This is a genomic window from Streptomyces atroolivaceus (genome assembly GCF_000717025.1).
Lineage (GTDB): Bacteria > Actinomycetota > Actinomycetes > Streptomycetales > Streptomycetaceae > Streptomyces > Streptomyces atroolivaceus.
On record NZ_JNXG01000027.1, the window covers coordinates 1 to 57,671 of the forward strand.

At 68.4% G+C, this 57,671-nt stretch carries 43 protein-coding genes and 1 pseudogene (1 of these 44 running past the window's edge); 23 read left to right on the forward strand and 21 right to left on the reverse strand.

Annotation, left to right across the window (positions count from 1 at the left end; genetic code table 11):
- Positions 1-395, reverse strand: a 395-nt coding sequence (locus tag OO67_RS34045) for a helix-turn-helix domain-containing protein (protein WP_033305706.1), incomplete at its 3' end; no start/stop codon positions are given.
- 86 nt (positions 396-481) lie between these two features.
- Positions 482-718 carry a DUF397 domain-containing protein gene (locus tag OO67_RS34050; RefSeq protein ID WP_033305707.1) on the reverse strand — a complete coding sequence of 79 codons (237 nt, stop codon included), beginning with the start codon at positions 716-718 and terminating at the stop codon, positions 482-484.
- A gap of 252 nt (positions 719-970) precedes the next feature.
- Between OO67_RS34050 and OO67_RS40700 the strand changes: the two genes are divergently transcribed.
- Both OO67_RS40700 and OO67_RS34055 read left to right on the forward strand, forming a co-directional pair.
- The gene (locus OO67_RS40700; protein ID WP_341864669.1) at positions 971-1,456 is read left to right on the forward strand and encodes an ATP-binding protein; all 486 of its coding nucleotides are present in this window, start codon (positions 971-973) and stop codon (positions 1,454-1,456) included.
- Positions 1,457-1,655: 199 nt separating this feature from the next.
- Positions 1,656-1,985 (forward strand): annotated as a pseudogene (locus tag OO67_RS34055) (GmrSD restriction endonuclease domain-containing protein); the annotation flags it as partial.
- Between the two features lie 195 nt (positions 1,986-2,180).
- On the opposite strand, the gene OO67_RS34060 reads toward OO67_RS34055, so the two are convergent.
- From OO67_RS34060 to OO67_RS34070, 3 genes are all read right to left on the reverse strand, one after another.
- Entirely contained in the window at positions 2,181-2,918 is a 738-nt protein-coding gene (locus tag OO67_RS34060; RefSeq protein WP_033305708.1) for an HNH endonuclease family protein, read from the reverse strand.
- A 980-nt stretch (positions 2,919-3,898) separates the two neighbouring features.
- Complete coding sequence (locus OO67_RS34065) at positions 3,899-4,621, reverse strand: hypothetical protein (RefSeq protein ID WP_051710183.1); 723 nt, start codon at positions 4,619-4,621, stop codon at positions 3,899-3,901.
- Between the two features lie 232 nt (positions 4,622-4,853).
- Positions 4,854-5,114, reverse strand: coding sequence for a hypothetical protein (locus OO67_RS34070; protein ID WP_033305709.1), 261 nt, complete (start codon positions 5,112-5,114; stop codon positions 4,854-4,856).
- A gap of 667 nt (positions 5,115-5,781) precedes the next feature.
- Between OO67_RS34070 and OO67_RS34075 the strand changes: the two genes are divergently transcribed.
- From OO67_RS34075 to OO67_RS34090, 4 genes are all read left to right on the forward strand, one after another.
- Positions 5,782-7,608 carry an ATP-dependent nuclease gene (locus OO67_RS34075; RefSeq protein ID WP_033305710.1) on the forward strand — a complete coding sequence of 609 codons (1,827 nt, stop codon included), beginning with the start codon at positions 5,782-5,784 and terminating at the stop codon, positions 7,606-7,608.
- An 844-nt stretch (positions 7,609-8,452) separates the two neighbouring features.
- Positions 8,453-9,607 carry an exonuclease SbcCD subunit D gene (locus tag OO67_RS34080; protein WP_033305711.1) on the forward strand — a complete coding sequence of 385 codons (1,155 nt, stop codon included), beginning with the start codon at positions 8,453-8,455 and terminating at the stop codon, positions 9,605-9,607.
- Positions 9,607-12,633 (forward strand): AAA family ATPase, encoded by a 3,027-nt coding sequence (locus OO67_RS34085; RefSeq protein ID WP_033305712.1) that lies wholly within the window; start codon positions 9,607-9,609, stop codon positions 12,631-12,633. The genes OO67_RS34080 and OO67_RS34085 overlap by 1 nt, the downstream gene beginning before the upstream one ends.
- A gap of 92 nt (positions 12,634-12,725) precedes the next feature.
- Positions 12,726-14,993 (forward strand): DEAD/DEAH box helicase, encoded by a 2,268-nt coding sequence (locus OO67_RS34090; RefSeq protein ID WP_033305713.1) that lies wholly within the window; start codon positions 12,726-12,728, stop codon positions 14,991-14,993.
- A 368-nt stretch (positions 14,994-15,361) separates the two neighbouring features.
- Here the strand turns inward: OO67_RS34090 and OO67_RS40945 are convergent, their stop codons facing one another.
- The 3 genes from OO67_RS40945 to OO67_RS34105 form a co-directional block, all read right to left on the reverse strand.
- Positions 15,362-16,312, reverse strand: coding sequence for an NUDIX domain-containing protein (locus OO67_RS40945; RefSeq protein WP_382057573.1), 951 nt, complete (start codon positions 16,310-16,312; stop codon positions 15,362-15,364).
- 1,419 nt (positions 16,313-17,731) lie between these two features.
- A complete protein-coding gene (locus OO67_RS34100) occupies positions 17,732-19,030 on the reverse strand; it encodes a methyltransferase domain-containing protein (RefSeq protein WP_078598484.1) in 1,299 nt (432 codons plus the stop codon).
- Entirely contained in the window at positions 19,027-20,514 is a 1,488-nt protein-coding gene (locus tag OO67_RS34105; RefSeq protein WP_033305714.1) for an NUDIX domain-containing protein, read from the reverse strand. The genes OO67_RS34100 and OO67_RS34105 overlap by 4 nt, the downstream gene beginning before the upstream one ends.
- 1,052 nt (positions 20,515-21,566) lie before the next feature.
- Between OO67_RS34105 and OO67_RS38825 the strand changes: the two genes are divergently transcribed.
- Positions 21,567-21,713, forward strand: coding sequence for a hypothetical protein (locus OO67_RS38825; RefSeq protein WP_157841770.1), 147 nt, complete (start codon positions 21,567-21,569; stop codon positions 21,711-21,713).
- Positions 21,714-22,012: 299 nt separating this feature from the next.
- On the opposite strand, the gene OO67_RS34110 is transcribed toward OO67_RS38825, so the two are convergent.
- On the reverse strand, positions 22,013-22,471 hold the full coding sequence (locus tag OO67_RS34110; RefSeq protein ID WP_033305715.1) for a hypothetical protein: 459 nt from the start codon (positions 22,469-22,471) through the stop codon (positions 22,013-22,015).
- A 340-nt stretch (positions 22,472-22,811) separates the two neighbouring features.
- Here OO67_RS34110 and OO67_RS34115 point away from each other — a divergent pair, with 340 nt between their 5' ends.
- Entirely contained in the window at positions 22,812-23,483 is a 672-nt protein-coding gene (locus tag OO67_RS34115) for an HNH endonuclease family protein (protein ID WP_033305716.1), read from the forward strand.
- A 99-nt stretch (positions 23,484-23,582) separates the two neighbouring features.
- Here the strand turns inward: OO67_RS34115 and OO67_RS38830 are convergent, their stop codons facing one another.
- On the reverse strand, positions 23,583-23,744 hold the full coding sequence (locus tag OO67_RS38830; RefSeq protein ID WP_157841771.1) for a hypothetical protein: 162 nt from the start codon (positions 23,742-23,744) through the stop codon (positions 23,583-23,585).
- Between the two features lie 492 nt (positions 23,745-24,236).
- Between OO67_RS38830 and OO67_RS34120 the strand changes: the two genes are divergently transcribed.
- Positions 24,237-25,763: an NHL domain-containing protein gene (locus OO67_RS34120; RefSeq protein WP_033305717.1), complete on the forward strand. Its 1,527-nt coding sequence runs from the start codon at positions 24,237-24,239 to the stop codon at positions 25,761-25,763.
- A gap of 53 nt (positions 25,764-25,816) precedes the next feature.
- On the opposite strand, the gene OO67_RS34125 is transcribed toward OO67_RS34120, so the two are convergent.
- Both OO67_RS34125 and OO67_RS34130 read right to left on the reverse strand, forming a co-directional pair.
- Entirely contained in the window at positions 25,817-26,317 is a 501-nt protein-coding gene (locus tag OO67_RS34125) for a hypothetical protein (protein ID WP_033305741.1), read from the reverse strand.
- 40 nt (positions 26,318-26,357) lie between these two features.
- Positions 26,358-27,452 carry a hypothetical protein gene (locus OO67_RS34130; RefSeq protein ID WP_033305718.1) on the reverse strand — a complete coding sequence of 365 codons (1,095 nt, stop codon included), beginning with the start codon at positions 27,450-27,452 and terminating at the stop codon, positions 26,358-26,360.
- A gap of 372 nt (positions 27,453-27,824) precedes the next feature.
- Here OO67_RS34130 and OO67_RS34135 point away from each other — a divergent pair, with 372 nt between their 5' ends.
- Positions 27,825-28,544, forward strand: a complete 720-nt coding sequence (locus OO67_RS34135) for a hypothetical protein (protein WP_033305719.1) — start codon at positions 27,825-27,827, stop codon at positions 28,542-28,544.
- 64 nt (positions 28,545-28,608) lie between these two features.
- Positions 28,609-30,438 (forward strand): FG-GAP-like repeat-containing protein, encoded by a 1,830-nt coding sequence (locus OO67_RS34140; RefSeq protein WP_033305720.1) that lies wholly within the window; start codon positions 28,609-28,611, stop codon positions 30,436-30,438.
- A gap of 390 nt (positions 30,439-30,828) precedes the next feature.
- Here OO67_RS34140 and OO67_RS40555 read toward each other — a convergent pair whose 3' ends face one another.
- The 5 genes from OO67_RS40555 to OO67_RS34160 form a co-directional block, all read right to left on the reverse strand.
- Positions 30,829-31,485 carry an MFS transporter gene (locus tag OO67_RS40555; protein WP_279626917.1) on the reverse strand — a complete coding sequence of 219 codons (657 nt, stop codon included), beginning with the start codon at positions 31,483-31,485 and terminating at the stop codon, positions 30,829-30,831.
- On the reverse strand, positions 31,458-31,976 hold the full coding sequence (locus OO67_RS40560) for an MFS transporter (protein WP_279626918.1): 519 nt from the start codon (positions 31,974-31,976) through the stop codon (positions 31,458-31,460). The genes OO67_RS40555 and OO67_RS40560 overlap by 28 nt, the downstream gene beginning before the upstream one ends.
- Positions 31,960-32,712, reverse strand: a complete 753-nt coding sequence (locus OO67_RS34150) for a phosphotransferase (RefSeq protein ID WP_033305721.1) — start codon at positions 32,710-32,712, stop codon at positions 31,960-31,962. The genes OO67_RS40560 and OO67_RS34150 overlap by 17 nt, the downstream gene beginning before the upstream one ends.
- A 42-nt stretch (positions 32,713-32,754) precedes the next feature.
- Complete coding sequence (locus OO67_RS34155; RefSeq protein WP_157841772.1) at positions 32,755-33,003, reverse strand: hypothetical protein; 249 nt, start codon at positions 33,001-33,003, stop codon at positions 32,755-32,757.
- 350 nt (positions 33,004-33,353) lie between these two features.
- Entirely contained in the window at positions 33,354-35,354 is a 2,001-nt protein-coding gene (locus OO67_RS34160; RefSeq protein WP_033305723.1) for an ATP-binding cassette domain-containing protein, read from the reverse strand.
- 739 nt (positions 35,355-36,093) lie between these two features.
- On the opposite strand from OO67_RS34160, the gene OO67_RS34165 reads away from it, so the two are divergent.
- Positions 36,094-37,503, forward strand: a complete 1,410-nt coding sequence (locus OO67_RS34165) for a hypothetical protein (protein WP_244300443.1) — start codon at positions 36,094-36,096, stop codon at positions 37,501-37,503.
- A gap of 97 nt (positions 37,504-37,600) precedes the next feature.
- Here OO67_RS34165 and OO67_RS40290 read toward each other — a convergent pair whose 3' ends face one another.
- A complete protein-coding gene (locus OO67_RS40290; protein ID WP_033305725.1) occupies positions 37,601-37,966 on the reverse strand; it encodes a YnfA family protein in 366 nt (121 codons plus the stop codon).
- 1,621 nt (positions 37,967-39,587) lie between these two features.
- Positions 39,588-40,889, reverse strand: coding sequence for a HEAT repeat domain-containing protein (locus tag OO67_RS40295; RefSeq protein ID WP_244300445.1), 1,302 nt, complete (start codon positions 40,887-40,889; stop codon positions 39,588-39,590).
- A 257-nt stretch (positions 40,890-41,146) separates the two neighbouring features.
- Between OO67_RS40295 and OO67_RS40300 the strand changes: the two genes are divergently transcribed.
- The 11 genes from OO67_RS40300 to OO67_RS35870 all read left to right on the forward strand — a co-directional run bounded on the left by OO67_RS40300 (position 41,147) and on the right by OO67_RS35870 (position 51,915).
- Entirely contained in the window at positions 41,147-41,284 is a 138-nt protein-coding gene (locus OO67_RS40300) for a hypothetical protein (protein WP_244300447.1), read from the forward strand.
- Positions 41,285-41,934: 650 nt separating this feature from the next.
- A complete protein-coding gene (locus tag OO67_RS34180; RefSeq protein ID WP_033305726.1) occupies positions 41,935-42,288 on the forward strand; it encodes a hypothetical protein in 354 nt (117 codons plus the stop codon).
- 83 nt (positions 42,289-42,371) lie between these two features.
- Positions 42,372-42,887 carry a DUF6420 family protein gene (locus OO67_RS34185; RefSeq protein ID WP_033305727.1) on the forward strand — a complete coding sequence of 172 codons (516 nt, stop codon included), beginning with the start codon at positions 42,372-42,374 and terminating at the stop codon, positions 42,885-42,887.
- A 323-nt stretch (positions 42,888-43,210) separates the two neighbouring features.
- Complete coding sequence (locus OO67_RS34190) at positions 43,211-43,882, forward strand: HNH endonuclease family protein (RefSeq protein ID WP_033305728.1); 672 nt, start codon at positions 43,211-43,213, stop codon at positions 43,880-43,882.
- Positions 43,883-44,238: 356 nt separating this feature from the next.
- The gene (locus OO67_RS35865; RefSeq protein ID WP_051710185.1) at positions 44,239-46,998 is read left to right on the forward strand and encodes a serine/threonine-protein kinase; all 2,760 of its coding nucleotides are present in this window, start codon (positions 44,239-44,241) and stop codon (positions 46,996-46,998) included.
- A 10-nt stretch (positions 46,999-47,008) separates the two neighbouring features.
- Positions 47,009-47,518 (forward strand): hypothetical protein, encoded by a 510-nt coding sequence (locus OO67_RS34200; RefSeq protein WP_033305729.1) that lies wholly within the window; start codon positions 47,009-47,011, stop codon positions 47,516-47,518.
- Between the two features lie 213 nt (positions 47,519-47,731).
- Positions 47,732-48,973, forward strand: coding sequence for a HEPN-associated N-terminal domain-containing protein (locus OO67_RS34205; protein WP_033305730.1), 1,242 nt, complete (start codon positions 47,732-47,734; stop codon positions 48,971-48,973).
- A gap of 150 nt (positions 48,974-49,123) precedes the next feature.
- On the forward strand, positions 49,124-49,720 hold the full coding sequence (locus OO67_RS34210; RefSeq protein ID WP_033305731.1) for a hypothetical protein: 597 nt from the start codon (positions 49,124-49,126) through the stop codon (positions 49,718-49,720).
- A gap of 165 nt (positions 49,721-49,885) precedes the next feature.
- Positions 49,886-50,722, forward strand: a complete 837-nt coding sequence (locus tag OO67_RS34215) for a hypothetical protein (RefSeq protein WP_157841773.1) — start codon at positions 49,886-49,888, stop codon at positions 50,720-50,722.
- Positions 50,719-50,904, forward strand: coding sequence for a hypothetical protein (locus tag OO67_RS34220; protein WP_157841774.1), 186 nt, complete (start codon positions 50,719-50,721; stop codon positions 50,902-50,904). The genes OO67_RS34215 and OO67_RS34220 overlap by 4 nt, the downstream gene beginning before the upstream one ends.
- Positions 50,905-50,985: 81 nt before the next feature.
- Positions 50,986-51,915 (forward strand): hypothetical protein, encoded by a 930-nt coding sequence (locus tag OO67_RS35870; RefSeq protein WP_157841775.1) that lies wholly within the window; start codon positions 50,986-50,988, stop codon positions 51,913-51,915.
- 61 nt (positions 51,916-51,976) lie between these two features.
- Here the strand turns inward: OO67_RS35870 and OO67_RS34230 are convergent, their stop codons facing one another.
- On the reverse strand, positions 51,977-54,601 hold the full coding sequence (locus OO67_RS34230; RefSeq protein ID WP_033305734.1) for an RNaseH domain-containing protein: 2,625 nt from the start codon (positions 54,599-54,601) through the stop codon (positions 51,977-51,979).
- Positions 54,595-57,671, reverse strand: the 3' portion of a protein-coding gene (locus OO67_RS34235) for a hypothetical protein (protein WP_033305735.1). Its footprint extends 181 nt past the window's final position; only the last 3,077 of its 3,258 coding nucleotides appear in the window; the start codon falls outside the window, past its right edge; it ends in the stop codon at positions 54,595-54,597. The genes OO67_RS34230 and OO67_RS34235 overlap by 7 nt, the downstream gene beginning before the upstream one ends.

Sequence of the window (57,671 nt, forward strand, 5' to 3'; positions counted from 1 at the left end):
TAAGTACGGATCAGCACCGCGGCTTCTTGCAAGCCAAGGAACTTGTCGAACCACGGAGGGACGACAGCACCGTACTCTTCCCACCAGCCCGGCTCGTTCGCGCGCCTGGCCAGCTCACACGCGTCCTCGAGCTCGTCAACTGCGCCGTAGCGCCGCATGAGGCAGCTCACGTCGCCTGGCTGGGGTGGGGACTGCCCGCGCTCGAGGCGGCTGATCTTAGCCTCGGAGCAGTTGATCTCCGCAGCAGCCTCTTTTGCGCTCACCCCGGCCGCTGTGCGCAAGGCCCGCAGCCTTGATCCAAGTGCCATGCTCAGCGCGGTCGGGCTGAACCCCCGCAAGGACAGATAGCTTCCGAGCGGGGGGTGCGGGAACTGATCACTGAACACAGCCGGCATACGGGCTCCTGCGGGACGTCGCTTAATTCGGATTATCCCATGCAGCATCCGCCTTGACGGGTCAACACTCCGTATTCCCAAGCCGGTTACATATCGAGAAGGTCGAACTCGCCGTCCTTGGCGCCATCGAGGAAGGCGTTGATCTCCGCTCGCGAGTAAATCAGCGCAGGCCCCTGCGGGTCACGGGAGTTGCGAAGCGCAACATCCCCGCCAGGCAGTGCTGCCAACTCTACGCAGTTCCCCTGCGGTCCACTGTGCCTACTCTTCCTCCACTTCACTCCTTCGAGTGAATCCGCGGAAACGCCATTGTGGAAACTTCCCATGCCTGATAGCCCCTCTTTGCTGGTCAAGTCCTACCGCGGAGCCTGGAGGCCGTCACGGGGAGCCCCGTCTCTCTTTTGCGTAGTAATCGCCGATGCAATTGCACGAGAGGGGAGCGAGCTGGATACTAGCGACCGCCAGGCCGTGAGGGTCCGGGCAACTGAGCGCCTATCGGGGGATGGACAGTGCGCGCACCAGCATCGATCACACACTGCTGCGAAAACGGTGACCGAATCCAGACCGGTCTGGCCGAAATGATCCCACTCGAAATCGGTAACCTCGCCGTTTCCCACCCCCCGGACTGGGGGCTCGCTCTGGGTGTCAGCACCGCCCGCTTCGCCGCCAGCACATTCACCGACACCTTCGACGCCCGAACCCATGTGCGGAAGTTCACCGACGCGACGCTTGCCGAGTGGGACGTGTCCAGACACCAAGGCCGCGAAGACGTCCTCGCCGTAGCCTGGGAACTCGCCGCCAACGCCATCCAGCATTCATTGCGGCCCCCAGCGCGCCACAGGCGGGGAGAGGCGTGGCTGGGACTCGCTCGCAAGGACGGTGCCGTCGTCTGCGCAGTCACCGATCCCAGTCCCTCGCTCCCACAACGCCGGCCCTACAAGCTGCTCGACGAATCAGGCCGCGGGCTGCTCGTTGTCACACGACTCAGCACAGCGTGGGGATGGTCGCTCAGCCCATCCGGCACCAAAACTGTATGGGCACGCGTACCAGCACCGACTTGGTGAACAATCAGGAAAACCCTCACCTGGCAGGCCGAGTCCGAGTATCGACCAAGCCAGCTCATCGGGCTCACGAACGGCTTGGTCCGTCACCATCTCGCCGATCACATCCACGCCGCTCGTTACCGGCTACCTCGTCGATCAAACGGCCCCAGCCTGGCGCGACGTCGACCCCGCGCCCGCGAGGATGCAACACAATTGGCGGCACATCGACCGCATGGTCCCGCTCGCAGAGGCCTGGGATTCCGGTGCCTCAGCCTGGACGGCCGCCCGGCGTGAGGCGTATGCGAACGATCAGGGTGCGGCGACGTCGCTGGTCGCGGTGACGGCTCGTACGAACCGTCAGAAGTCCGACCAGGACCTGGCCGAGTGGCTGCCGCCGGCGCCCGAGGCGCAGTGCCGGTACGTGGGGGAGTGGGTGTCCACCAAGCTTCGCTGGCAGCTGGCCGCAGACACGGCAGAGCTCGAGGCGCTGAAGATGTTCGCCGAAGGCCCCTGCGAGGACAGCATCGTCTCCTACACCCCCGCCCCGTAGTTGTGCCCGTTCCGGGGTGCCGAGGGTTCCGGGGTGCCGAGGGCCTGATGGTTCCGAAACCCCGGAACGGACGTTTCTCGTGATGCTCCGTCTTACCTGAGAAAGATGTGTGAGGAGCCGTGATGGAGCAGGCGGCGATGCCCGTGCCGCAATGAAGAGGACCTCCGTCGGACGGCTCCCAGCTGAGCGGGTGCTCTACTCGGCGGCTTCCTCGAACTCGACGACCGTGTCAGTACAGGCCTTGGCGAGGTCGAGGAGTACGGTCTTCTCGGCTCTGTCGGCAGTGAGTTTCCAGCGCAGCTTCGCGGCGGTCCAGTCGGCGCCGTACGAGCAGTAGGCGCTCTTGGCCGGGGGGAGCCACTGGGCGGGGTCACGGTCGCCCTTGGCGCGATTCGACTTCGCGGTGACGGCGACCAGTGAACGGGCCGACCCGAGGTCGTTGGCGTAGGCCTGCCGGCGCTCAGGGGTCCAGTGGTAGGCACCGCTGTCCCACGCTTCAGCGAGCGGGACGACGTGGTCGATGTCGAGCTTCTTCGGGTCGGTGACCTCGATCCCGTCGTAGTACGACATCCACGCACCCCCGGTGAGCGTGCACCTTTCGCCTTGCTCAGGCTTCGTGGTGGCCTCCTGCAGGAGAACCTCGGCCCGGGTCTGGCAGCCGTCGTCGTCTTCGTCGATCCAGAGACGGAACGCGTCGCGCTCGTAACCGTCACGGCGCTCGTCACCATCGGGGATGACCGCGATGGCGTCGGTGAGGGTCAGTGCACCTGCACCAGGGGCGGGCCCGCCGGGGGCCGGTGAGGCCGCTGATGGCGCCGGGGTAGGGGAGCTGTTGCTGTCCGCCGGCTTATCGTCCGCGACTTGCGGGTTGCAGCCGGTCAATGCGGCGGCCAGGACCGCGGCGGCGAGCTGGACGAGACAGCGTGACTTCACAGGTGTGCTCCAGGAGTTGCGGCAAGGCGCGCGGTAAGGCTTGCGGCCTCATCGTCCCAGAGCAGCAGCGATGGTGACAGACGGTCATGTGTGCTGGTCGTAACCCAACCACGACCGCTGTGCCAGGCAGTCGTTGAAGAAGTATGACGACGACTTCAGCACACTTGCCCGACGATTTCTCTGACGTAGTGCTCGCTTGTTCTCCCGGGATGTCGGAGCGCGATGCGGGGCGGTTGCGGGCGAAGGTCCGAGAAGCACTTGAAGGGCATCCAGTGGACGAGTGGAAGGGCAGATTCGCCGACGTGATCATCAAGCACAGGAATGAGGCGTTCGCGAAGCCGTTCTTCGAACGATCCGTCGCCCGAGGCATGCGGGGATTGACCAGTGACCGCTGAGTGCTTCCCCGCGTGGCGGCAGAGAGGGGGGCAGCGCCGTTGCCACCGGCCGGTGATCCGGACCACAAGGCCTCCTGCGGCCGCCGGCCTTCGAGGAGCGGGGTGTACCGCGGTCGCCTGCTGCTAAGCGGCCTCGCCCTCGGCGGGATGAGCGCCCCCCAAACCTGGTCGACCACTACGCAGTCGAAGACACCTTCCTCCTCGCCGCCTCCGCAGAGCCCCGCACCGCCCTTGCCCCAATCGGCGACATCCACGGGGCCACTCCTTGAGGCGCTGCGCCACGGTATCGCTGGCGGCTCCGCCACTGCTCGACCTGGAAACCGTCTATCGGCACCTGCGCCGGACTCTGAAGGGCGCGGGCGTATCCCGGTGGAGGTGTAGGCGTTCAACTGGTCGGTGACCGGCGCGAAAGCCGTCCTGCGGGCCAGATCCTGGGTTACTGCGCATTTGTATGCCCACATCAAGGGCGGGACCACCACCACCCACTCCACCTGGTGGTGCCTGACCCGCTGCCGCCGAAGCCGGGGGCGGCCTCTCCTGCAGGACGCGAACGGGCGCGACGCTACCGGGCCCAGAGCGCGGGGATCACCGCAATAGGCGGGTAACAGCCTCGGGAAGGACGTCGCACAGATCTGTGATGCGGACGTGGGCGGCATGGGTGGCGGTGAAGTCGCGTATTGACATGTTTGGTGAACCGAAGGCCGATTCGAAGGTGCGCAGCGCGCCGGGCGAACGGTCCAGTGCCCAAGCCGAGGTGGACGTGCTGGACCGCAGGAAGCGGGCAGGTTCTGGGCCGATGATGAAGAGGTCGGCCGCGCGTCCGGAACGGTCGGCGGCAAGCATGGTCAGATCCTTGAAAACCTGTCGCTTGCGCATGGCGTCGGCACCGCGCCACCGGGCGAGCTTGAACTCCGCTACGCGCCGGTCCGTTTCCAGGTCGTACGGGCGGCCGGGGTCGTTGCCAGCCCCGAGCGAAGGGCGCCGGGAAACCCTCTCGCCTTCCTCCAGGACGTGCGGTAGTGCCAGCAGGATCCCCGAGGCGTGGATGAGGTCGTTGATTCGGCCGAGGCTCTCACGCACCGTGAGCGCGGAGGCAAGGAGAGCCACGTCCATGCCGCCCGCCTCGGCGACCTGGACAGCATGTGCCGCATCAGCCCCGTCAAGGCCGTATTCCAGTGCGGCGATGGCCTCGGTGAGCGGCGCGCGACGAATGAATCGGGCGAGAGTGTCCACCGCTTGGCCCAACCCTTCGGACGCGAGCGGAGTTCCTGGCGCCGATTGTGTTTCGGTGTCGTCTGTGTTGTCCACTTCGTCATGGTGACGTGCATCCGGGGAGGTCGGGGCGGAACTGGCAGAACAGCGCGACGACCGCCCTGCCCGCGCCGAAGATGAGCCTGGAGGCACCCCGTCCCGAAGTCCTCAGGCCTGCAGCACGTGATGGTCCTCAGAGCTAGCTCACCCGCGCTCATCCTGCCTCAGGGCTCGTCATCAAACGTGTTTCGACCTGCTCAGCCTCTCGGCTTCGAGGACGCGCGGGTGATCAGCTGCTGGCCGACCCGTCGCGCGTGGCCACCGCGTCGGCCCCCTCCTGCACCAGGCCCATGACCGCCGGGACCTTCTTCGCGACTCCGGTTCGTTCCGCCACTCCATGGGTGGCTGTGCCCGTCCGCTCTCCGGCGGTGCCGGCGGTGAGAACGGTGTTGGTCAGTACCGGAGCGAAATTGTCGGCCTGGGCAGTGGGGGCGGCGGCCAGCAGGAAGCATCCGGCCGCGGCGACGGTGAGGGTTCGGCATACGTTCATGGCCGGTACAACGCGCCGCCCTCCCGCAGGGCACGCCTCCGCCCCGATGCGGCACCCTTCGTCCGCTCCACTCACCCGTGGGGAGACTGTGCGGCAGCACCGACCACAGTCGGGATGCCTGGGGGAGTGGCCGCGGACCGCACTCGGCCGGCGGCCGCCAGGCGGTGCGTACCGGCTCGAACCAGCCCAGGGCATCGAGGAGGCCGAAGCCGATGGCTGCCGCGCTCGGCCAGGGCAGCACGCGGATGCCGTCGCCGTCGGCCCGGGCGAACACCCCTGTCGTTGGCCAGGAGGGTCTCGCGCCCGCTCGAACCCAAGGGGTGCAGCACCAACTGCTCGCCCGTCATCCACTCAGGGGGAAACCATGACCACGACCGCTCCGCAGCCGCCTCCCTCCACGTTGACAGGCGGGTCGTACAGGGAGGCCTGGCTCAGTACTCGTTTGCGTGATACGCCAGTTCGGCAGTGTGACGCGGGATCAAAGCAAGTCTGTAACCGGGGCCAGGAGCTACCTGGCAGTAGCCCTGCGGAAACGTTAGGGCCGTTCTCCGGCGCCACTTAATATGACGTTCTGCGCTTGCGACGCAGATGCCTCTCTTCAGCATGCGGGCACCCGCACGCCACACCTCTGTCCGGTCAGGGCGGGGAGATATGGAGCAGTTCCCACGTGCACCTTGACAGCTTCTCCGCCTCCGGATTCCGCTCGCTGACCCAGGTCGCTGACATCCCTGTCAGCCGCCCGACGATTCTTGCGGGACGTAACGACGGTGGGAAGAGTGCCGTCCTGACGGCATTGTCCTTTCTCCTGGGCGTGCATCGCCTGACGGACGAGGACCGCACCTATCTGCAGGGCGACGGGGCCGCCGGCCGCCGTTGCGAGGAGACCTGGGTCGAAGGCGCTTTCACTCTGAACGAGGTAGAGCGGGCTTTCGTAGACCTTCCCGGCCGGATCAGGATCCGGCGCATCGCCCGATCCGGTGAATCAGCTGGCTGGGAGTACTTCGGCCAGCAGCCAGCCGACAGCCGGCTGCACGGGCTGGACCGGCTTCTGAAGCAGCCACTCGCCGACCTCGTCACGGAGTTCGGGCTGACTCCGGCTGGATCCCTCAAGGAAGAACTGCTCGCCGCTGTCGTGGCACACGCCCGCACTGCACCCCAGGTTGAGCAGTGGCAGCCGCTGCCTAAGCAGCTCGAGGCCCGCCTGCCGCGCCTTCTCATGTTCGGTGGCAAAGACGAGAGCCCCGACGACGCCGTGCGCACTGCGTTGACCAGCTGCTATGAAACACATCTAGAGGACGAGGCCCTCCAGGGGCAGGTGCGGCAGATCGAAGCGGAGATCACACAGCGCCTGGAAAAGGAAGCCGACTCTCTGTGTCAGCACATCCGTCGGCACTGCAACGAGTTTGTCGGCGTCCAGGTCAGGCCCGAAGTCTCGTTCAGGAGCGGGTTCAAGAGGGCACCCCTGGAGGTCTCTCGGGCCGATGGCGAACCTGTCGACCTAAGCCGCTCCGGCCAGGGAAGCACCCGCCGCATCGCACTCGCGGTATGGGAGTGGACCAGCAATCTCCTTGAAGAGGCTGAACTGGCCTCCAAGGACGACCTAGACGCCGAGGAACCGGTCCAGACGATCGTCGTCTACGACGAGCCCGACACCCACCTCGACTACCGCCACCAGCGCACGGTCATGGACATCATCCGCAAGCAGTGCGCCCTGCCCCACGTCAGCGTCATGGTCGCCACGCATTCCATGAACCTCATCGACGGCGTCGACATCGCCGACGTCGTGCACCTGGGACTCAACGACCAGGGGCGCACCGTCGTGGAGCGCCTCGTCGACGACTGCCACGACGGCATCGACTTCCACCTCGGGCAGATCGCCGAGGCGCTGGGGCTGCGCAACTCCGTCCTGCTCCACGAACGCTGCTTCCTCGCCGTGGAGGGAGAGACCGAGCAGCAGTGCATCCCCCTGCTCTTCCGCCTCTCCCAGAACCTGTCCCTGCAAGCGGCCGGCATCGCCCTGTGGGCGTGCGAGAACAACGAGGGTGCCCTGCACCTGGCCCGCTATCTTGTCGAGCGGAAACGCTCGGTCATGCTAATGATCGACGCGGACAGCCGTACGAACAAGCTCTTCAAAGACGAAAAGCTCCGCAAAGCGGGCCTCGACTTGGAAAAGCAGGTCGCCTACGTCGGTGAAGGCCTGGGCTTCAACGAAATGGAAGAATTGTTCACCGACGAGCGCTGGGCCAAGGCGGCCAACATCAAATGGCCCCGGCCCGCTCCGCTCGCCTGGAGCCCCGCCGACTTCGCCGCCCACCGCGGCACCAAGAAGTTCAGCGCCCGCATCCTGGACATGATCAAACAAGAGGCACAGGAGACCAGCCCTAACGGAAAGCCGGCCATGCTCAATGGCCTGGTCACCACCCTCACCACCGCCGAGGATGTCCCTCAGCAGCTGAGGGACGTCTTTGCCCAGCTGCAGGAACTCGCTCACTGACCCGACATTGGCCGCTGGCCGCGACGTGCCCGCATCCGCTCCTTGCGCTGCTCATCGGTCGGCGTCTCCCAGACATGCCAGCCCACCGCTTCTACCCATTGACGGGCATGGGCGCGAGCATCGATACCACACCATCTACACCCGCCCGGCGCGGGAAAACAGCCAGCACGAGAGGACTTTTGATTGGTCATCTCTCCTCCTTCCCACCCTCATATCTTCCCTGCTGGCACTGACAATCACGCTTTGTGACCAAGGCCGTCAGCGACACCCCACTGATACGCCCAAAATCCTCTCCCACCTGCTCGGCTCACCCCTGCTGGCCCGGGCACGCGTGCACAAGGACCGACCCTGCCGACACCGCCACCCCTGTCCTGCTCAACCAACAGGCTCTGACGACGGCTCCCGGCAACAACGCCCGCCCCACGGCGACAGCAGGCTTCACGCGGCGGCGGCACAACCGTCGCCAGAACGCTCGACGTCCTGACCTCAAGGCAGGCATGCAGATCGTCCTCACCTGCCGGTCCACCGATCACTGCGACATCAACGAAGACTGCGGCACCATCCCCACCGCGACCGGAGGAACCCCTGACCCGGGTGACGAAGCCGTCGCCGTCGTTCGCGGCGCCAAGACCTATCGACGCATGAACAAGCGGCATGTCGAGGACGAGGTAGCGGCGCGCGTCAGCCTCCGTGGCCGTGAGGTCGCGGCCGGCACCTTTCAGCGCGCCTCCTTGTGGCGCCTAAAGGGGAACCTTTCTTCGTGTACCTGTTCAGGGGTATCGCTAAGGTCGTTTATCGGGAAAGCCGTCCGTAACACCCGTCCAGGTGGTTACCGTCTGCGTTTATGCGGATCTTGCACACCTCAGACTGGCACCTCGGCCGTCAACTGCATCGCGTCCCCCTCCTCGCGGAGCAGCGCGCCTTCCTCGAACATCTCCTGGACACGGTGCGCCGGGAGCGCGTCGAGGCGGTGGCCGTGGCCGGCGACGTGTTCGACCGCGCCATCCCGCCTCTGGACGCGATCGACCTGTTCAACTGGGTCCTGGGAGAACTGGCCGACCTGCAGGTTCCCCTGGTCATGATCAGCGGCAACCATGACTCACCCCGTCGGCTGGGCGTCAACTCGCGGCTGATCGAGCGCGCGGGAATCCACCTGCGCACCAGCGTGGAGGACTGCGGCCGCCCCGCCGTACTGCACGATGAACACGGACCGGTCGCCTTCTACGGACTGCCCTACCTCGAGCCCGGCCTCGTCCACACGCATCTCGGGGTTGAGAAGCCCAGCCATCACGCCGTGCTCAGCGCGGCGATGGATAAGGTCCGCACCGACCTTGCCGCCCGACCGGCCAACACCCGCTCCGTCGTCCTGGCCCACGCCTTCGTGACCGGAGCCGACACCAGCGACAGCGAGCGTGACATCACCGCCGGTGGCGTCCCCTCGGTCAGCGCCTCCGTGTTCGCCGGAGTCGACTACGTGGCACTGGGACACCTGCATCGATGCCAGCAGATCAGCGAACGCATCCGCTACAGCGGATCCCCGCTGGCCTACTCCTTCTCCGAGGCCGATTACCCCAAAGCCACCTGGCTGATCGACCTGGACGCCAACTCCGCCCTGACGGCCCGCAAGATCCTGTGCCCCGTGCCCCGCCGCCTGCGCCAGCTAGCCGGCACGCTGAACGACCTGCTCACCCAGCCCGAGCACGCGGACTACGAGGACTGCTGGCTGCACATCACGCTCACCGACACCGACCGGCCCCACATGGCCATGGAACGTCTGCGAGCGCGTTTCCCTCACGCTTTGAAGCTGAGCTTCTCCCACCAGCGCGACACCGACACCCAGTCCTACCGCTCCCGCGTCAAAGGCCGTAGCGACCACGAGATCACGCTCGGGTTCCTCGACCACGTCACCGGCGTCCCCGCCGCCGTCCCGGAGCAGAACCTGCTGCAAGAAGGACTCGAAAGCGTCCGTACCGCAGCCGCCCAGCGAGAGGCCAGCTGATGTACCTCCACCACCTGACCGTTCAGGCATTCGGACCCTTCGCCCGCACAGAATCCGTCGACTTCGACACCCTGACCAGCAACGGCCTGTTCCTCCTGCGCGGAGACACCGGCGCGGGCAAGACCAGCATCCTGGACGCCGTCTGCTTCGCCCTCTACGGCACCGTGCCCGGCATCCGCCCCACCCACCGCCTGCGCAGCGACCACGCTCCCACCGGCACGCGCACCCACGTCATCCTGGAGTTCACCGCCGCAGGCCGCCGCCTCAAGATCACACGAAAGCCCAAGCAGACCTACCCCAGCAAACGCGCCAAGACCGGCACCGCCACCGCCGAAGCCACCGTCGAGCTGCACCAGTGGACCGACACCGACGGCGGCCAGGGGTGGGAGCCGGTCAGCGCCAACCACCAGGACACCGCCAGAGAGATCGAAGCAGCGTTGGGGCTGTCCAAAGAACAGTTCTGCCAGGTCGTCCTCCTGCCACAAGGCGACTTCGCCACCTTCCTGCGGTCTGACGCCAAGGACCGCACGGTGCTGCTGCGCCGCCTCTTCGACACCGGACGCTTCCAGGAACTCCAAGCGTGGCTCACCGACCGGAGCAAAGCCACCAAGAAGGACCTCGACGACGTCACGGCCACCCTGCAGCACCTCAGCGAACGCATCCACCAGGAAGCCGGCCCCCTCCTCCACCAGGACGCCACCAGCGCCGGCGAGGCCGCCCTATCCGACACCCAGGACCCTGCCTACGTCCTGCCCCGGGCCCGGCACCTGCACGCCCTCGCCGTCAACGCCCACACCGAGGCGGTGGCCGACGAGGAACGCAGCGACACCGAACACCAGCACGCCAAGACCGAACACCAGCACACGCACGAACTCGCAGTCCGGCAGACCCAGCACGCTCAAGCCCAGGCGCGCCGTACAGCACTCGACGACAAGGCCGCCCACCACCCACACCTGCGCAACGAACTCGACAACGGCCGACGCGCCGAACGGCTGCGCCCCCTCCTGGACGCCGTGAAGCACACCTCACGTGCCCTGGAAACGGCCACGACAGCCGAAGACCAGGCCCGCACCCAGCTGCCCGAAGAAGATCGTCGCACCGGCATTCCCCAGCTGCAGGCCACCCTGGAACAGCACCACGCCGAGAGGGGACGCGTCGAAGGGCTGCTGCCCGACGAGCAGCGCCACGCACAGCTCGGTGCCCAGATCACCGAGCTCAGCACCGAGGCAGAGCAGGCGCAAGCCGACCTCGAGGAAGCCGGGCAATGGCTGGCCGCATGGCCTGACCTGGAGGCCGAACACACCAGCCTCCTGAGCGACATGACCAAAGCCGCCGACCAGGTACCGCAACACGAGCAAGAGATCCAGACACTCAACGCCCACCTCAAAGCCGCACGCCTCCGCGACACCCTCACCACCGAACTCGCTTCGGCCGCACAAGCGGAAACCGATCGTGCCGCTGAAACCCTCGAAGCTAAAAAGCGGTGGCTCGACCTGCGTGAACGCCGCCTGGATGGCATGGCCGGGGAGCTGGCCGCTGAACTCGTCGACGGTGCGCCGTGCTCGGTCTGCGGCTCGCCCGACCACCCGAACCGGGCCCGACTCCTTCCCGACCAGCCCACACGTCAGGACGAGGAGAAGGCCCGCGCCCTTTACGAGCAGGCCGACATGCTGCACACGCAGGCCAGCGGTCGCCGCAACGAGCTCGCCACCCAGCATGCCGAAGCAGCCGGAGCAGCGGGCCCCACTCCCAGCGACGAGCTCAAGGCCCAGCTCAAATCGGCCAAGGCGGCCCACCGGGCCGCATGCGACGCCGCCGGCGCACTGCCCGCAGCCCAGGAGACCCTGACCCACCTCCGCACAGAGCACGACACCCGCACCCAGCAGCGCCAAAAAGCCCAGGACCGCGTGACCGAATGCCTGGCACGCAACAAAACCCTGGCCCAGCAGCAGAGCGCTCTAGCTGACACCCTTGCCGCAGCACGCGGCACCGCCACCACCCTCGGCGAGCGCATCACCGAACTCACCCACACCGCCAAAAACCTGTCCGGCGCGATCGACGCCGCCCAAAAGGCAGCCGACGCAACCTCCCGCCACCACGACGCTACGACCACCGCCACCACCTCCGCCCACGACGCGGGGTTCCTGACTCTCGAGGAGGCAACCGCCGCCCTCAAGGACCCGCAGCTCCTGGACCAGTGGAGCCAGGAACTCGACCAGTGGGGCAAGGACGACGCCGTCGTCACCGACCTCCTGAAAACCCCGAACCTGCAGGAAGCCGGCCTCCAGCCCCCCGCCGACCTCCCAGCCGCCGCCAAAGCCCTGCTCGAGGCCGAAGATCGCATGAAGAAGACCGCGGCCACCCGCCAGCAGGCCGGCCACCGGGTCACCGCACTGACCGATTTGATCTCCACCCTCACAGCCCACCTCAACGACCTGCAACCCCTGCAAGCCCGCCACGCCCTAGTTGATCGCCTGGCCAGCATCGCCTCCGCCACCACCACCGCCAACACCCTCAGCATGGAACTCGAGGCCTACGTCCTGGCCGCCCGACTCGAAGAGATCGCCGAGGCAGCCAACATCCGGCTCCAGGCCATGACCTCGGAGCGCTACCTCCTCCGGCACACCGCCGACAAGGACGCAGGCCGACGCGGACGCCTCAAGTCCGGCCTGGGACTGAGAATCCTCGACACCTGGACCGGCACCGAACGCGAAACCTCCACCCTCTCCGGCGGCGAAACCTTCACCGCCTCCCTCGCCCTCGCCCTCGGCCTGGCCGACGTCGTCACCCAGGAAGCCAGCGGCCGCCCCCTGGGAACCCTCTTCATCGACGAAGGCTTCGGCACCCTCGACGAACAGAACCTGCAAGAAGTCATGGACGTCTTGGACCAACTACGCGCCGGGAACCGCGCGGTGGGCATCGTCAGCCACGTCGCCGAACTCAGCCGCCGAATCCCCAGCCAGCTCAACGTCCTGAAAAACCGCAACGGCTCCACCCTCCGCCCGCTCATCAGCACCGATCTGTAACGTCAGACCCACCGCACAGAAAACCCACCCGCACCCCGCCGCACCCGCGGCACGCAAGAAGACCATCCCGAACCAGAACCGGCCAGGAGAGCATGCAGAGCGCCGCGATCGAACTCCGCCCCCACCAGAAAGAAGCCGTCACCGCCGCGGTCAAAACGCTGCGCACCCACCCGCGCGCAAGCGTGATCGCCGCATGCGGCACCGGAAAAACATTGATCGCCGCCCGCACCACCGCCCGCGTGGCTCCCCGCGGGCGGGTCCTTGTCCTCGTCCCGACACTGGACCTGCTCTCCCAGACGGTGCGCTCCTGGCACACGGCCGGCCACAAAGGCCCGGCGGTAGCCGTCTGCTCCGCCCGCCAAGCCATGGAACACCCCTCCGCCGGCAACCTCCCCATGACGACGAAGCCCGCCGAGCTGTCCGAACTCGCACCGCCCACCGGCCCGGTGACCGTCTACGCCACCTACGCCTCCCTGCCCGCGGTCATCGCCGCCCACCGCGACCACCACATGCCGCCCTGGGACCTCGTCGTCGTCGACGAAGCCCACCGCACCGCCGGCCGCCTCGGGAAAGCCTGGGCCGGGATCCACCACGACGACCAGGTCCCCGCCGCCCGCCGCCTCTACCTCACCGCGACCCCCCGCATCTGGGACCCCGACACCGACCACAGCGACACCCCCGTCGCCTCCATGGACGACGAAGCCCTCTTCGGTCCCGTCGCCTGGCGCCTGACCCTCTCCGACGCCATCGACCTCGGCCTCCTCGCCGACTACCAGATCCTCGTCCCCGTCATCCGGAACACCGACCTGCGCGACTGGCTCGCCACCAGCCCCGGCGCAGGCGCCGACGGCCTACGCCTCGCCGGACACCAAGTCGCCGTCCTCAGAGCCATCCACGACCACCAGCTACGCCGCGTCCTGACCTTCCACCACCGCGTCCAGGACGCCCGCGCCTTCGCTACCACCCTCCCCGACACCGCAGCCGCCCTCCCCACCAACCTGCAGCCCCAGGGCCTGTGGTCACAGTGGATCAGCGGCACCCACCCGCCCCGCACCCGCCGCCGCATCCTCCTCGACTTCGCCACCCACACCCACCCCGAACAACCCGCCGTCCTGTCCAACGCCCGCGTCCTGGGCGAAGGCATCGACGTCCCCGCCATCGACGCCGTCGTCTTCGCCGACCCCAAGAACAGCCCCGTCGACACCGTCCAAGCCGTCGGCCGCGCCCTACGACAAACCCCCGGCGCCGGCAAAAAAGCCACCCTCATCGTCCCCGTCTACCTCACCCCCGACGAAGACCCCGACGACCTCCTCAGCGCCGACGCCTACACCCCCCTGTGGCGCACCGTCCAAGCCCTGCGCGCCCACGACGAACGCCTCACCGCACGCCTCGCAGACCCCCGCACCCACCGCCCCACCCAAGGGTCCGAAGACCCTGGCGCCTGGCTCCACTTCGAACGCCCCACCCAGCAAGAAGAAGTCGCCCTCGCCCTCACCCTGCGCGTCCTCAACCCCAAAAGCGCCGAATGGCGCCGCGGCCTCACCGCAGCCCGCCGCTACCACCGCACCCACCACCACCTCGACGCCCCCCAGACCCACGAAGACCCCGACGGCTACCCCCTGGGCCGCTGGCTCACCTGGCAACGCCACCTCCACACCACTGGCACCCTCGACCCCGCCCGCACCCACGCCCTCGAACGCCTCGGCATCATCTGGAACCCCCAACAGCACGCCTTCGACCGCGGCCTCGCCCACGCCACCGCCTACGCCGCCATGAACGGCCACCTCGCCGCCCCCGTCGACCACCACCAGGACGGCTACGCCCTCGGCCGCTGGCTCGCCACCCAACGCAAACGCGCCGACACCCTCACCCCCGCCAGAACACAGGCGCTCCGTGACCTCGACCCGTACTGGAACCCGCACTGGCCCCTGACCTGGCACCGCACCTACCACGCCGCCCGCAGACACCACGAAGCCGGCCACCAACTGACCGACGTGCCCCGCAACTACACCACCGAAGACGGACACCGCCTGGGGGAGTGGCTCCACCACCAGCGCCTGCACCCCGAACGCCTGCACCCCACCCAGCAACAGCTCCTGGCCGGCCTCAGCCTGACCCAGAACACCGAACCGGCCCCTAAGAAACGCAAACCGCCCATCCGCAAGCCAGACCAGGGCCTGGCCGCCGCCCGCGCCTTCCACCAGCGGGAGGGCCACCTCGAGGTTCCTCAGCGCCACGTCGAACACCTCGACGGAGAACCCGTACGACTCGGACAGTGGATCAGCAACACCCGCCGCCGCAAGGAACGCCTGCCCGCCGACCGGGTCCACGCACTCGACGCTCTCGACATGCGCTGGTAGACGCACCTTGCCGGCGGAGCGGGATGCCGTTCAGATCCGTCGGCCGGCTCTCGCCGCAACCGTTGAACGTTCCGTGATGTGTGCACGGCAGTCCCAGGTGACAGCCGAGGCGGGATCTTTGAGGTCCGCCAGACCCTAGCGCGAAGCACGCAAGCCAGGCAATCGAAGGCACCGCTGCGCTCCCACGTCTGGGATTGAAAGGTGACACGACGCCGCATTCATGGATTTATGTCATGGGGCGCCTTGCTGCAGGCTTCTAACTGGGTGGGCGCCCCTCGGGGCGCCCACCCAGATTTCATCCATGCTTCGAGGATTCGCCGGTCTTCCTGCTGAACCTCCCGCAGGCGCCGACCTCAACTGCCGGGATGTCAGCCGATGGCGTCGACGACATGCTTCCTGAGTTGGGGGTCAGTGAACTCACCAGCGTTGCGCCAGGCGGCGTCGGAGACCTCTTCGGTCTGGAGGTCGCCGATGGTGGCTGTGGTGTGGAAGAGGAAGCGGAAGTCGAAGTGCTGGTGGGCGGGCTCGTTCTTGGCGGGGTTGGCGTCAATGGGGTGGATGTCGATGTGCAGGGGGGTCTCGCTGTGCGGTGTGACCACGTGGGCCGGGATGCCCGTCTCTTCGGTGAGTTCGCGGCCGGCGGCCTGGAGGAGGGTGTGGTCGCTGGGCTCGATGTGGCCTCCGGGCAGAAGCCATTTGCCGGTGGCGAGGTGGTGGATGTGCAGGACGCGCTGGTCGGCGCCGATAAGGATCGCGCCGGCGGTGACGTGGCCGGGGACGGTCTTGCGGCTGGTGAGGTCGTCGCCGTCGTCGATGAGGCCGAGGACGACGCCGAGCTCGGGCTTGGCCTCGGGGTGCTGGTCGAGGTAGGCGGTCAGGGTGGTGCGGATGTGGTCTGCCGTGATGGTCATGGTGATCACCTGTTGAAGTAGTTGAGCCAGGTCGCCGCGATGGCGGCGCGGTCGGCCGCGGGGACTTCGTGGATGCCCGGGCGCGAGGTCTCCGCGGGTGAGCATCCTGATCGCGGCGAGGATCTCGGCCTGGATCAGGAAGATGAACGGCCCAACGCTGGCGCCGTGGATGAAGTTGACGGCGTTGCCGCGGTTCGCCAGATAGAAGTAGTGGCCGGTGGTCTGGTAGCGGGTGACGTGGTCGCCGACGGTGGTGCGGGTGTAGACCTCCGGGAGGCCGTTCAGGTCCAGCTCGTCCTCACTGGAGGTGACGGTGGCGATGTAAGCGCCGTTGCGGAGGTGGGCGAAGTCCTCGCCCACCAGCACCGTCGAAGCCCAAGCGCTCGCCCAGCTGGAGCGTGGACTCATGGCCCTGGCCCGGGTCGGTCTTGTCGGAAGCCGCCCCGCGCTCACGCACCGAAAACGCAGAACTCGTCTTTGTAGTTTGAGCTCATGGTGAGAACAGAACCCAGCGCCCCCGACCGGCACTTGATCCAGGCCGTGGCAGCATCCGGGCTGAAACTGAGTCCCTACCAGCTGGAGCGGTGGCGGGCGGCCGGGCTGATTCCCCGGCCCGGACCGGACACCTTGCAGCGGAGTGGCAACACCCAGATCTACACATCCGAGACAGCCGCTCTCGTGGCAGGCCTCCTGACATGCGCCCCGCTCTGCAGATCACACGACGACCTGGCGCTCCTGGCGTTCTTTAACGAGGTACCGGTGCCCTGCGCCCCTGTCCGCGCAGCCCTGCTCAAGACCTACTTTACGCAGTACACGAAGGGTCGGGAGCAGCAGAGCGAGGAGCTGCAGCGAATTCCGGCGCAAGACCGCGACGCGGCCCCACCGGAGTACAACTGGGCCGAAGGTTGTGGTTCCGTCACCTATCGGCCAGCCGCTGAGCGGATCTGGAAGAGACCGAAGCGCCGCAGTGGCATGTACTCGAGTACCACGATCTGGAAGCCGCCCGGCTCTCCGAATATGCCCACAGACTCTCAAACTCCAGGGTACCGGCCAGTTACGGCCTCAAGGGATGACTCGTGAGAACGACCTGTAGCCGGGCCCGCGACTCTTCGCGCGTGGCAGGGCAGAATGCAGGTGGGGATCTTCTCAGATGGCGAGCAGATATCAACATCGGACTGTTCGCCGCGGATGAATGGCCCCACGGTGCGAGGAGTGACCGACAGAGGAGCGATCCGGATGACCGGCCAGTCCCATAACCCGATCTGCCAGTGGTGCGGACAGCCTGCTCTGGGTGTCCCCACAGAGTGGGACGGCCGGCCACAGTGCGGTGACCCGTTCGCCTGTGCCAAGCGCATCAAGGTGGCAAAGCCTATGCCTTCAGTTGACAAAGAATCGAAGTGACGAGTAGTTGCCCAACCCGATCCAGGCGGGATCTCCGACACACTGCCCTTGCCGAGGCGGTCTCAAAGGCGATGAACCCCTTCGAGTGAGACGGCGTGGGCGCCCCTGGAGCAGGACGGGTGAGACCACTTCGGACCTGCGGAGGGTCCGCGGGCCTTCCGGTGCTGGCCAACCACGAAGACGATCCAGGGCTGATTACCGCTCGTCCCTACTCGAACGGCACCTTGGAGCCTGGCCTGCCGCGGATGTGCGCGGGCGAGTCAGGTCGAGCAGCACCGGGGACGGCCTGCCCCGCAGCGTGTCGGCGAGCAGGCGCGATGCCGCGTTCGGCAGGCCGGGGTGGTTGCGGGCGCAGTTCAATGCCGCGCCCTCGAACGGTGCCTCCTGCTCGGGGGGAAGGCTCGGAAGGGGGTCCATCGGGGTAGGTCACGAGGTGGCTCCCTCATCAAGCGGGTGTGAGCGGGGGGCGGATAGATGCCAGGACAGGCGTCCGCACTCGGCCGAGGCGCGCTGCCCGCCGTCCTCGTCGAAGCAGAGGCGGTAGCGGTCGGGGGAACGTGCTGCCCGCCACCGGTCGGCGATGTCCTGGATCTCTTTCCAGATGTCCCGCGGCCCGTTGACGGTGACGCTCCAGCACTGGTGGCCCACAGGCTCCGCGCGCATCCAGGATCCGCAGCCGGGTGCGCCGATCGCCAGGTGCTCAGACCTGAAGTCCCGCACCAGACCTCCGAGGAGATGGTCGGCCGCCAGCCAGAAGCCGCGGTCGCTGTCCGCGGGCGGCGCCAGCACGCTCCGTTGAGTCCAGGCGCCCGGCTCGGTGGCGATGCGCTGCCGGAACTCCTCGCTGAGCCAGATCCGCGCCATGCCGTGCCCGGCGCGGTGGGCGAACTCCACGGCCCGCAGCTCCGCCGTGATCTGCCCATCGGCTGTGCGCCTGACCACGGCGAGGCCGGGCCACGACGGGGACGCGCTGGTTACGTGCGCCAGCAGTGTGCCGCTTGGCGCGAGTTGCTCGACCAGGGCCGTCGGTACGCACTCCACCGTGTACGACACGAAGATCCTGTCGAACTCCCGTCCCGGCAGGCCCTGTTCGCCCGAGCCGCATACCACCTGCGGTCGGAAGCCGAGATTGCCCAGCCGGGCGGTGGCCGCGTCCGTGAGGTGCTGGTCCCGGTCGACAGTGACCACTCCCTGGTCGCCGCAGACCTGGCAGGCCACCGCGGCGGTCACCCCCGCTCCCGTCCCGACGTCCAGCACCCGCAGACCCGGGCGCAGATCCAGCTCCTCCAGCAGTGAGACGGTCATGCCCATCACTGTCGACATCGATGTGATCGATGCCCCCGACCGCGTCCCCCGCGCCCGATCCAGCAGCGGCTCCCCGTCATGCTGGACGAGCACACTGGCCCCGCTGTACAGCAGCCCGAGGAGCTCGGGGCGGTCCAGTGGCGCCGACCAGTCCAGCAGGTCCCAGCACGGCGGCTCCTCGCCCGGGCCGCTGCGCCGTACGTAGGCCTGCGGCATCAGCACTTCGCGGGGCAGCGTGAGGAGGGCGTCGCGGACCTGGCCCGGCCCCAGAGATCCTTCCTCCTCAAGCCGGGCGACCATCTCCGCCCGCGCGGCGGCCGGATCCGCTTCCGCATACGGCGGCGTGGCTCCGCCGACCGGGCCTGCGGTCCGCTCCGGTGCCTGATCACCGGCGGCGGGACAGGTATCCAGAGTGCTCATCGCTCGCCCCAGCCCTGCTCGGAGTACCGGCGCCCCCGAAGGATTCCGTCGATTGCCATGCGGGTGTACGGCACAACGTCGGCCGGAAGGTCCTGCGGCTTGCACCACCGCCACTCCACGCACCGGTCGGGTTCCAGGACCTCCGGGTTGCCAGTCCAGGAGCGAGCCTGGAAGACGAGCGCGATCCTCGGCCGGGCGTCGGGGGAGTCGACGTGGTGCACCGTGTGGACGAGTTCGACGTCCTTGGGCGCGATGATCAGGCCCGCTTCCTCCTTTGCTTCCCGAACCAGACAGTCGATCGCCGTTTCCCGCTCGCAGTGACCGGCCAGGAAGTGCCAGGTGTCCGGCGCGAAGGCGGACTCCGGGTGGCGCAGGCCGAGGAGGATCCGCCCCTGGTCGTCCTGGAGATGGAGGTGAACGCCGACGATGTGCAGCTCGGTCCCCGGCGGCGCCTCGTCGGCCGGCGGGCCAGCACTGTCCGGCAGTTCCTTCGCCGCGGGATGCTCGGCCGCGTGGCGCCGGATCAGCTCACCGAGCCCGGGGCTCAGGCGCAGCCGGTCGAGCATGTTCACGGTGCACCACGTCAGCAGGACACCTTCGCGGAGGTCCACCGTCTCGGCGTCACCGCTCCAGTGCCCGGCGTAGACGCTGATGGGCACGGCCAGGCCTTCGACGCTCGTCGCCTCCTGGACGGCGAACGGCATCAGGCCCATGGGTTCCAGGCCAGGAGTTTCCTCGGCGAGCTCGCGTCGCAGTGTCGCCTCGAGGCTGGCATCGTCCCGTGACCGTTTGCCTCCTACGAGGGCCAGAACCCAGGGCTCCCACATGCCCTCACGGTCATCGCGCAGATGAAGGAGATACCTGCCGGCTCCGTCGTGGATCAGGGCGCTGGCGCTGACGGGCTCCGGGCGCCCATCCAGGCCATGCAGCTCGGCTGCCAGCAGCTTGGCCCGCAGCGTGGGGGAGCGCACGTCGGCGTACGGGAGCCACTGCGCGCCGGCGACTTCCTCGTTCTGCAGAGCGAGCGCGGGCGGTTGCTCAGCGGTGAGGTAGAACGCGAAACGGACATCGAAGTGCTGGTGAGCGGCCTCGCCCTTGGCGGAGTTGGCGTCGATGTCTTGGACGTCCACGTCGATCGGCTCGTCGAGGAACTGCGGAGTCAGGCACAGGTCGCCGGGGCGCAGCCCTGCCTCTTCGCACACCTCGCGGACGGCCGTGGCCAGGAGCGTACGGTCACCCGCCTCGACATGGCCGCCTGGGGCGAGAAGCAGTCCCGTGGCCCGGTGGCCGATGTGGAGCACCCGCCGGCCGCGGTCGATGACCACCGCGCTGCAGGTGACGTGACCGGGCAGGGTGGCGCGGCTGGACGGCTCCGCGGCGCCGTCGAGGACAGTCAGCAGCCCTTCCAGGGCCTCCCGTTCCCCGGCATACCGACTGAGATAGGTCTCGATGGTCGCGCGGATGTGGGAGCGGGAAGGCGGCATGTGATCACCTCGGGACGTCGGAGACGGGATGCGGGTGCTGGACAGGAGGCGCGCCCCTGGCGGCGGGCCCGCACATGAGGGCTTCGGGTTAGGGGCTGTGTCCGGGTTCGTGCTCACGGGCCCCCTTCCGAAGAGGGGTCGTGCCGCCCATCCACGGCGACTGCAGGATCGAGGACGATCGGCCTCGACGGCGTCGGAGCTGTGACGGCCCCGGCTGAAGGAGAAGCCACGCCAGGTGAGCTGGGCATGTCCAGCAGGCTGCGCAGCGGGGAGCGGTAGAGGACCACGAGGGGGACGACGAGGAGGCAGGTACCGGCACCCAGGGTGGGGCGCACGCCGATCCATGTGCCGAGACCACCGGCGAGGAGCGCGGCCACCGTGTAGGTTCCGCGACTCCGTGGACACTCGCGGCCCTCTGACCTGGTGTGTTGATGTCGGTGAGCACTCCCGGCTGTACACGTCGTCGTTTGATCATGAGCGAAAGCCCTCTGTGGACGCGTTTGCACCGTAACGCTGGGTACTGCTCGTTGCCCTACGCGCCTGGGCGCGCGGGTGTGAGTGGGGCTGGGGGATGGCTCCTCCGACGTTGCGCCCAGCAGGTCGCGCGCATGGCGGACTGCTGGAGTTCCGGGGAAAGGGGGAGCTTCAAGTGTCGCGAGGATCGCCGGTATGGGTAACCGGCGATTGTGGTCTATGTTGCGGCGACCGGCGACCGGCGACCGGCGACCGGCGACCGGCGACCGGCCATGGGGCCAGGATTGGTCAGAACTGGGGTCCTTGGGCGATGTACGTTGGGCGTGTTGGTCGCGTGGTCAAGCCGCTGCAGCAGTAGCAGCGCGTCGTCGAGCAGGACCGGGTCTCGTGCCGCGGGACCGCCGGCCGTTTGCGGTGGTGAGTGCAGTATCGGGCACCGGCACACCCTCCACCAAATGTAGCCCTGGCGTACCGGGCCGGGCCCAGCCATGCCACCACTCCTTCAAGTGATGGCGCATCCCAGGCCCGATCGGGATCACGGGCCCGTCAGCATGTCATCGCGTGGGAAGGGTGAGCTTGTGCCGACCGGAATGGAGAAGCAGGGACTGGAGATGATCGAGCCGGACAATGGCGGGCCGGGCGTCGCGGCCTCCGCCAGTGAGGGCGTCGGCCCCGGAGGGCTCGTGGAGTGCGCTCAGGTCGAGTACGAAGGGGCCGCGTCGTGAACATCAGGGTGCTTTAGGCACCTGCGCAGGTCACCACCTGCATCCCCGCTGGACGTCGACCTCATGGGTTGTGGCCCTCATTGTCTGAGACTCCGGCGTCAGCACCTTGAGCGCCGGTGCGGTGCCAGGCGTACGCCGACCACTTGGACGCCGATGACGCTGATCGCCGCAGTGGCCTGGGCGCCACGCGGCACCCGGGTCGCGCGACTCTGCGCAGGAGCGGTGGGCAGAAGGCGGCGGGGGCGTCACCTCCGCCGCCGTGTCGCCCCCTGGCGTGCCGCACCGCCCTGGGGGTGGGGCTACTGGACGTCTTCCCCGGTGACCAGCTCCTCGAGCTTGTCGGCCCCCCTGCCGATGATCAGGGCCGTCATGCAGGCGATCTCGAGGAGCTTCTTGTCGGTGTCATCCACGACATCATTGTCGAACTCGTCCAGGCTGAAGTGACTGCGCACGCCCGCCTGACCGTCGACGATGACGCCGCCCGGGTTTGCCACGTCGTCTCCGAGGAACTCGAGGAACGTCGTGGCATCCTTCGGCTCGGTCATCGGGCCGATGAAGGACGTGGCGGCGATCCAGTGCGTGTTCTCCCCGTCGTACTCGAAGTGCACCTTCTGGCGGCGCGTCTTCTTGGACCCGTCCTTGGCCGTGGCCGGGACATCCACGGTGGCCACCACCTTGAGGTCCTTTGCCCCCCCCTTGACGTTCTCCGCGCCGAGCCCCTGGGTGAGACCGTCGATGAACTGCTTCCACGTCGCCATGCTTGCCTGCTCCCTTAAACCGTTCGGGTGTGTGTACATCAACGGGCCTGGCGACCGCAGGTCACGTCCACGGGGCACGGCCGCCGGCACGCAAACGGGCAGCCACCCGACACCCCCAAAATGCACGAGACCCGAAGGCCGAACCGCGGGGCCCAGCCTGACGCCACCGGCAGCAACCCAACTGGCTGCCGACGCCCGCTGTGTTCACGGCGTCGGCGTATGAACACGCGATCCGACTTTCCGCGCACCAGAGTGAACCGCCCACCGATGAGCCCCGGCCAAGCGCGCGGCCCCGCTACGAAGATCTGGACCGTTCTGGTTCTTCGAAAGGGATCCGCTCGTGCGTCTTCTGACCACCCTCGCGGCCGCCACGGCCGCCCTCGCCGCTCTGACCTTCCCTGCCCACGCCGAAGCCGGCCCGCTGGGAGAGGCGGGCGAGACCCTCGCCCTGCCGCTGCGGGACGCCGTCAACGCGCTGCCCGCCGCCGACGAGTCACGGGCCGGCTACACACGTACCTCGTTCAAGCACTGGACGGACGCCGACAAGGACGGGTGCAACACCCGCAAGGAAGTGCTGCTGGCGGAGGCGTTCACCGCACCCGAGCAGGGCGCGCGCTGCGCACTCACAGGGGGCCAGTGGTACAGCCCCTACGACGACCTCTACGTCGACGCCGCCGGCGGCCTGGACGTCGACCACATGGTGCCGCTCGCCGAAGCCTGGGACTCCGGCGCCGGGCAGTGGACGGCGAAGGAGCGCGAAGCGTACGCCAACGACCTCGACGACGACCGGGCCCTGATCGCGGTCACCGCCCGCTCCAACCGCTCCAAGGCCGACCAGGACCCCGCGACATGGCTCCCGCCGGCCGAGGCATACCGCTGCCAGTACCTGAGCGACTGGGTGGCGGTGAAGATGCGCTGGCAGCTCACCGTCGACGACACCGAGCGCCAGGCGCTCGACGACGGCATGGCCGGCTGCCCGAACGCACCGGTGAAGGTGACGTTCGCCCGGTAGGCGAGCCGGCGGACGTCACACGCCCATCGGTAAGCTCGGCTCACCACATCGGACACGGTCTTAGCCGTTTGGCCCCGACGCGCCGTCTGCGTCGCGCAGTCAGGCCAGTGCGGGAGCGCCGTCGGCACGGTGTGGTGGTTGCTGGTCGAGCAGGTCGAAAAGGCGTTGTGCTTCTTCGAGGAGCGCCCGGCCGCGTGGCGTCGCGATGACTGGGCGTGTGTGGTGGTTGGAGATCTCGAAGCCCACGGCGGTCTCCAGCATGTTCAGTCGGTGCTGAGGGACATGCGCGGGATGCAAGGGTGAGTGCAGCGGGTTCGTCTCCGAAGAGGGGCAGCGCTGCCTCGGTGTTGGCATCGGCTCTTCCGCCGTCCGTGCGGCATCGTGTGGCGAGGCCGTAGGAGCGGGTGATCAGGTCCTCGACGCGCGGCGATGACGGATCCCATCCATGCGTTGGTGAAGGCAATGCCGTTGGAGTGGCCTTCGGGGGTGGCCAGCATCATAATCACCGCGATCAGCGGCAGAGGGCTGATGGCGATGCCGACAGCCGAGGGTGGGCAGCATGTCAGCCACCGGGTCCGCCCGTGCGTCACCTCAGGCGCTGACCGCAGGTCGCAGCCGGCCCGCGGGGCCAGCGTCAACGCAACGCGTGGAGGCACCCGTTGGTGACTTTGCCGACCGGATGCCCACATGGCTTGTTGGAATCCCTCTAGAACCGGCTGTACTGGGCGACCGGTGAACAGTGAAGGGACAACCATGAGCACTCCGCAGGCAGAAGCCACCGGAGGCGAGGAATCCTCTCCTCGTATCAGCACGATCGCGGGGACGGGGGCAGCGGGGTTCAAGGGGGAGAACGAGTCGGCTGTTTCCGCCCAGTTGAATGGTCCGTACGACATGGCGGTGGACAGCACCGGTGCCCTGTACTTCTCCGACTACAGCAACCACCGGGTCCGGAAAATCGCCACGGACGGGAAGATCAGCACGATCGCCGGAACCGGCACCGCAGGCGTCGCCGGTGACGGCGGCCAGGCCACCAAGGCCCAGCTGAACTGTCCGCGCCAGATCGCGGTGGACAGCACCGATGCTGTCTATGTCGCCGACTCGGGTAATCACCGGATCCGGAAGGTTACGGCCGAGGGCGGGATCAGCACGGTCGCCGGCACCGGCGCCGCCAATTCCGCCGGTGACGGCGGCCCGGCTACCAAAGCGCAACTGAACAGGCCGTTCGGGTTGGCATTCGCCAGCTCCGGTGCCTTTTACATTGCCGAGTACGGCAGCAACCGGGTCCGGAGGGTCACGGCGGACGGGAACATCAGCACGATCGCCGGCACCGGTACCGCAGGCGTCGCCGGTGACGGTGGCCCCGCCATTAAGGCCCAGCTGAAAACACCGTACGCAGTGGCGGTCGACGACACCGGTGCTGTCTATATTGCCGACTCGGGTAATGAGCGGATCCGGAAGGTTACGGCCGAGGGTGAGATCAGCACGGTAGCCGGCACCGGCGTCGCAGGTTCCGGCGGTGACGGCGGCCCGGCTACCAAGGCCCAGCTGAACAGGCCGTACGGAATCGCTTTGGACAGCTCCGGTTCCCTCTACATCTCTGAGTACGGCAGTAACCGGGTCCGGAAAGTCACGGCGGACGGGAACATCAGCACCGTCGCCGGCACTGGCGCCGCAGGATCTGCCGGTGACGGGGCCCCGGCCACCAAGGCTCAGCTGAACCAGCCGTTCGGGGTCGCCGTGGACTGCGTCGACGCCCTCTACATCGCTGACCACAAGAATCACCGGATCCGGAAGGTCGCATCGGCGGTGATGGCCGGGCTGCCCGAGTCGGGCACCGTGGCCTCCTTTGCCAACGTGCGCAGTAGGCTGCGGATGGGGGTCCTGCGGGAGTCCACCAGGGACGGGGCCGAGATCCACCAGTCCCTCGCCTCTCCGCGGGCACACCAGCGGTGGCGGCTGATCGCGTCGGGCCAGGACGACGGCGAGGTCCTGTACCGGATCGAGAACCTGCGCAGCGGCAAGGTCCTGGAGGTCGTCGGAGGCGGCACCGTAGACGGGGCGGTGGTCGCGCAGCGCGCCTACGAGGGCAGTGACGCCGAGCACCAGCAGTGGAGGCTGATCCCGGTGGGTTCGGTGACCGACACCCCGCGGGTCTATGAGATCGCGAACCGCAACAGCGGTCTGTTGCTGCGCGTCGAGACCAACGCCCCCACGGTGATCAAGCAGTACGGGGCGCAGGGCGACCACCGCGACCGGCAGTGGCAGCTCCTTCCGGTGTGAACACACCAGTGGTCAGGGGCAGTGATGCCCCTGACCACTGGGACCTTGTGAACCTACTTGGAGTCGGACGGCTTCTCGGCGGTGGCCTTGGGCGCCTTGGGGGGCTCCTCGGCCTTCGGGGAAGCCGGGGCATCGGGAGCCTTGAAGTCGTCCCTCTTCGGCGCCTTCAGGCCCTCGTCCTTCTGCAGGTCGCCGCGCTGCGTCACGGTCTCGCTGGACTTGTCCATGCCGGCGGCCGCGGCCGTGGACACCGAGCCGGGGTCCTGGGCGTAGGCGGCCTGGGTGCCGGCCGATGCCTGGGTGGTCTGGATGAAGGAGGCGAGGAAGCCCAGGATGGCCCGTGCTTCGGGCGCCTGTTCCTGCACGATCTTCGCCCGGTGGGAGGCCCCGTGGATCCCGCTGGTGAACAGGCTCGTGGTCGTGTCGTCGTACGTGTCGTCGTCGGCGTCCTCGAAGTCGACGCCCGCTCCCGGTCGGGGCTTGTCGTGGTCGGTGGTCACCGAGAAGAGCCCCGCGCCCGTTCCCGCGGAGTCGAAGACGTTTTTGAACACCATGGTCGTCACCTCTGGTCGTTGTGGCGGCGCGGCCTGCCGGTCACGGCTGCTTGTACAGGTCTCGGTCGCTGTCGGTGAGGCTCTCGCCGTCGAACATCGTGTGGTGGACCTCCAGAGCGGAGACGACCTCGGCCAGACCCTTCATGCGGAAGCCGCCGCCCGCCAGGTCGAGGTCGCTGATGTCGCGGGCGACCAGGGGGGCGAGCCGGGGGTAGTCGTCCGGCTGCGGCGGCGAGAGGACGGTCACCGGCACCGCGTAGTTCACCGCGAGGAACCCGGAGAAGGTCACCGGGATCTCGTAGGTGTACTGCTTGAGTGCACGGCGCTGGGTGACGATGGTCTCGACGCGGGAGCCCGGCTGGACCGTGCCGGAGATCTGCGATTTCGACGCCCAGCCGGTGGACAGGGATCCGCCGACGGAGGCCGCGATGCCCGCGGCGAGCGCGGCGTTGAGGCCCGCTGTGCCGGATGCGCTGCCCGTGGTGGTGAAGTCCACCGAGCCGGTCATGGAGGTCGAGGCGGAGTTCGTCATCCCGTTGCTCACCGACGTGTCGACGGTGTTGGCGTTGTCCACGCCCACACTGTCCTTGCTGTTCTTGTTCGTCACCGTGTTGGCGTTCTTGTTCGCCATCTCGTTCTTGAGCTGCGTCCCCAGCTGCCCCTGCAGATTCAGACCGAGCTTGGCCTGCAGCTGCAGCGCGAGCTGGGCGCTGACGCTGCCCCCGAAGGTGAGCTTGGTGTCTCCCGACAGCGACCAGGTGGCACCGTTCGACACGGTGAAGTCGACCGAGTCGGTGAAGTTCATCGGATCCCGGCTGCGGTTGACGTAGGTACGCGAGGAGAACGTGTCGGGCGGCGGCTGGGTGATGTTGCGCCGCTCCTCGATCAGCGGCTCCCCGAGGTTCATGTAAGCGAGCCAGCCCAGCTTGTACGCGGTGCCGGGGAAGGACCCGAAGCTCGACTTGTTCACGGAGAACCCGACGGGCTTGTGCCGCACCCCGTAGTCGTCAACGTAGACCAGGCTGGGGTGCTCCAGGACGGACTGCCAGGTCTGCTCGATGTTGAGTTCCCGTAGGTTCTTCTTCGTCAGCGGCTGGCGCTTGGCCCGTTCCAGGTTGTACGCGTTGGAAGGCAATCTCTGTCCTCGACTGATCTGGCCGAAACCGCACTCGGTGAAATGGCGAAAAGGGAATCTGTACACGCTCCGGCAAATGAAGCTAACAGGGGCCCCCCTTGGCCGAGTAGGCACTTCTGCGCATCGCACTCAAACGGGTGGTCAAGATTCCCCGCTGCCCTTGATCACCCGATCGAGGGCCCTCTGACTCTCCGCCGCAGCGCGGCGACCTCGAATGTTGCCACTTTGATCCCATTTGCTTCGGTCGCACATTCGGTTATGGAGCCACCCCCTCTCGCGCACGACTGAGCGTGCGGAATTCCGCGTGATAAACCATTTCACTGAGCGCCCGAGGCATTGTTCTCCACATCAAGAACAGGTGAGGTTTTCGCGATGTACACCCAAGAACGCACGGCAATGGCGAATTTGGTGGTCGGCGGCCCGGTGGCGGTGAACAGCTACGACAACGCCATCGTGGCCGCACTCGTCGAGAACCGGCCCGTCATGCTCGTCCACGCCTTCAACGGCGGATACCTGCGACCCGCAGAACTGGCGGCGAGCAGCCACGACAAGGGCGTCAAGCTGGCCACCGCGCTCGACCCGGCTACCAAAGACGCGCAGGGCCACCTCTGGCACATCACCCCCGGCGGCTTCTTCGGGCAGCGGCCTCTGTACTTCATCGAGAGCGCCGCGGGCCAGGTGACGCCCCCGCCCGCCGGCACGGCCGACGCGGATGCCGGCCGCGGCGACGACGGAACCCCGAAGCCGCAGCGCAGGCGCGTCACCGTGCACCAGGACGCCCCGCAGAGCACGGCCGACACCCTGCAGGTGGGTCTGCCCGGCAAGGTCGCCGACAAGTGGCGCGGGAAGAACGGTGCCGTGGAGGACACACAGCTGTGGGTCGTCACGGTGACGCCGTGGGGCGGGATCACCTTCGTGCCGATCACCCACCCCGACGCCATCCTCGGGTTCAAGGACCACACGGTGGCGAAGGACAGCGAAGCGCGGCTCACCTACAACTGGGGCGGGGACTTCACCGGGACGGTCATCAACACCTTCTACCCGCGGCTCCCCAGCGAGTGGGACGTCCCCTACCACCACGTCTTCACGTGAGCCGCAGCCGCCACACCCTACCCGTCCTGAGCCGTCGCCCCACCCGCCTGGAAGAGGCACCACGATGCCCGTGCCCACGCAAGAACTGAAGCTGGAGATCGTCAACGCCGCCACAGGCCAGCCCCTCGGCGCGAAGGCCACGCCGGCCGCGGACGGGACGCTCGTCGTCCGCGACTACCCCAAGGACGGCCCGCGCCCGGAGCTGTGGCAGTTCACCCACGTGCCGGGCTCGCAGGACGACCCGGCGTATGTCATCCGCAACACGGCCGGCAGCAAAGTGCTCGACACCCCGGCCGCCGCGGGCCAGGGCGTCCGCCAGTCGGACGCCTCGGGCAAGAAGGGCCAGCAGTGGCGCCTCGTCCCCGTCGAGGGCGAAGCGGGCCTCTACTTCATCGAGGGCGCCGCCGACGGCGCCGTGCTCGACCTCGACGAACCCGGTAAGGACGACACCCGGATCGTCCTTGGCGAGTACGACGACCTCGCGGAGAGCCAGCGGTGGCGATTGGTCCCGGCCGAGCCGGAGCGCACCAGCGACCTCGTGCTGGACTGGGCGCCGCTGAGCCACTGGAACAGCCGCCAGTCCTGGCGACTGACCCACAACAAGACCTCGCTGCGGCCGGCGCCCGACGCGACGCCCTCCTTCAGCAACGTCCTGCTGGTTCTGGAGAAGTTCGGGAGCGACCAGGACACCGCCGACTGGAAGTACGATGCGCTCACCCCTTCCCCCGGCGGGGAACCGGGCCGCTGGGACGGGGTCGGTGCGCGGTTCCTCGCCGACACGGAGGGAACAGGACGGGCCGACATCGTGGGGATCAGATCCACGAAGGGAGCCGTGACCTCGTCCAGCCGGGGCGACGGGACGTTCGACGACGAACGCCCGCTGCACCAGGGGGTGGCCACCCCGAACTCGGCGGATCTGTGGTCCGTCGTGGATATGACGGGCAACGGCAAGCCCGACGTGGTCGCCCTGTGTACCGGCGGAGTCCGGGTGTCCGCACAGGGCGAGGACGGGGCGTTCACCCCCGTAGGCGGCGAACTGGTCCTCAAGGCATTCGGCCATGGCAAGCAGGCCGGCGGTTGGCTGATCGACAAGCACCCCAGGTTCCTCGCCGACACCACCGGCGACGGCAGGCTCGACATCATCGGCTGCCACGACGACGGCCTCTGGGTATCCCTCCAGGACGAAGAAGGAAAGTTCGCACCGCTCTCCGACGAACCCGCACTCCAGGCGTTCGGCCACAGCGAGGAGGCCGGTGGCTGGCTGGTCGACAAGCATCCCAGGTTCCTCGCCGACACCACCGGCGACGGCAGGCTCGACATCATCGGCTGCCACGACGACGGCCTCTGGGTATCCCTCCAGGACGAAGAAGGGGCATTCGCCGAACCTCTGTACGTCCTTGATGACTTCGGGGTCGACCAGGGGTGGAGCTCGATCAGGGAGCACCCCCGGTTCGTGGTCGCCACCACCCGCGACGGGGTACCGGACATCGTCGGCTTCGGCCCGCAGGGCGTCACCGTCGCACGCGGACGCGGCGACGGCACGTTCGAGCCCTCCCAACTCGTCCTGAACGACTACGGGCAGGCCCAGGGATGGACAGGCGACAAGCACCCCCGGCTCCTGGCCGACGTCACCGGCGACGGGACCCCGGACATCGTCGGCTTCGGCAACGAGGGCGTCTGGGCATCGCACAACAACGGCGACGGCACCTTCGAGCAGGCCCAGCTGGTGTGCCGAGGGTTCGGATACAACGACGACGCAGGCGCCTGGCGCGTCGACCGCCACCCCCGGTTCCTCACCGACATCACCGGCGACGGACGCCTCGACATCGTCGGCTTCGGCGGCCCGGGCGTCCACGTCGCCCGCAACCTCCACCGCCGCTTCAGGACCTGGTGACGCCGGAGGCACCTGCAACCCATCCCGGAATGTGCGCGACCGATGAGCGACTGCAAGCGCGTAACCATGATGGCCACGGAAGCGCCCGATCTGCTTGGCCATGGCTGCGCTCGCCGGCTCCGAAGCGGTGCTGTCACCTGCCCATACCCATCCTTCTGCAACAACCCTTACAAGCGGGCGGCGAGCCGCGGACGCAGGCTCGCCGCCCCGTCGCGGCACGCACCCGCCTCCCGGGCGGTGACGTTTCGCCCCAGCCCGCCGTCTGCGTCCCGCAGTCAAACCAGTGAGGGAACGACGTCGGCACGGTGGGTGCGTCCAGTCAACAACTGAAAATCACTGAACGTTACCGGTGTCCATGATCACGCGGAAATGTCCAAACCGTGTCCATGATCACGCGGAAGTGTCCACGGAATTGCGGAACCTACACACCGGCCGTGCACCGGAGGTGAGCCAGGTACTCACGGTCTGCATCCGAGCCTGCATGCCGTCGGCGGTGACGACCTGGCGAATGGTGCGCTGGGTCGTCCCCGCGGCCCCGGCGCAAGCTAGCTGAAGGAACAGGGCGGCGCCGATGGCGAACTGCCAGACCAGGCCCGAGGAGGCGAGGAGCAGAGGGACCTGGGTGAGCGGGGTGATCGCGAGCGCGGCGAGCATCATCGGCCCGGGCCCGTACCGCGCCGCGAGCGACGGTGCGGCCAGTGCACCCGCCGCCGCGCCCAGCGCCCCGAGTCCCAGGAGCACACCGAACGCGGTCGCGCTCATCGCGAGGGACCGGAGCAGGTACAGCGCCCACAAAGTATTGAGGAGCGCCAGGGCGAACGACGTCGTGGCGTTGACAAGGGTCAGAGTGCGCAGCCGGTAGTCGCCGTTCACATAGCGCAGGCCCTCACAGATCTCGGTGCGGCCCTCCGATGCCGACCGGGGACTTTCGAGAGCCTGGATACGGGCGGTGCACCAGGCACTGACGAGGTAGGACAGGACGTCCCCGAGAAGCGCCCGGGCCGGGCCGAGGAGCGCAGTCAGGGCGGCGCCGAGGTTGCCGCCCACAGTGGCGGCGACGGCGAACAGCCCGCCGATGCGGCTGTTGCTCCGCTGGAGCAGAGACCGGTCGACCAGGCTGGGCAGGGGAGACTGATCGCGGCGGCATCATGCAGCACCCCCGCCGCACCCTGCACAGCCGCGACCACCATGAGCTGGGTCAAGGACAGCCGGTCCAGCGCCGCCGCCACCGGCACACTGGCCAGCACGGCGGCGCTGACCAGGTCGCCGGCGATCATCTGCTTCCGCTTGGAGTGGCGGTCGGCAAGGGCCCCGGCGTGCAACGCCATCAGTGCCGGCGGCAGTTGGCCCAGGAACGTCAGCCAGGCAACCTCGGCGGTGGTCGCGCCCAGTTCGAGCACCGCCAGCACGGGGATCACCATGGTGCTGATCGAGCTGCCGGTCACGCTGGCCGCCTGCCCGCTCAGGTAACGGCGAAAGTCGCGGTGCCGCCACAGCGACGGCCGGGCGCCGGAGGAAGAGTCAGCGAAGGAGGTCATGGAGCACCACCTCCTCGGCTTCCACCAGCCGCTCGCACAGCCCGGCCATAGCCGCTTGCCGGTTGTGGCCGCACGCCGCGAGTTCGGGAGTCACGGCGGCCGGGTCGTCGACGGCCCCGCACAGGGGATACACCGAGCACACCAGGTACCCGGCGGCAAGGCGGGGTACGGCGAGGAGTTCTTTGGCCGGCAGCGCCGGGTCGGCTGCCCGATAGGCAGCGACAGCTGCACCCAGGCCGAGTCGGCCACTGCGGCTCTGCCAGAACGGTGCGCGGGTCCAGGATGATCCGCCCCAGCTCCCAGGCGGGCTGCGGTGACCGGGCGGCCGGAAGCCGATCAATGCCGCGACCCGCTGTCCGCGCAGAAGCAGATTGGACGAGGCCAGATCGCCGTGGACGGTCTGCACCGTCATGGACGTCCACAGCCCTTTGATCATGGCGGTCACGGCGGGCAGCGCGTCGAGCCGCCGGGCGGCCGTCTCGCGCGCCCAGGCAGGAAACCCAGAGGCGGGCGGCTTCTTGGCGAAGAAGACGAGCAGCCGGTCAAGGCGCTGCCGCGCCCGTTTCACATCGCAGACTTCCCGTGCGGGCACGCGGCGCGGAGGCCCGGCCGGGTGCTGGGCCAGGATGCGGTACAGGCGTCCGACAGTCTCGCCCACCGCGGCCCACCGATCGCCGGACAGACCGCCCTCCGCTGTCTCCATGTTCTCGAAGCACGCCGCGACCGGCACCGCCATGCCGCCGGCCGCCGCGATAAGGCCGCCACCCTCCAGGGTCTGTCACAACACCGGCACCAGCAGGCCGCCGAGCCGCGCGAACTGGCAGAGCTCGAGCGCCCGGCGCTCCTCGTCCAGATCGGTGCTCGCCAGGTAGGCCTTCACGAACCACCGGCCGCCGTCACTGTCCCGGGCCACATAGTTGCGGGTCGCGGTTCCCGCAGGACCTTCGCTGACCGCGGTGGGGATGAGCCAGTAGAACAGCGTCAGGATCCCCGCCACAACCATCATGTCCGACTCGCCCCCATTCATTACCGCACCCCCGACCGGCCGACAGGGTTCAGCAGCTGACGCAGTGCTCAGGCATCCGCCTGCAGCTCCTCCTCCTCCTGCCGTCCGAGATCGAGCGCCTCGAAGCGCAGTGGGCCGCCCGGAGCCCGGTCCGTTCCGGCTTCGCGTCGCGGAACGCAGACCTGGCCGCTGCACCCCCAGGCAGGCGTTGCTGACCTCTCCGCGCCGGACAAGGAGGCCCCAGCCGATGTCGTCGGCGGTGAAGTCGTTCGTGCACATCGGGCAGTCGGTGCCGTAGCGGTGGCCGGTGAAGTTCCCCGGCCAGGCGCCGGACAGCGCGGGCGCGGGACGAGGGTGCGCGTGGTCGGGCATCACGCCGTCTCCCCGGCCCTGGCGCGGTACCCGGCGGCCTGGAGGGTGAACATGGCGGCGTATTCGCCGCCGATGCTCATCAGCTCCTGGTGGGTGCCGCTCTCGGTGATACGGCCGCCGTCGAAGACGAAGATGCGGTCGCAGGCGACGACGCTCGCCAGGCGGTGGGAGATCAGCACCGTGATCTGATCCGGGCGCGGGGTGTCCCGCAGGACCGCCTCGTACACGGCGTGCTCGGCGCGTGGGTCCATGCTGGCGGTCGGTTCGTCCAGCAGCAGGACGGGAGCGTTCTTGTACAGGCCGCGGGCGACGGCGACCTTCGCCCACTGGCCGGCGGACAGTTCCTGACCACCGCGGAAACGCTTGGACAGCAGCGCCTCCCACCGGCCGGGCAGTCCGGCGATGACCTGCTCGGCGCCGGAGGCCCGCGCCGCGTCCAGGGCCCGCTGCGGGTCGGCCTCGGTGAGGGTGCCCCGGGAGACCGTCAGGTTGGCCAGCGCGCTGAAAGGAAACCGCACCGGGTCCTGGAGCACGCAGCCCACCCGGGCCTGCAGCGACTCGGCATCCATGTCCAGCACGTTCACGCCGTCCCAGCAGACCGTGCCCCCGTCCTGGGGCTCGTACAGCCCGGCGAGCAGCCGCGCGCAGGTGGACTTGCCGGAGCCGTTGACGCCGACGAACGCCACCGTCTGACCCGCGCGCAGGGTCATGGAGATGCCGTTCAACGCCGGGGTGTCCTTGCCCGGGTAGGTGAAGGACACGTCGTCCAGGGCGATGGCCTTCACCATCTCGGGGGCGGGCAGACCACTGCGGCGTGGCTGGAGGGTGCGGCAGCGTTCCTGGAAAGCGAGCAGGTCGTCCACCCACATGGCGTGCTCGTAGACGAGATGGGAGACATCGACGAGCCGGGTCAGCGAGGACTGCGCGGCCTGGATGGCGAGGACCGCGCCCGCCCCGGCGGCCAGGGGCAGCCACCCTGCGATCAGCATCGCGCCGAGCGCCGTGTAGGTGATGCCGGTGCCGATCCCGCCTACCGCCCGGCCCGCCAGGGCCAGCCTGGCCGAACTCACACCCAGCCGGGTGTCCTCCTCGGCGATCCGTGTCGTCAGCCCGTAGTGCTCCTCCAGCAGCGCGCCCTGAGCCGTGTCCGAACGAAGCTCGGCGGCGGCATCCCTCTCCAGCAGCAGCCAGGAGAAGACCCGCACCCTACGCTGCAGGGTGTTCCACCGCTTGAAGGAGTGGAAGCGGGCCCGGGCACTACGAACGGCCGCCGCGCCGACCGGCAGCACCGACAGCAGGAGCAGCGGCAGCAGGGCCGGGTGCAGGACGCCCAGGACGCCGGCGGTGCCCACGAGCCCGAGCAGCGCCGCGGCCAGGGAGACGACCTGGCCGACGATCTGCCGGGCGTAGAACAAGCCGCGGTCGTTGGCCCGGTAGGCCTCGTCGTGCCAGTCCGCATCGTCGACGACCTCCAGCCGCACATGGGCGGTCAGGGTGAGGAACTCGCACTCCAGCGCGGTACGGATCTTCGGTGTCACCCTGGCCTGCGCAACGGCGACGCCCGCCTCCAGCAGCGCCCGAGCGGCAAGGAAGCCGACGACGACCAGCAGTTGGGGAATTGCCGCGCGCACCCGGTCCGGGGTCGGCCCTTCGGCGAACAGCTCCCGCAGCACCGCCACCGAAGCCATGAGCCCGAACGCCATCATCGCGGCTGACGCCAGCTGCAGGACCACCACCGCGACGGTCGAGGTCCGGTCTGCGTTCCAGGCCAATTGGCCGATCTGGCGCACGATCCGCGGCAGCCGCGCGAGGATCTGCCCCACGGTGGCCTTGGACGCTGCGCCGTCGTACACGGACCAGTACGCCTCCTCCAGGCCGTCGGCGATGTCACCGTCCTGCGGCCCGCCCGGCACGGCGGCAGGCGGCAGCGGAAGTTCCGCACCGCGCGGGCCGGGCACCGCACCCTGACGCATGCCGCCTGCCTCACTGCCGCTGCTCATGCCCCCCACCTATCCAGGCGTGCTGAGCGGGGCGCGTAGGTGTCGCACTGCTGCGGTCCGCAGGTCGGGGAGGTGAGCGGGGACCGCCTCCGCTGTTCGAATCTGGGGCAATGAAGGGGAGAGGGCTCAGTGTTCATGGTGTTCCTCCGTCTGGGCGGCCGGTTGGCACTGGTGCTCTAAGAACGCGCCGGATCCGGGGTCGTAACGGCCTCGGACGGGCGAATCTCTCGAACCCGAGTGCGGGGCTGGCTCTAGGGCAAGAGCCGCCTGCCTGGTCACTTTTGAACTCACACGTTCGAGTGGTTGGCGAGGTGCGGTACCCGATCAGGGGCTTGCGCCGTTCGTCCGCAGACCCAGGGCAGGAGTGGGACGACTGGGGAGGACTTCGACGAGGCAGGTGCGCGTGGCCGGGGATACGCCGGTGGCATGGAGGATGCCGTCGTGCCGGGCATTCCTGGCAGTGGGGCAGTCGCCCGATCATGAGCACTCACCTCGGCCACCGATGCGTGGGTGGTGGCGGTGTGTAACGGGCGTTGCCCCTTGCGGGCAGGCTCGTGGCCGTGAGGGAGGGATTGGACTGCTCCTTCGAGGCTCGGCTTCGCAGGCAGCGCGCGTGCCGGGCCCGCTGAGATTTGCGGCTGGAGGGGAGCTTCGAGTGTCGTGATGATCGCCGGTTGGGGTAACCGGCGATCATCGGCTATGTTGCGCCGTGACCGCGGCCCAGGTCTCGCGGAGGCGGATGTTCGATCTGCTCGGCGGTCATGAATGGGAGAATCGTTCCATGCTGGATCTTTTGCCTTCAGACGACTCGGACGCCGGGAACTCCGCTCTCGACACCAGCGTCATCCCGCTCGGTGAGCGCGCCCTACGGGGCGTTCTAAGGCACGTAGTCGCTGTCGGCGACGAGGCCGAGACGACCTACCTCGAGGTCAAGAGCCCACTGGACATGAACAGCAAGGCGACCGCGGCCAAGGTCGCAAAGTTCCTTTTGGGCGCAGCGAACCGGCGTCCGGGGGAGGCGGCCCGATACTTCCACGGCTACGCGGTCCTGGTCATCGGCGTACAGAAGGACGGTGCTCTCGGAGTACTGCGCGGGACTGAGGCACACGAGCTCGAGGACCGGCTCCGCCCCTACCTCGGTCCCCAGTTCCCGGCCTTCGAGTTCGGCAGGATCGGCATCGACTCCGACCACGAGGTCCTGTTCGTCATCGCCCAGCCGCCGGAGGATGGCCAGACGATCTTCCCGTGTCACAAGAGTTATCAGAGTGACGACCGCCGCGACAGCCTTGAGGACGGCGCGATCTACGTTCGAGGCACCAGCAACACGCGGCCCGCACGCTCCGGAGAGGTCCTCGCCCTCGTCGAGCGCGTCCGCCGGGGTGGGAGGCCACCAATTAGCCTTGAGGTGCAACTACTCGGCCCGATCTGCAGGGTCGACCGCGTGGACGAGATCCTGGAGAGCCTGCGCTGCTACGAAGAAGAGCAGTTCAGCAAGCAGCCGACACCGGCTGAAGACACTGTCGGCTCGACGCTCTTGGTATTGCCGTCGAGCGTCTTCGGTAACCCGAAGCCGCTGTCGATTGAGGACCGGGAGCAGGCGCTCGCTGCATGGCAGAGCAAGAAGGCCGAGCACATCGCCAGGGGGCGGGAACACTTCCTAGGCGTCGGGATGCCGGGGGCAGGCGTCCAGGTGGTCAGTCGCGATCGTTTCGTGTCCAAGCCGCACCTGATTCTGACGTTCCATAACTGCGAAGTGCTGGATTACCTCGATCCGAACGATGCAGAGTTCGAGAAGGTTGTCGAACCAGTGCTGGGGCCGCACGAGCCGTTCCTGGCGAGCTTCGACCACTCGACCATCCGCCCCCTCCCACGGGGCTATCCCGTGACCTGGAGCACCCACGGCGAGCACGCCGAAGTTGTGCTTACTCCGGAGTCGTTCCGTCCGAACGTACTTTGGACGAGCGACCAAGACGATTACGTCATCATCGCGAGGGATCCTCATGCCAGTTCGGTGGAGGTCTCGTGGGAACTTACCGAGGATGGCAACGACGCGGTGACCCGTGGTGAGTTCAGGGTGCCCACCGATCCCCTCGTCGACGCGGCCGACCTGTTCAAGTCGGTCTTCCTCAACACGGACGAAGACCTCTGACAACGATTGTGTATGGGTCGTGGCGACATGACGAATGTGGCGTGGGAACGCGTAGTACGCCGCCGTCCAGGCGCTGTCCCAACCCCGGGCAGCCGGCTCAGTGGTCGCGGGGGGCGTACATGATGACCGCCATCCCGGCGAGGCAGACCAGCGCGCCGATGGCGTCGAAGCGGTCGGGGCGATAGCCGTCGGCGACCATGCCCCAGGCGATCGACCCGGCAACGAAGACGGGGCGGTGCCGATCGCGACGTTTGCCGCGCCGTGGATCTCCCACGATTTCCCTTCCGGACCCGGGGTGTCCGCGGGTGCGTCCGCAGGCGTCGGTGACGTTGAGGACGACGGAGGGGACGTGCTGGGGGCGAGTGCTGATGGCGCACAGGGCACGGCGGCCCAGATGCGACAGCTCACCGGCGCGCGCCAGCGCCGCGGGGCTTCGGTGCTCGGCGATGACCGCCGCGTTCACCTCTTCCTGGGCAGCCAGAACCGGCCCGCCCTCGAATGCTGAGGGCGGAAGTCTCGGTGAGTAGTCGGGCGCTGGCCACCCCGGGCGGGCACGGTCTGGTGCAGCCCGTCGGAATGGACGCCTCGCAACAATAGCCGTGCCTCGTCGAGCGACGCTTGGTCGCGCAGCGTCGCTGCTGGCGATGGTTGACTGCCTCAACTGACGACCACTGAGCGTTACCGGTGTCCATGATCACGTGGAAGTGTCCAGGGAATCGCGGAACCTACAACCGGCCGCCCGCCGGAGGTGAGCCAGGTACTCACGGCCTGCATGCGGGCCTGCATGCCTTCGGCAGTGACGACCTGGCGAATGGTGCGCTGGGTCGTCCCCGCGCGAGGAGCGCCAGGGCGAATGACGTTGTGGCGTTGACGAGGGTCAGGGTGCGCAGCAGGTGGTCGCCGTTCACGTAGCGCAGGCCTCACCGATCTCGCTGTGCAGCCGGCGGTTTTCCGCTGATGGCCAGGGGCTTTCGGGGGCCTGGATGCGGGCGGTGCAGAAACCGCAGCCCAGCCATCCGTCACGACGTGGGCAGAGTCCTCGCCACTGGCGAGGCGTACAGCCCACCACAAGAAGGGAACAAAACCGCGGCGCATCGCATAGATCACCTGGCCAGACGACGGCGCCACCTATTCAATGACGCCCGCTCCAACCGCCGATCCAGCCGATGAAACGCCAGGCAGGCCTCTCAGTCTGTCGGCTTGTATGCCGATTCGTTTCCCATGACAGCGGGCTGCCGCCGTACGCGCTAGTTGATAGGCGGTTCACCTCTTCCTCAACCTTGCGGAGGTGCCTGCCGATGCGCTGTATGCCTTGGTTGCAGTCCCGTAGCCAAAGTAGGCCCAGGATGACGCTGAGGGCCGCGAGATACAGGTTGGGCTTGTTCGGGGATAACCCTCCTGTCGTGATGAGGGCAGCGATCACGCCTGCGAATCCCAGTATCTGCATCCTTGCCGCTACCCGTTGTGAGACCTCGGCCCGAAGCGACTCATACTCGCGCATAAGCAGAGAAATGATCTCAGCATCGTGTCTGCTCTGTTGTGTCACCGATTCCCCCAGGATCGTGGCGCACGTCTGATCCTGGTCTTCCCTACGGAATCCGCGGCCGAACCTCAAGGCAAGCGGTGCGTACCAAGCCACCACTCCGGCTGGTCGTTAAACGACAAGCTGAGCTTGACTCTGTCGGGGATCTTGGAGTTTCCCAGTGGCCCAGCATGATCAGCGGGCATGCTCGGGTGGTTCCGATGACCGATGTAGCTGTCGAGGTGCCCGTTGTCCCTGCGCCTGCGTTCCGGTGAGCACGTACCGTCTCTGACTGCGCCGATCGCGGAACGAATCCACCCGGTCCTGGATCCGGTCGCGGGACCAGACCGGCCCGGATGAGCGCACCTCGTGCCTGAACCGGCCGACCGACACCGATGTCACGTCACCCGGGGTGCCCTGGTCCTGCGGCCTCAGAACGAGGCCGACTGCCAGGTTCACCTCCGGCTCACCTTTCACCCATCCGGCGGAGCGTGGCGCGAGGCCCGGAGGCTGGGCAGGAGGGCAGAGGAACGCCGCCAACCGGGGTATCTGCAGAGTCTGTTCAGGCGCGGGCCGCGATGGAGCGGCAGGCATTCAGTAGTTCCTCGTCGTTGGTGATGCTGCGGAAGCGGCCGCTGCGGCGCAGGAGTGTGAGCTCTTCACGGATCCGGGGGAGGGCTGGTCGGGCGGCTCGGCCCATGCGGTTCAGGCAGGCCAGGACATGGTTCGACGTTGAGTCGTTCTCCGCCCAGGCGGCCAGGAGCGTCTCCACGACGACAGGGGCCCCGGCGTCGCCTCCGATGTCCCACAGGGCGGCCGCGGCGTGGACCCGGGTCCACTCGTAGTCCGCCGTCAGCATCTTCCGCAGACGGGGCAGGGCCAGTGAGGCGTCCGGGCCGATCCGGCCCAAAACGTCGGCCACCTCGTGGCGCTGGTGACTGTCGAGGAGTTCGACCAGCTGTGGCACGACGCGGCCCGCATCGCCTTCGAGTTCCCACATGGCCGCCGTCGCGGCTGCCCGGACGTTGATGTCCTGCGCGTCGGCCAGCGGGCGGACCACCTCCAGGGCGCAGGCGGCCCCAGGGCCGAGGGAGGCCAGTGCGTTCAGGGCGGAGGCGGCCATATGCCACTGCTTATGGCGCACGGTCGCTGTTATGACGCTGGTGAGCTCCGGTGCATCCGCCGGGCCAGCCAGCTGCCCCAAGGCGGACACCAGGGCGTTGGCGCTCATCGACTGCGACGGGTCCGAGAAGTCCACTTCTGCCAAGAGCTTCGACAGCCTCGGCGTGAGGTCACCGGCTGCCTCGTACAGGTGACCGGCCACCTGGACGGCACGCCAGGCGTCGGTGCCCTCGTCAAGTGCGGTCAGCACACTGGGCAGCGCCCGCAGGTCCCCCGGGCGCGCCAGCGCTCTGACGGCTTCCTGGTGGGCGCGGCGAAGCAGCCGGTCCCGGGCCGCCCACACGCGTGGCCCGTGTGCCGCGCGGGTTGCCTCGACGTAGGAGGCGAGGGCGTCGCGGGCCGGCTCGCTCACGGGGCCGAGAGACCCGAGAGCCTCCGCCGCCGCGGCGCAGGTGTACGCGTCTTCGGTCAGGAGGCACTCGGCGAGCAGCACAATGAGGCCGGTGTGATCCCCACGCCACTGAGCGATCAGTTCCCGGCCCATACGGATCGCGTCGTAGCGCATCGTCGGGTCCACGCTGCACAGCTGTGCGGCGAGCAGAGCAGTGCGCTCTGGCACACGATCGTCCAACAGCGTGTGGAAGGCATTCAGCAGGGAGGTCGTCGGCGCGTGAAAACGGCTCTGCCGCTCCAGGTCCTCGAACGCCGCGGCGATCTGCGGCGGCACGCCCTGGGCAGACATCGAGCTGGCAGCATCGCCCTGTTCGGTCCCGGCCTGACATGAAGGGGCCTCGTCTCGGCCATCTCCATCCGGGACGATCTTCCGGAGCAGATCGATCGCCGCCGATCTCCCGCGGCGTACACCGGGCCCGGTGCACGAGAGCGGCGAGCCGAACCTCGGGCAGCACCGTCACGTCAGCGGCCAGAGCCTCCAGCCACCTGGTGGCCACCCCGTGTGCAGCAGCATCCCGCAGCCCCACCGTGGCCATCGTCCTTGCGATGAGCAGCCGCTCCACGGTGCCGCTCTCGGACAGCAGACTGCGCAGGATCTCCACCACGCGTGCGCTGTCGTCGAGGAAGAGGCCCAGGCCCTCGATCGCGGGCCGCCGTACCAGCGGATCGGGGTCCGACGAATAGCGGACGAAGACCTCGGCGCGCCCCCGTATCACCGCCAAGGCGTCCACGTGAGCCCTGGACTCGGTTCCGTCCGGCGTGACGTAGACCCCCTCGGGATCCCTGTCCATGGACTTCCGGCCGATGCTGAGCAGCAGTTCGATGACCGAGGCGCGGTCAGGAGTTCCGGGGCTGCCGGCCATCTCGAAGAGGAACGGCAGGCTTGCCGCCGTACACGGATAGACGTCCCCCTGGTGGTGAGCCGCACTGTAGAAGTGGCTGAAGGCCTCGTCCCGGGCCCCGGGGGCCGCCGAAGTCATCCCCGTCAGCCACCCCGGAACGTCGCCCGCCGGACCATAGGCGTGGCCCATCGACTTCCAGTCGACGCTGTCGATTTCATGGATCATGCGGGGCACTATGCCGAACACCACTGACACCGCTCCTGTGCCTTCCGGGCGGAAGACACGCGGAGGAGGGCCGAGCCCGCGGAGGAATGGCCGCTGTCCTGCCGGTGGCCACGCTCCAGCAGGGGACTCGGCCAGCGCGTCCGCCCTGACCTCCTGCACGTCCAGGCCGATCAACGCGATGTGTGGTGTGCGCGTGTCGTGGGCCCTGCTGAGGACTGCGTTCGCGAACACGCCCGCCACGTCCCGGACATGCGAGAGGATGCTCTTGTGATCAACGGGGATCTCTCAGCACGGCTGGCCGGCGCACGGGGCCGCCTCATTATCGAGCTCAGCTGCGCCGTGACCGGCTGGGGCGGGCAGGTGCCGGAAGACTCCGGGGTGGCCGAGCTGGCCGACCTTCTTGACGGTGCAGCAGCGAACCTCCACGACGTCACCCGCTCGGGCACCAGGGCCGAACTGGCACTGGCGGTTGGCCATCTGCGGGCTGCGGACCGCCTCGGCGGGCTTCTTCCGGCCGTGACGCTGTGGCACCTGCGCCAGGCGCTCCAGCGAGCCGCCACTCTCCCGGATTCTGGAGAGCCCACCATCGCTGCCGGTGTACCGGCATCGCAGACCTGCTGAGCCGACAGCAACGGCTCCAGCCGTTGGTCCTGGAGCGCCCTGACCACGAGCCCGCCGACGAGGCGGGGGAGACGAGGACCGGTATGACCGAGGACCGCGGCGCCGCTGGCCCGTACATCGAGTACGACGGGCTGCCCGCCCTGCATGGTTCGGAGGTGAAGTTGCCGCTGATCCATCCGTACGCCCCGGTGGAGGCCGGGCGCTACGTCACACCCGGAGGCGGACGCCTGACCATCCGCAAGAGCGAGACGAACTCCGCGCACCTGCGGATCACACTGGACCACCTCGGCTGCCCCGCGCAGTGCACCCCGCAGAAGGACAATGCCTTCCGACGGCTCGCCCTGGCCGCCGAGGGCTACTGCGTCCATGCCGGGTGCCGCCACCGGCCGGCGTTCTCAGACGGGGTGATGCGCTGCTTCGAGGTGCGCACCAGCAGCATCCCGCTCCCCGCGTTCGTCCGCGCCGTGCTCGCGATCGAGCTGGGAGACCTCGCCCCGGCCGGTCGGCTCGTCGAGGAGGCCCAGGCCCGGTTCGGGCCCGTCCGCCCGGCGGAAGCGCTGGACGGGGAAGGCCAGGCGGAGGCCGGTCAGGACAGTTAGACCCAACAGGCCCGACCGCCCCGGGCCTCCTGCGGAGTCGCTGCAGCGGCCCGATGCCCGTGTGCTGGAGGGCCTCGTGCCGCCGCGGCATGACGCGCTACTCCACCTCCCGAGCCCCTGGTTTGGCCCGGCGCCCGCCCAGGGAGGGTGGCTCTCTGGGGAGGAGACAAGAGGGCAGGCCCCAGCCGCTGGTTCCGGGGTACCTGTGCGTCGCGGGCAGGTGGGGTGCTGAAGCGTTCCTGCGGTGAACCTTGTCCCCCGGGCGGGTGAGCGCGCGATACCGGGCTTCGACCAGGGCGGAGTGTGGCCGGTAGAACACGGTGGTGATCAAGAACCTCGTGCGCGGTTTCAGCGCACTTTCCCTCGCCCTTGTCCCTCTTGTCTCCGCTCCCGCCGCCCTGGCCGTACCGGCGGCTGAGGTGACGATCCTGGCCGACGCGGTCGGCCTGGTGCAGGCGGCGGAGGAGGACCGTGCTGGTTACACCCGCAGCTCCTTCAAGCACTGGAACTCCGGCGAGGACAAGTCCGACGGGTGCAACACCCGCGCCGAGGTCCTGTTGGCGGAAGCGGTCGTCGCGCCGACGGTGGAGGCCGGCTGCAAGCTGACCGGCGGCACGTGGATCTCCTACTACGACGGCCAGGAGGTCACCAGCCCCGGGGCCCTGGACATCGACCACATGGTGCCGCTCGCGGAAGCCTGGGACTCCGGCGCCTCTGCCTGGACCGCGGCTCGGCGCGAGGCCTACGCGAACGACCAGGGGGCGAACGTCTCCCTGGTCGCGGTGACGGCGCGCAGCAACCGGCAGAAGTCCGACCAGGACCCGGCTGACTGGATGCCGCCGTCCCCGGAGACGCAGTGCCGGTATGTGGGGGAGTGGGTGTCGACCAAGCTCCGCTGGCAGCTCACTGCGGACGACCGTGAGCTCGAGGCGCTGAAGGTCTACGCCGACGGCCCGTGCGAGGACACCATCGTCCGCTACACACCGGCCGCCTGAACCCCTCCCGCCCCATGGCCCGGGCCCGCATCTGATGGTGCAGGCCCCTGCCGTGCGGGTGGCCGGACAGTAGATCTCCGACGCGGCGCTGCGAGGTACCCCCCCTCCGGGAGGGCCAGGTGCCTCTCGCCCTTGCCCGGCTCCCGGCCATGGATGGCAGGTGAGAGTGTTCGCCCCGGCCCTGGAGGAGAAGTAGGCGCTGGTTACGACGCGACACGGCGCCCGAACTGCACGCCCGGGCCGCAGGGACTGGGCGCGGCGACCTGGCTGATCTCCGCACGTCGCGCCCTCGCCGTACGGGACAATCGCCCCGGCGGGCGCAGCGCCCGGGCAGGCACGACGCACGGGCGGGGCCGATGGACGACATACGGGGACTGCTGGCCGAGTACGGCCAGGTCCACAGCGACGAGCTGCCGGAGCAGGACCGCCACCGGCTCCTGGTCGATGTGGTGGCGGCGCTGATACGGCGCACCGACCCCGATATGACGGTCGTTCACCGCGCGCCCGACGAGCCGACCGCGTACTTCGAACTCGCCGGACGCGATTACGCGATCACCGTGACGACCGCAGGGGGCAATGAGGCGGCCGAGGCGGCCCGCGCCGCCGTCGTCGCCCGCGAGCGAGACCTCGGGCCGGGGGTGCGGTGGGTCCTGGTCTACGCGAGGGCCGCAGGCCAGGAGATCGGCGACGACGTGAATGCCGTCCTGCAGGCGCAGGGCGTGTGCCTCGACCGGGACCATCTCGAGGCCGCCGTCTGCGGCCTCACCCCGCTCACCGACTTGATCCGCGCGGCCTTCCGGCCGCCACGATCACCACACACCCCGCTGCACGATCTCCTGATGCACGAACCCTCGGAGCCTGCCCCAACGCTGACCCTGGCGCCCCGCCCGGCCGGGACGCCGAGCGTGCAGTCCCGGACGCCGGCCGGCGTCGAGCTCAGCGTCGTCCTGGCCGGCGACTCCTGGCCAATGCGGCCGTCCGGGATGGCCTGGGAGTCCGCCGAGCGCGCGCTGATCACCACCGAGGCAGGTGTCGCGGAAGTGGACCTGCAGCGGGGTGGGGCCCGGTGGCGGCTTCCCCTGCCCGGCGTGCACGGCGGTGCGGCAGTGCTGCCGGACGGCTCGGTGTGGGTGCTGTGCGGGCCGGCGGTGGTGCGGTGGCACGGCGGTGTGCTGCGGGCGGTGGGCGGCGGATTCGAGGCGAACGCCAGCCTGCTGCTCGGCCCCGACTCCAGTGTTTGGGCCCTGTCCGGGTCCGGAGCGACGCTCGGCACCGGAACCGGATCGACCCTGGCGCTCACACGGCTCGATGAGCAGGTGGGCGACCAGCAGCGCTCCGCCCTCGACTTCGACGCTGCGGTCCGCTCGGCTGCCTGGCTTGGCGAGCGGCGCTTCCTCCTCGCCGCCGGCGGACACAGCGCCGTCGTCGACCTTTCCATCAGTACCAGCGCCGGAACACGTGAGGACTGGATGCTGACCCCGGTGTCCTACCCGGGACATCTCGCGCGCAGCGGCGGCGACACCGTCCTGGTGGCGGGGCGGGCCGGCTCGGGCGTCGGTGTGGAACTGCACGCCCTCGACACGGCCGGCCGCACCAGCGAACCGGTCGCCGAGGTAGAGCTCGGCGACGTCCTCGGACTCGTCCAGAACCCGGCAGGCGGACCCGCCTACCTGCTGGGGGAACTGCCGACGAACGACATCAAGGCCGTCCACCCCGTGCTGGTGAAGGTCACCGGTCACGCGGCCGCCGCCTCGTCGGCCGTCCCGGATCCAGAGCCGTCGTCCGCGGACGCCTACGCCGAGGTGCGCCGCCTGGCCCGCGGTGTGAAGAAGGACTACGCCCTGGAGAAGTTCCCGCTGCCGGACGGCGAGGGCGGCATGGGCATCGTCCACGAGGCCGTGCACAAGGCGACCGGGACCGTCGTCGCCTTCAAGAAGCCGCGCTCCCTGCGCGAGAACCTCACCGCGAGGATGCAGTGGGAGATCAAGGTGGCGCAGAAGCTCGGCGCCAACTGCCACGTCATGCCGGTCCTCGATTTCAGCCCCCAGGCCGAGTGGTTCGTCATGCCGCTGGCCCAGAGCACCGCCGAACGCCTCCAGCCCGAACTGCAGCGCGACGAGGCCGCCCTGCGGGCCCTGGTCGACGCGGTCGCCTCTGCCCTGGCCGATGCTCACCGCCGGGACTACCTGCACCGCGACATCAAGCCCGCCAACATTCTGCTCCTCGACGGCAGATGGGTCCTCGGTGACTGGGGCATCGTGCGCCGTCCGCACGGGCAGACGACCAACCCCAAGCGCACCGGCACCACGATCGGGACCGCCGAGTTCGGCGCCCCCGAACTGTCCGTTGACCCGCACAACGCCACGCCTGCCAGCGACATCTACAGCCTGGGCAAGGTCATCGGCTGGCTGCTCACCGGTCTAACTCCGGAGGTGAACGTGCCTTTGCTGCCGTCCGGGCCCTGGAGAGGCGTCGTACGCAGGTGTACCTACCACGATTCCCAGCAGCGCCCGCAGACGATCGCCGATTTCCTCGACATGGTCGAGAAGGAGACCGCACCGCAGATCGACCTGCCCGCCGCGCGGGGCCAACAACTCCTGCCGGCCGCCCACGAGGGAGACCCCGACGCCGTCCGCCGCCTGCTGACCCTGGCCGCTGACCACGGCGACGACTACGAGCTCTATCTCGACGTCCTGCCCAGCCTGGACGTGGGAACGGCCGCGCCGCTCCTGCTGGAGTACCCCGAGCAGGCCCGCACCCTGGTGGAGGCGATGACCGGCCACGTCCGGGGCGACGGCACCGGCTGGCCGCACTACAACGAGTCCAAGCGGGCCATCGCGTGGCTGCGTGGCGTCGCCCGACAAGCGGCTGAGGATGAACAGTGGGACCTCCTGGAGGAGGCCGCCCGCGGAATGTGCACCTGGGACGAGGCTTCCAACGAGTTCGACCAGCAGAACGCAACGCAGAACTGGCTGCGCCACCTGCACGGCCAGGCAGCCCGAATTCTCGCCGGCGTACTGCGAGACCACCCCGGCAGCGCCCGCTTCTACCACGAACTCGCGCGCGAGCGCACCGTGGACATGGCCATCCGCAACGCCGTCAACCAATCCCTGTAGACCGGGTGGCATGAAGCTCACCGACCTCTACCCGCTGATGGCCCGCCGCCGGGACGGCACTCTCAGCTATGACCGCTTCCGCGCCGACCCCGCGCTGGCCGACCTGCGGTGGCCGGACGACGTCCTGGAGCAGTTCCTCTTCGACCACGGCGACAACACCGCCTTCATCAACGACTACAACACCATCGACCTGCGTGACATCACCTGGCGGCTGGAGACCATCCCGGCCGCCGACTTCCCCAGCATGCCGACCGGGGCCTCCGATGCCGGCTGCATCGAGAGCTACGCCGCCAACCCGGTGCACTGGGTCGCCGTCCGGCCCCCGGAGGTCGCCCGGCACTGGGACGAGCACGGGACGTGGCTGCGCCCGCCGCTCCTGATCGAGCGGCGTCTCCTGGACTCGGACGCCGACCGGCTGCAGGTCCTGGAGGGCCGGACACGCGTCGGGGTTCTGCTCGGCCGCCTACGCGAGCAACTGCACGTCGCCCCCAACCACCAGGCCTGGGTCGGCCGCCGGTGACAGACGTGCCCCGCTTTCGTGCGTACGCTGCGAGCGTCCGGCCGTTCCCACAGAGAGATGCGGATGTTGGAGAACCCGTCTGTACCCGGCCCTCGTCCTCGAGGGGCACCGGCGAGCGATGCTTTTGCGCCTGGTGGAGGCTGAGCAGACCTCAGGACGGGTGAGGGCCCTCCGGCGCGCACGCTTCCGCCCACGGACGGCTACCGTCTTCCCATGGGCGCCGATGAGATAGAGCAAGCGCAGTCGGAGCAGGGCTGGAACTACAGTTACGGCTATGTCTGCGCCGGGTGTGTCGATGATGAGACCCTGGCCCGGAAGATTGCAGCAGATGCCTACGCGGACGAGAATTGCGACTACTGCGCGGGCACACCGGCAGCCCCCATCGACACCCTCTTGCAAGCATTCTTCGACGGGCTGCACACCGAGTACTCACTGGCAAGCGACGAACTTGCCTACTTCGGCGGCGAACTGGTGCCTCTCAACCGCTGGGAGGGCGACGACCTCGTCAACCAGTACGTGGACGTCTTGCACGGCGAACGCCTACAGGAAACCGTCCGCGAGGCGGCCCGTCACGAGGACGTGTGGGTTGAGCGTCACTTCATCGAGCCTCGCCAGGGCGAGGCACTGCGCGATGGATGGAGGCGCTTCAGTCATCAGGTGATGTACCGAACCCGGCATGTGTTCTGGCTGGCCCCACCCCACAAGGGCGAGGCCTATCTTGGCGGAGGGGAAATCCCTGCCGCAGCCATCCTTGACACCCTCGGCGACCTCATTCCCCAGGCAGGTCTCCTCCACGAGATCCCGGCCGGGCATCGTCTGTGGCGCGCACGTGCCCACGAGGATCTCAAGCAGCACTGGTCCGCAAGTCTGCTGGGGACTGCTTCGCCAGCCCAGGCCCGACACCCGAACCGGATGAGCCCGGCAGGTATCCCTCTCTTCTACGGAGCCGACAGCCCCGCCACCGCTATCCAGGAAGTGGCCCGGCACGCCACCCCCAGCACCAAGTTCGTCACCTACGCCGCATTCGAAACTACCCGGTCCTGCGCGGTGGTGGACTTCACCCGCCTGGGGCCCATTCCGACGATCTTCGACACCGACCGCGCACACCTGCGACGGGCACTGATCTTCCTCCACGCGTTCGTGACACGCCTCAGCGCCGACCCTGAGGACCGCGAGCACTTGGAGTATGTCCCCACGCAGATTGTCACCGAATACCTCTTGCGGGTCTTCGGTCGGGAACGGCCTCTGGATGGGCTGGTGTTTGCCTCTGCTGCAGGACGCGAGGGGCTGTGTACGGTTCTCGATACCCCCCAAACCCACTGCCTTGAGCCGGGTGCCCCAGAACCCGGCGAACACGCCGCCCTGCGCCTGGTCTCGGGCACACTGGAAGCAAACCAGCCCCTGCCCCCGCTAGCTCGCGCTGAGAAGAAGCCGGGACCGTCCACAGACGCCTGACAGCCCAGCGCACCCAAGCCCGCACAGTGCCCTGGCCGTACACCTGGGCGGTGGGCCGCTGCGCCAAGCCGAACTCTATGATCAACACCATTGATTCGGGCGGGGCGCAGACGCCGCAGCACCCCGCCCGACCGATCTGAGGCGGGGGCCGTGGGACAGACCTGGAGTGCGCTTGCTGTGGCCATCGTCGGTGTCGTCGGCACCCTGGGTGCAGCCCTGCTGACACAGCGCAGAGCTGACCGGCTCAAGCGCCACGAACTCGAAGTGACTACCCGCCAACAACGCGAGGACCGCGCTCACGCCGAGCAAGTCCGGCAGCAGGAAGCGCGCATCTCGACACGACGTGAACTGACCGACCTGCGACGGGCCTGCTACATCTCGCTCAACACCGCGGCCCGTCAGTACCAGACCGCACAGATCAACGTCATGCATGCCCTGCGCGCCCGGGATGACGCAGAGACCCGGACATGTGCCGAACAGCTCGAGGAACGGCGCCTGGCCTATCGAGGCAGCTACGCCGAAGCACAGATGATCGTTCCCGCTGCTGTGCTGAGAGACACCAGGGCGGCAAACGAGCAACTCAACAGCGCCTATGGCCTGCTGAAAAAGATGCTGGCAGGCAGTCACCCCGACGGCGGTGAGCTCAGCAGGCTAGAAGTGGAGACCGAGATGTCGTGGGCGCTGCTGTCCGACCTGAGGGCTGCCATGCGCAGCGATCTCGGCGTGGATGAGGCTTCCGAAGAGTAATTCCAGCGTCGGTACCGGGCACGAACCGCTCAGCAGCCTCTCCCGGCGGGATTCGAAGACAGCGTGCAGAACCCTGAGTAGGTGGCATCGCCGGGCGCGGCAGACCTGAAGGTCCACTGCACCGTTCGGCAGGCCAGTGTCAGAGGCGGCGGGTAGCGTCCAGCCGTGGCTTACGGACTGACGCGCCTGCTGCGTACTGAGGACGACTGGTCAGACTTGCTGTGCTTCCTCGCCGAACTTGATCCCGAGCCGCTCAGGTCGGCCTTGCGCCTAGCTCCAGGCACAATCACGGTTCGGCGCGAGGTCCGGGTGAAGGCGCGCAGAGGTGCGCCTACCGGTCGGGTCGACTTCGTCGTCCTGCTGGACGGCGTCGAGCGCGCGTTGATGGAGATGAAGCTCGGCGCCGGTGCTCACGGCGAACAGTTCGCGGCGTACGACGCCTGGGCGGAAGCGAAGGGCATACCGGCAGCTGACCGCTACCTGGTGGGCCCGAATGCCGATCCGATCCCGGACGGCCCGAGCACCTGGTCCCGTCGGCTCACTTTCGACGGTCTCCTCGGCGGCTGGAACAATTCATCGGACGCCCTCGCCCGGCTGCTGGCCGTCCGGGCGCACCAGCAGCTCGTGGTGCTGGAGGCCGAGGCGGCCGGCCCGGCGGACCAGGCCTCGACTGCGCTCAGCGACGCACTGCGGCTGCGGCGACTGGCGCGCCTCACGCAGGCTGCCGCCCCACCGGGCACGGTGTTCAACTCGCAGCAGCACTCTCAGATGGGAGCTCCGAACATCTGCGCTTGGCGAGAGACAGAAGACGGCTACGTTGTCGCCGAGATCCAGCGCCTGCAGCCCAGACGCGGAACGGACAGCCCCTTCGAGATCCGCATCATGGTGCAGACGCCAGAGGCCACTTCCACCGCCAATGGATCCCTTGCGGACCGCCATCAGAAATGGCTCGCCCGCAACAATTTCGTCCAGCACGCGGGCCCCACGTGCAGGCTCTCGTGAGGGACCCGCAGGACGACGGATTCAAGAAGAAGCCAGGAGCGAAGGGGCATCCGCGGTACTACGGATACGAGGGCGGCGGGCACGGAAGCTCTGTAGTACTCCAGGACACGGTCGACCTGAACGACATGGCCACGGCGTTCTCCGCCCTCCTGGAGTACCTCGCCACCTACCCAAAGCCGTAGACCAAGCCAGAGCGCCCTCCCGACGGAGGGCCACGCGCTGCCGATCAAGACCACGTCACACCCCCCAGAAGGAAGACGGCCGTGCCCCGTTCGATTTCGGCTAGCGTCGCGGCCGCTGACATGCGTCGGCTGGGCAACGCTGAACCCCTGGAGCCCTACCCAGGCCGGGCCCGCGACCCCTGGATGTGCCGTCACATCCCCTGCAAACAGGTCATTTACCCGAACCGCAACAACGTGATGAGTGGGCAGGGCGCCTGCATCTGGTGCGCGCCGAATGCCCCGAAGAACCCGGGAGCGGCTGCGGCGGCGATGCTGGAACACGGCTTCATCGTGCTGGTGGACTTCCTCGGGACAGGTAAACCGTGGCTGTCGCAGTGCGTCGCGGCCGGGCACATCGTGGCTCCCCGGTACGACAACGTCACCAGCCGCGCCGGCGGCTGCCGGTTCTGCAAGCGATACGGGCCTGGAGACCCGCACGAGGCGGTTGCCGACATGCGGGCCGTCGGCTTCCGCCCGCTGGAGCCGTTCAAGAACATCGCCTCGCCCTGGCTCTCACTGTGCGAGCGGTGCCAGAAGATCTCAGCCCCCAGACTGAACAACGTCCGGAACAGAGGTGAATGCTGCCAGCACTGCGCGCGTTACGGGCTGGACCCGGGCGCCCCGGCCCGCCTGTACGTCCTTTCCCACGCCGAGTACGGCGCCGTGAAAATCGGGATCAGTGGACTGCGGACCCGCGAGGACCGCGTCGTTCGGTTCCAGAGCCACGGCTGGGTGCCATTCGCTCAGATCCAGTTCGCCACCGGCGCGGACGCCTACCGCACGGAGCAGAGGGTGATCAAGTTGCTCAGGGCTGAGGGGCACCCGGTATTCCTCAGCGATGCACAGATGCCGATCGGCGGCTACAAGGAGACGTTTGACGCAGCGCGGGTCTCCGCCGGACGGCTGCTCGTACTTGCGGAAGGAACGGCAGGGGGCGGCGTTGTAAGGCCGCGGTCCGCGAGGCCCCGGTGACGCAAGCCAGCCCCGCCGCGAGGTGCTCCGGCAGCAGCCCGCGACGCCCACGCCATACGCGCTACCCGCCGAAGCCTTCCTGATCGACGAAACCGGGATGCTTCTCATCAGCGCTCTTGGCCAGATGCAGTGGCGCAGGAAGGTTGGTGCGCCCATCCCACATCGCCGCCTGCTCCGAGACGCGGGCGGCAAGACCGACCAACTGCTCCTCGCGCCAGCCACCACAGTGGGCGACCACGTATTCGATGCGGGTCATAGCGTGGAAGGGAGCACCCATCTGAGCCAGCTGACCGCCGGGCAGAGTACGGCGCGTGTACTGGGTACCGGTGCGCTGACCGCCGGCGTGCTGACGGGACTGCCCGGAAAACAGCCAGGACACCACGTCCCCGTGATCGTGACGGTAGAGGATCTTCTCCGGCATGACCGGCTGCAGCGGGTTGGCCGGCAGCTTGCCCCCGCCGCCGGTGCGCCGTGACGGCTGGGGTGTGCCCTTCCCGTTGCCGACCCGCACGATCGCCACATCCCGCCCCTTGGCGATCAGGCTCTGCCCGGGAACAACGTCGTCCCCGAGCCGGTCGTTGCACAGCCCGGGCCAGATCCGCTCACGCTCCTCGGCGAAGACAACGATCGGATACCGGTCGCCGAGAGCGGCCAGTGCCCGGTCCACATAGGTGCGCACGTTCTCCGGCCCCCCGTGGTCTTCCCGCAGATGATGCCCTCTCTTGCCGATGGGACCGGCATGGTGCAGGGCCCGGGCCTGGGCCAGAGGAAGCCAGCCCCGGTCGCTGTACATGAGAGTGGGCCAGTACGCGTCCTCGCCGAGTGGCATCCGCATGGCGACGAGCGTGATGGCAAGTACGGCTGGTTTGCGGGGACGGCCGGGACGTTCGTCGAAGCGGTGGTGGCGGGTCCACAGCCCCACCGCCACGGCCTCCCGGTCCAGAGCGGTGTCCTTGGCATTGCGGTGGAAGGCGGTGGCGGCCAGACGGTTGTCGATGATGCCGGAGTCGCAGTGCAGGCTGCCGAGCGCAATCTGTACCGCATGGTCGTCCTTGTAAGCGACGTCCGGTTCCGGCAGACCCGCCTTGAGGGCCCTGGACCGCGCGACCTTCTCGGGCGTGTTCAGCCGGTACGGGTCACCTGGGTCGGAGTCCATGGTGATGAACTGCGAGGGGATGCCGCGCTCGGCGAAAAGCCCTTTCAGCGCGTGCTTGGCATCCGCCACCCCCGCTTCCTTCTCCTGCTCACTGGGATAGCGTGTCTCGCACAGGGCCATGACCAGCGCCCGCCCGGCACCGGCCTTGAACCAGGGCAGGGTGTTCAAGATCAGGCTGCGGTCGTGGCTGCCGTGGCGGATCAGCTCGGGCAGCCGCACCGCCACCAGCTCATACCCGGGCGCCAGGACTACTGGCTGCTCGTCGGGCAGATCGGCCAGTTCGGGCCGCGCGTAGTCGCGGGCCAACTGCCCCATCACTCGCGTGTGCCACTGCGCCGACTCGTACAACACGACGGTGCGCACAGTTTCGAGGCCGGCGCTCGTCATGGCGTCGGCCATCTTGCCGGCCGGCACGTAGGGCGGCAGGTTCCCGCCCGGCTTGCTGATCTTGATGGATGTTCCGGAGTAGACGATAGGCTCCTGGCCGAGGACCTGCCCGGCGTGTTCCTCGAGCCGGGTGTGGAACATCGCCCCTGCGCCCTTGTCGATCGGGTGTTTGCCCGTGCGGTGCACGCCGCGCACCTCTGCCAGCTCGTCCAGCCCTGTCAGGGGCGGCTGGGGCAGGCGGCCGACACCGCAGGCTTCGACGATCTGTGCCGTCGCCCCGCGGTAGCGGACGGCCGCGGGCTGCATGAATCCCTCCGGACCCTTCTCCCACCGGGTGGTGATCGGGGCTTTGAGGATGATGTCCGGGTTGACGGGATGGCGCAGCAGGACGTTGCGGATGCCCTTGTAATGGGTGGCGATGCGCGAGATACGCGCTGACAGATGCGCGATGAGCGTCTTTCCGCCGGGGGCCGGTTCGACCTCGATGTGGATGCGCTCCATGGCGTAGCCGGCGATGCGCCGACGTTTGCCGCTCTCCTCGTCGATCCACGTCCGCTCGTGGACCAGCGGGGCCTGCCACGCCAGCAGGTCTCCCTCACTGTCGAGGTGGAACCGCAGCGCGGGCAGCGACTCGTCGAGCGGGAGCGGCTGGGCGGCCAGCAAGCTCGCCAGCCGCCACCCGGCCACCCTAAACGCCCAGCGGGGACCGGTGATCCGCCCCATGGAGTCGCGGTGCAGCAGCGAACTGAGCGGCTGAGGCCCGTCGTCGGACAGATGCAGCAGGGTGGCGAGGGTGTCACGGCTGTCATGCCCGTCCAGCCGCGTCTCCCACTCCCGCATCAGAGTGCGCACCACGGCCCCGTCCAACGCCCCGGGCGTGACGATCACGCTTCGCCCAGCCCACCGGCCGGTCCTGGCGGGTCGGTCGGGGTTGGTGAACACCAACCGCTCCCCGGTCACGGCACGCGCCGCCGTCTGCAGGGACGCGATCGGCTGCACAGCGTCCTTACCCCGCGGCCTCGGCAGCCGCCGCCAGGCCGGCGTGAATGCCTCATCCTGCGGATAAACGTGCACCGTGCCCAGCAGCCGGTCGTCCAGCGCGAAGGACAGGGTGAACAGGCGGCCTCGGTCGTCAGTCACCATTCGCCCATCTCCTCTTCCTCATATCCAGTGGGGGAGTGCTCCGCCAGCCCCAGCAGGGCATCAGCCATGGTGGTGCGGTAGACGGCGTCGATCAGCGGCATGTGGTCCTCGGCCTGCCATTTCCCGCGCAGCTGCTCAAGGAGGGCGGGCAGCGTGGAGTCTGCGGCGGTATGGGTGAAGGCGGCGTCCAGCAGCCGCAGCCGCCCGTGATCCCCGCCGCGGCGGGTGCGCCCCCCCAGCTGGATCAGCCGGGTCAGGATCTCCGCGACCACGGCGAGCTTGACGTCCTGGCCCAGCGACTTGAAGTAGCCCTGCCCGCTGCGGATGTCATCGAAGATCTGGCCCGCCACGATCCGCAGCCGCTCCAGCTCTGCCGCGGGTTCCGGACCGGGCCGCCGCCGTCGGTAGGCGAGAGAGTTGACCAGGGACAGCAGCACCGGGGGGTCTTCCATCACCGGAATGGGCCGGTTGACCAGACAGGCCACATGCAGCAGGGAGCGCCCCGCACGGTCAACAATATTCAGACCACGTTCGACCCGTGCCATGGGGGCGATCAGGTACCGGCACCGGCCGTGACCCACGGCGTGGGGGAACTGCTCGAGCCGGTTGCTCGGGATGGGCACCCAACCGGGCGGCATCCGCTCCAGCGAGGCCATCCCCAGTGGCCGTACCGCCACGCAGATCTCCGATGCCGCGACACCCGCGTCGATCATGCCGCGGGCCAACGCGGGACCGGCGTCGTAAGCGGTCGGCGCGAGCAGCGCATACGCACGATGCGCGGTAGCAGGATCGGCGGCCACTGCGTCGAGCTGCGGGGGAAGGTCCTGGCCGACACTGCGCCCCATGGCCGTATAGGCGCGCTCCCGGTTCACTCCGTCAGTGCCGGACACCACGATGCCTGCCCCCTCGTCCTGCCCGGCCTGCAGCTCGACGGTGAGGCTTCCATTGACGTCGTCCGGCACGTACCAGGCCGGCTCCTGCAGAAGGTGATGACGCGGCGCATACGGCATGAACGCCGTGGCGGACATCCCGATCACCGCCCGGCGGGTGCCGGTATGGGCGAGCGCGGTCACCTCGCCCAGATAGGCAAGGTGAGCGTGCGGATCACCGACATAGGACTTCAGCCGCAGCGCCGTCTGATGCCGGTCACCAGGATCGAACGTCTCAGAGAACGCGAACAGCGCACGCCCCAAAGGACCATAGGGGGCAGCCCGCCACGGCACATGCGAGGCCAGCGCGTCCACGAGGCCGTTGCCGGCGGAGATCCCCGCCCCCTGCAACGGCGCAGCGACACCCACGATGCGGTGCAGGATGCTGCGCATCTCCTCCAGATACGCCCGCCGCGCCGCCAGCAGCGCCAGCGAAGACAACCGCTTCTCGTCCCTCTCACCAGTGATCGCCGAAAACGCCTCACCGATGCGCTTCAAGGTGGCGTGGGTGAGCCGGTCCGACCCGCCGGCCAGATCCGTGACCGAGGACAACCACTCCCTCAGCTCGGCCAGCCCCTCGACCTCATCCGCGAACTCCAGCGGCCCCTCCCGCTTGTAGAGCTGGTTAACCGCCTCCATCTGCTGCTCCGTGGGCCGCTCCCCTTCCTCCAGCCCGAAGATCCGGGAGGCGAACATCCCATCCCAGCGACGCGGCACCACCATGCTGCGCCGCTCCCGGTCAGGATGGATGACCCCGCCAACGAGGTGGGACACGTAGGACTCGGCCAGCCACACCAGGTGATTGATCAACGGACGCAGATACTGCTCAAGACTCATCGGCAGTCGGTGACAGTGCCGCCGGAACTGGCTGTCGAGCTCACGGACCGGGGTGCGCTCCGCACCGTCCTGTGCCAGCAGCACCTGACGGGCCGCCTGGTCGAAAGCCTGAGCCTGCAGCGCATCGGCCTCGTCGATGATGACCAGATGACTGCGGTGCAACAGGAGCTGCTCAGTAGTCATGCGCCGCCCCGGAGCAGGCCGACCCACCACCGGCGCGTGGATGTGCCCGGTCAGGAAGTTCGCATGGTTCGTGACGAGGATGCCCGCCGAGGCCGCAGCCCGGTGGTGGCGGAACTTCCCACAGCCACCACGCCACGGACAGGCCAGAGCCTTGTCTGCTTTCGGCCCGTTGGGCTTGAGCTGATCGCACGGCTCCTGGCCCGGCTTCCAGGTATCCACTGCCTCGGAGGAGGTGGTGGCATGCCCGGTCAGAGGGCAGCTGTAGGCCATCTCCCGGTACACCCAGGTCCTGAAGTCCGCATCGTCGTGCGGGTTGCCGGCCGTCTGCTCGGCCAGATCCATCATGGAGGCGGGCGAGACGACCGGCGTGACCTGTGCGGAGACCTGCAGATCAGCCAGATCCTGCCGTAGCCGGTACACCGTGGCCAGTACCTGCGCGCTCTGCGGAACGACTAGCGAGATCACTCGGCCCTGCTGGGCGCACCACGCCGCGACGAGTTCACTCAGGACGTTCTTGCCCATGCCGGTGGGGGCGTGGAAGACCCGCAGAGGCCCGGCCTGGACGCGCAGGACCTCGCCCACGTCCGTGCCGTCGCGGCCGCGAGCGTGGTGCCTGATGTCCGCGACCGCCTTGCGCCGGTAATTCTGCCCGCGCAGCTCATCGAGCCGGCCCGCGATCTCGTCGAGATCGGCGAAGGGGATCACCACCTCGTCCAAGACCGGGGCTTCACCCAGTTCCTGCACGACGCTGGGAGCAGGCGACCCTTGGTAGTCCAGGTCGTAGAACACGTCCACCACCCGGCCGGACGGGCTGAGCGGATCCTTGATCCGAAGGTCGCTGACGTAGGAGCCGGGCGGCGCAGGCCTGGGCAGCAGCTGCCCCTTGGCCGCGTTGTCCTCAAGTTCGTCCAGCAAGGCATCAATGAGGGCCTCCTCGTCACTGACGGGAAGGAGCAGCACCTGCTCCTTCCCGTCGGCCGGGGCAAACTCGACCGCCTCACCGCTGTCCAGGACCGCTGCCGTCTCCGTGACAAACACCGAATGCTGAGCAAGGACCGCCGGCCTCTGCCGCAGCATCCGAGTGATCCGCACCTGATCGGGCAGAGCCAGAGCAGACCAGC

Excerpts from the sequence above, each read along its gene's own strand:
- OO67_RS34160 (WP_033305723.1), bottom strand. The coding sequence starts at position 35,354 with ATGAGCAGCGGCAGTGAGGCAGGCGGCATGCGTCAGGGTGCGGTGCCC.
- OO67_RS40945 (WP_382057573.1), bottom strand. The coding sequence starts at position 16,312 with ATGAGTCCACGCTCCAGCTGGGCGAGCGCTTGGGCTTCGACGGTGCTG.
- OO67_RS34110 (WP_033305715.1), bottom strand. The coding sequence starts at position 22,471 with ATGGCGACGTGGAAGCAGTTCATCGACGGTCTCACCCAGGGGCTCGGC.
- OO67_RS40560 (WP_279626918.1), bottom strand. The coding sequence starts at position 31,976 with ATGACCTCCTTCGCTGACTCTTCCTCCGGCGCCCGGCCGTCGCTGTGG.
- OO67_RS34080 (WP_033305711.1), top strand. The coding sequence starts at position 8,453 with ATGCGGATCTTGCACACCTCAGACTGGCACCTCGGCCGTCAACTGCAT.
- OO67_RS35865 (WP_051710185.1), top strand. The coding sequence starts at position 44,239 with ATGGACGACATACGGGGACTGCTGGCCGAGTACGGCCAGGTCCACAGC.
- OO67_RS40295 (WP_244300445.1), bottom strand. The coding sequence starts at position 40,889 with ATGTCTGCCCAGGGCGTGCCGCCGCAGATCGCCGCGGCGTTCGAGGAC.
- OO67_RS34050 (WP_033305707.1), bottom strand. The coding sequence starts at position 718 with ATGGGAAGTTTCCACAATGGCGTTTCCGCGGATTCACTCGAAGGAGTG.
- OO67_RS34165 (WP_244300443.1), top strand. The coding sequence starts at position 36,094 with ATGTTCGATCTGCTCGGCGGTCATGAATGGGAGAATCGTTCCATGCTG.
- OO67_RS34140 (WP_033305720.1), top strand. The coding sequence starts at position 28,609 with ATGCCCGTGCCCACGCAAGAACTGAAGCTGGAGATCGTCAACGCCGCC.
- OO67_RS40300 (WP_244300447.1), top strand. The coding sequence starts at position 41,147 with ATGAGCAGCCGCTCCACGGTGCCGCTCTCGGACAGCAGACTGCGCAGG.
- OO67_RS34090 (WP_033305713.1), top strand. The coding sequence starts at position 12,726 with ATGCAGAGCGCCGCGATCGAACTCCGCCCCCACCAGAAAGAAGCCGTC.
- OO67_RS34085 (WP_033305712.1), top strand. The coding sequence starts at position 9,607 with ATGTACCTCCACCACCTGACCGTTCAGGCATTCGGACCCTTCGCCCGC.
- OO67_RS34125 (WP_033305741.1), bottom strand. The coding sequence starts at position 26,317 with ATGGTGTTCAAAAACGTCTTCGACTCCGCGGGAACGGGCGCGGGGCTC.
- OO67_RS34205 (WP_033305730.1), top strand. The coding sequence starts at position 47,732 with ATGGGCGCCGATGAGATAGAGCAAGCGCAGTCGGAGCAGGGCTGGAAC.
- OO67_RS34120 (WP_033305717.1), top strand. The coding sequence starts at position 24,237 with ATGAGCACTCCGCAGGCAGAAGCCACCGGAGGCGAGGAATCCTCTCCT.
- OO67_RS34135 (WP_033305719.1), top strand. The coding sequence starts at position 27,825 with ATGTACACCCAAGAACGCACGGCAATGGCGAATTTGGTGGTCGGCGGC.
- OO67_RS34105 (WP_033305714.1), bottom strand. The coding sequence starts at position 20,514 with ATGCCGCCTTCCCGCTCCCACATCCGCGCGACCATCGAGACCTATCTC.
- OO67_RS34200 (WP_033305729.1), top strand. The coding sequence starts at position 47,009 with ATGAAGCTCACCGACCTCTACCCGCTGATGGCCCGCCGCCGGGACGGC.
- OO67_RS34230 (WP_033305734.1), bottom strand. The coding sequence starts at position 54,601 with ATGGTGACTGACGACCGAGGCCGCCTGTTCACCCTGTCCTTCGCGCTG.
- OO67_RS34150 (WP_033305721.1), bottom strand. The coding sequence starts at position 32,712 with ATGGCGGTGCCGGTCGCGGCGTGCTTCGAGAACATGGAGACAGCGGAG.
- OO67_RS38830 (WP_157841771.1), bottom strand. The coding sequence starts at position 23,744 with ATGCTGGAGACCGCCGTGGGCTTCGAGATCTCCAACCACCACACACGC.
- OO67_RS40700 (WP_341864669.1), top strand. The coding sequence starts at position 971 with ATGATCCCACTCGAAATCGGTAACCTCGCCGTTTCCCACCCCCCGGAC.
- OO67_RS34070 (WP_033305709.1), bottom strand. The coding sequence starts at position 5,114 with ATGAACGTATGCCGAACCCTCACCGTCGCCGCGGCCGGATGCTTCCTG.
- OO67_RS34155 (WP_157841772.1), bottom strand. The coding sequence starts at position 33,003 with ATGAATGGGGGCGAGTCGGACATGATGGTTGTGGCGGGGATCCTGACG.
- OO67_RS34185 (WP_033305727.1), top strand. The coding sequence starts at position 42,372 with ATGACCGAGGACCGCGGCGCCGCTGGCCCGTACATCGAGTACGACGGG.
- OO67_RS34100 (WP_078598484.1), bottom strand. The coding sequence starts at position 19,030 with ATGAGCACTCTGGATACCTGTCCCGCCGCCGGTGATCAGGCACCGGAG.